This is a genomic window from Luteococcus peritonei, from assembly GCF_039526385.1.
GTDB classification, from domain to species: Bacteria; Actinomycetota; Actinomycetes; order Propionibacteriales; family Propionibacteriaceae; genus Luteococcus; species Luteococcus peritonei.
In genome coordinates this window covers 1-57,671 of record NZ_BAAAIX010000021.1, presented here as the reverse complement: position 1 = coordinate 57,671, position 57,671 = coordinate 1, and the positions used below count along the sequence as shown (strand labels likewise).

Below are 57,671 nucleotides of genomic sequence, written 5' to 3'. Positions count from 1 at the left end.
CTCCAGCACACCCGCCTCGTCCATCCCCTCCGCGACGTAGCAGAAGAGCAGGTTCACCACGTCGTGCGCGGTCACCAGGACGCACTTGCCCTCGGCCTGGGTGGCGATGTCGCTGAGCACCGCGCGCACCCGGAAGGCGACGTCGGCCCAGGACTCGCCGCCCGGCGGGCGGTAGTAGAACTTGCCGATCCACTCGCGCCGCTCGGCCTCCTCGGGGTACTTCTTGCGGATGCCGTCGCCGGTGAGCATGTCCGTGATGCCCATGTCACGGTCGCGCAGCCGCTCGTCGATGCGCATGTCCATCTGGAAGTCAGCCACCTCCAGAGCGGTCTCCGCGGTCTGCCGGGCCCGACGGAAGGGGCTCGACCACAGCAGTTCGGGACGCTCCTGTTCGCTCAGGCCGGACAGCCAGCGGCCCACCGCCTCGGCCTGCTGCAGGCCGAGCTCGGAGAGCACCACGTCGGCATCGCGGGCGGGCACCTCGATGTGGTCGGCATGGGTCTCGATGGCCCGTTCGGCGGCCACATTGCCCTCGGACTGGCCGTGGCGGACAAGGATGATCTGGGTGGTGGTCACCCGGGCAGGCTAGCCAGCGCCGTCGCGCCGGAACACCCCCTGGCGTGCGGATTTCGCGGTGGGCGTGCGACCTCCTCCAGGGCTCAGGACGGTGACCGGGGCGCTCCGAAGGCATCCGGGGTGACGGCCCGCGGCTCACGGACCAGCACCCGCGAACCGCCCAGCAGACCGAGCAGCAGCAGTGTCCCGCCGGCCAGGGCCGTGCCCAGGGCGTCGGCAGGGCCGAGGTGGGCGGGCGGGAAGAGCATCCCCAGCAGCAACGGTTCCGCCACCGCACCGGCGGGTACCACCAGCCGGGCAGCGCGGTGACCCCTGCGGGCCATGGCGCCCACCCAGCCCAAGGGGATGCCCAGCACCAGTGCCAGGCCGAACCAGGACAGGTTCTGCCCCCAGATGGTGCCGTCATAGGGTCCGAGCCAGATCCCGAGCGCGTAGTGCGAGCACAGCGAGAGGTACATGGTGACAGGGGCTGCCAGCATCGCGGCCCGCGGCGAGCGCACCAGGAAGCCGGTCAGCACCAGCAGCGAGGCCCAGGCCGTCCCCGAATTGGTCAGCCGCGCCAGCCAGAGCCAGCCCACCAGGTCGGTCTGGCCGTGGGCCGTCCCCGCCTGCCGGATGCCGAGCAGGGAGAGCACCGCCAGTGCCAGGGCCACCAGGCAGGCGGCGGCCATCCCTTGTTGATCCATGCCTCGATCCTTGCGGCACCCGGTGGCACACCACATCCGACCGCGGGAGGGGACTGCTACCACCATGGGTAGTTTTCCGGCTGGTCGGTACGGCTAGGTTCGAGGGGACGCCAGACCACAACGAGGAGAACCCATCATGAGCCTGAGCACCACGGTCGCCCGCTGGGGCGACCAGTCGTTGAGCTTCCTGCGCGACGGCTACCTCTTCCAGGAGCGCGCCCGCCGCGCACAGGGCCGCGACGCCGGTGACCCCCGGCCGCTCGCGCTGCGTCTGCTCGGCCGTCCGGCGCTGCTGGTGCGCGGCGCCGCAGGCGTCGAGCTCTTCTACGACGACGATCTGATGAAGCGCCACGGAGCCATGCCGGTGGCGGTGCAGGGCCCGCTCTTCGGCGAGGGGGCCGTGCACACCCTGGATGACGAGGCGCACCGCGCCCGCAAGGCGCAGTTCATCGCCATCGCCTACGACGACGCCCAGGTGGAGCGCTTCAAGCCGATCCTGGCGGCCGAGGTCGAGAAGATGATGATCGAGCTCGCCGCCAAGCCCTCGAATGTCTACGACGCCACCGTGCTCGCCTACGGCCGCGCCGCGCTGCGCTGGGCCGGTGTGCCGGGCGACGACGCCGAGCTCGACCCCTGGGCGATCCGCCTGGGCGAGATCGTCGACGGCTTCGGCAAGCTGAGCCCCGCCCATGCGAAGGCCTGGCTCAACCGTCGTCGCTGTGACGAGTGGTACCAGAGCCTGGTGGAGCGCACGCGCAGCGGCGAGATCACCCCCGCCCCGGAGACCGCCCTGGCCCGCTGGGCCGCCTTCACCGACCACGAGGGGCGCCAGCTGGACGCCAAGACGGCCGGCGTCGAGCTGCAGAACTCCACCCGGCCCACCATCGCCGTCGCCCGCTTCGCCGCCTTCGCGGCCCGGGCCCTGGTGGTGCATCCCGAGTACCGGCAGCGGATCGCCGACGAGGTGGCCGAGCGCGAGGGTCTGCTGGACGGCCCCTTCGCCATCGCCTTCGCCCAGGAGGTGCGCCGGGTCTTCCCCTTCGTGCCGATGCTGCCCGCCTTCGCCCGCAAGGACTTCACCTACCAGGGCCAGCAGGTGCGCGCCGGCCAGCGGGTGCTGCTGGACGTGCTGGGCACCAATACCGACCCGAGCGAGTGGGACGAGGCGCGCCGCTTCAACCCCGACCGCTTCCTGGGCGTGGACGGCGAGCAGGTGGCCGCCTTCATCCCCCAGGGCGGATCGTCGGTGCACACCGGCCACCGCTGCCCCGGGGAGAAGATCGCCGTCACCTGCCTGTCGGCCACCGTCTCGGCGCTCTCGCGGCCCGGGGTGGAGCTGGAGCAGGGCGGGCTGGAGTTCAGCTGGACCACCATGCCCACCCGTCCCGAGAGCGGGGTGCGGGTCCGGATCGCCTGAGGCGGCATCACCCGGGCCACAGCGCCTGAGGCGCGAGGCGACGGCAGGCTGCCCACGGCGGCCTGCCGTCGCCCCGTCCTGCCTGCCACTAGCCTTCGGGCATGACCATCATCGACAAGGTGGCGCTGGTGCACGTCCGTGACGGCCGGCTGCTCACCACCCGCTCCGCCGGTCGGGAGCGGTGCTACCTGCCCGGGGGCAAGCGCGAGCCGGGCGAGGACGATCTCGCGGCGCTGACCCGTGAGCTGGCCGAGGAGCTGGGCGTGCAGGTGGACCCGGCCACGGTGCGCCCCTGGGGCGTGTTCACCCACGAGGCCGATGCCCAGGCCGCCGGCACGGTGGTGCGCACCACGGCGATGACCGCCGACGTCGCGGGCGAGCCCGTGGCCAGTGCCGAGGTGGATGAGCTGGCCTGGCTCGCCCCCGAGGACCGTGACCGGATGACGCCCACCATCGGTGCCGTGGTCGACGACCTGCTGGCCAAGGGCTTCTTCGCCCAGGACCGCGCCGTGCTCTTCGACCTGGACGACACCCTGGTGGCCACCCGCGAGGTGAAGTGGGAGCACCACCGCTTCGTCGCCCGCGAGCACTACGGCATCGACCTGGACGACGAGACCCTGGCCCGCCACTGGGGAGAGCCCTTCGGCATGATGCTGGGGCACCTCTACCGCGACGCCGCCAGCACCGAGGAGATGGTGGCCACCAACCACGCCTCGGCCCACCTCTACCCCAAGACCACCCGCCCCGGCGCCGTCGAGCTGGTCACCGACCTGCTGGACGCCGGGATCCCGGTGGGCGTGGTGACCTCGACGCTGAGCCAGCCGGCCGCCGACGACCTGCGACGCTGCGGCTTCCCCGTCGACCGGCTCTTCACGGTGCAGGGCGCCGACCGCAGCCCGGTGCACAAGCCCGACCCGGCCGTCTTCACCGCGGCCCTGGACACCCTGCGGTGCCTGGGGATCGAGCGGGTGAGCTATGTCGGCGACGCGGTGATGGACGCCCAGGCCGCCGCCGGCGCGGGGCTGGACTTCGTCGCCGTCACCACCGGCATGGTCACCGCCGAGGCCTTCCCGGGCGTCCCGGTGGTCGCGAGCATCGCCGAGGCGGGGCCGTACCTGGGGCTGTGAGCAGTTGCTCCAGCGCTGGCTCCAGAGGACATCGACCAGAGGACACCGGCCAGAATTCAGGTGCACCCGGCCGAGGCCGGCAGTAGCCTCGCGGGCATGGACACAGCGAGCGGGCAGCGGGTCGCGATCAGCTGGGACGAGGCGCGCGAGGCGAATCGTCGCAACTGGGACTCCCGCGCCCCCTTGCACGAGCAGGCCTACCAGGCGCACCGCTTCGTGGAGGACCGGACGCTGCGTTCGGCGGTCGTGCTCACCGACCTGCCGGTGATCGAGCAGCACCTGGGCTCCTCGCTGGCCGGCAAGGACGTGGCGCACCTGCAGTGCCACATCGGCACCGACACCCTCTCGCTGGCCCGCAGCGGCGCCCGGGTGACCGGGCTTGACCTCTCCCCCGCCTCGCTGGAGGTGGCACGACGCCTGGCCGGCGAGGCCGGCGAGCAGATCCGTTTCGTGGAGTCCGACGTGATGGACGCGGCGGCCGCCCTCGGGGACCAGTTCGACGTGGTCTACACCTCCGTCGGCGTGCTCTGCTGGTTGCAGGACCTGGACCGATGGGCCACCCAGGTGGCCGCACTGCTGCGGCCCGGTGGGATCTTCCACCTGCGCGACGGGCACCCCATGATGTACGCGCTCGACGAGCAGGCCGCCGAGCCGGTGCTGCGCCACGCCTACTTCGGCACCGGCCAGGCGCAGGCCTGGGACGACGAGGGCACCTACATCGGGGACGGCACGGTGGCCGAGCCGCGCAGCTACGAGTGGCCCCACCCGATGTCGGAGGTCGTGGGAGCCCTGCTGCGGGCCGGGCTGCAGATCGAGCGCCTCGACGAGGGTCGGACCCTGGACTGGCGCTTCTCGGAGCGCATGGTGGAATCCCCCGAGGGCTACCGCTGGCCCGCTGAGCTGGCCGACATCATCCCCTGCACCTTCACCGTGGTGGCCCGGCGCGGCTGAGGCCCGATCCGCGCCAGGACGAGGCGTCTTCGGCCGTGACATAGGTTTGAGGGCGTGAACGCCACCCCGCAGACCCGCATCTCCGCCTCCGGCGGCAGCATGCGTCTGCTGGGCCGCCCCCACGAGCTGTCCGGCCTGGACCTGCTGCAGGGACGCACGCCGCGAGGTCTGGAGGTCTTCGGCGACCAGGCCTCCAGCTGGCAGCCGCGGTTACGCGCCGGCGACGAGCTGCTGTGGTGCCTGGGCGAGTCCATGGTGACCACCCGCGTCGTGCTGGACGACGAGCAGGGCCTGGTGGCCTGGCTCTCGTCGGGTTCCGAGACCACCGTGCGCGAGCGGCTCGACGGCCGCCACGCCCGCCAGATGCCCGCGCACGAACGCTTCAGCGGTGACTTCCGGTGGCTGCGCGGCCACTGGCGCGGGGACGGCATCCTGCGGGCCACCCGTCCGGGTCAGCCGTGGTCGGTCTGGTGGTTCTGGCGTCGCGACGGGCGTTTCAACGGCTGGTACGTCAACCTGGAGCTGCCGCACCGTCGTGAGCGGGTGGGCCGGGGGGTGCGCACGATCACACGGGACCTGCTGCTCGACCTGTGGGTGGACGCCGACGCACGGGGGCGGCCGGCCCGGGTCTGGCTCAAGGACTTCGACGAGCTCGAGGCGGCCGTGGAGCTGGGCGAGATGAGCCCGCCCGAGGTCGACGCCGTGTGGACCCTGGCGCAACGGGCGATCGACGAGCTGGTGCGGCCGGTCGGCTGGCCGCTGGGTGAGGGCCTGGAGGGCTGGCGGGCGCCGACGGGCTGGGGAGCGCTGCCGCTGCCGGACAGCGAGGACGTGCTGGCGCTGGTGGGGCGTCGTGGCCGGGCCTCCCGGGCAGTGGGCCTCTGAGCCACCGCAGGATGCCCACACCTCCTGCACCGGCACGAGAACGGGCCCGGAGGCGGTGTGCCTCCGGGCCCTTGTTCACCACCGGCCCGTCGGACCAGAGGTCCGCGAACAGGGCGGTCGTGCATGTTCTCGCCTGATGATTCCCCCGAATCATTCGGCTGGGCCAGATCCCCCGATCTGCCCCGGCCCGTGCCGGTTCCCCCGAACCGTGCTGGGCCAGCGGCTGCTGCTCGAGCAGCCTGTCGCCAGGCGCCGATCCCCCGATGCGGCGTCGTGCGATGGATCCAGTCTCCCGGGTGACGCCCTGCGAGACAACTTAATGTTGAACAAGCCAGCGGGACGGGACCCAGCTTCTGTTCAGGTTACGACACGCCAATGTCCCCGATCCAGGGGACAGAAGTGCCGGATGGAGGTCCGGTTGTCCCCCATTGGGGGGACAACTGCCAGCCCGTCTTGTCACGTGAACATGGGACAACGTGAACTTCGTCACAGACAACTCGCGCGACACACCAAACATCGCTACCACTAGGGGCGATGGAGCGCACAGCAGTGGACTGACCGCTCTTGGAAGGTTCAAATCAGTGATGCAGAGACCTGCGTGGCACAGGGTCTCGGCCGCGTAGATCCCTCACGACCGAGGCGCAAGTCCGCCACCCCCTTGCCATCAGGGCCGGCCCGAGAGGCGAGCGCCGCCGACGTCGGCACGACCATTGTGAGATATGGAACCTTGTGGTTCCATTTCTGCATGGATGACGTCTTCTCCGCCCTGGCCCACCCGGCCCGCCGAGCCCTGCTCGACGAGTTGCGGGAAGCCCCGGCGCGCGCCGGCGATGTGGGCACCGGCCTGGGGAGCAGCCGCGAAGCGGTTTCGAAGCACCTGCGCCTGATGGCCGCCGCAGGCCTGCTGCACGTCGAGGTGCGGGGCCGAGAACGCTGGTACCACATCAGACCGGAGGCGCTGGCCGAGCTCGACGGCTGGCTGGAGCCCTACCGGGCCTTCTGGAGCCAGCGGCTGGACGCCCTGGAGACCGAGATCATCCGGGGGCGCCGGGACCGGCGCCGCACGGCATCACGAGCCGCACCACCCACCCGTCCGATCCATCGCGAAGGAGCCTGACCATGACCTCCCTGCTGGCCGCCATCCACCGCACACCCGACGGTTCCGTCGTCGAGCTGCGCCGCCTGCTCCGCACCGACCCCGAGGACGCCTGGGATGCCCTGGTCAGCCCCGACCGGGCCGCCCGCTGGCTCGGCCGTCTGACCGGGGACCTGCGGGAGGGCGGCAGCTGTCGCATCACCTTCGACGACCAGGACCCTTCGGCGGTGGTCGACGGCCGGATCCGCCGCTGCCGGCCGACGGAAGAGCTCGAGTTGACCTGGCAGGCCCCCGGCGACCCCGTCTCGGTGGTGCACGTCGAACTCTCCCCCGTCGAGGGTGGCACCGAGCTGCACCTGGTCCACCGCGACCTCCAGCACGCACAGGACACCGGGCATGCAGCCGGTTGGCAGGTCCACCTGGAGCAGCTCGCCGCCGGGCTGGAACAGGATGACTGGTTCGACCGGTGGGAGTCGTGGGCGGGGCTGCAGCAGGCCTATGCCGGGGCCGTCGACCAGCGGCCCGACGAGACGGGCGCCCCAGCGCAGCCCTGACGGTCGCGGTCCTGCCGACGGGGGCTGACAGCCGTCGACCCCTGCTTGAGAGTTGACAGCGTGGCGACCCACCGGATCGCGATACACAGCTGGTTGTCCACAGGAATTCCCGCCTGCAGGTGGTGTTTTCCACAGGGTTGCTCACATGTGTGTAACTCCACCAGTGTAATTATCCCCAGCAGTGGACAACCTTGTGGAAAACCATCGAGCTGAGGTGGAGGTTCACCCCGTCCGGGCACGGAAGTCCTGTCCGTTCGGCCGCAGCGCCGGCGCCCTGTCATGTCGTAGAAAGGACGGGGAGGGGTGACAGCCATGACCGGACACGACGAGGCCGCCGACGCGACGGTGCGACGTTTCGCGCTGGCCGCCAGCCTGGCCACCACCCTCCTGCTGCTGCCCGGCACCGCGCCCAGCCTGTCGGCACCCGAGCCCCAGCACCTGCAGGTTCCCCGCCACAGCATCGCCTCGGCCGTCGAGCGGCAGGTGCCCGCACCCCGGGTGGTGCTGGACCACCTGCGCCACCGGGCCTGAGCCCCGGCTTCGCCTGGCCGTCGCGACGCAATATCGTGGACGCGTCCCCGCTGTTCCCCGGTCGGGGCCCCTAGCGAAGGACGCACCCGTGCAGCTCACCATCCCGTTCGCCGTCAACCTGCTGGCCTGGCTGGTGGCCATGCTGGCCGCGGGGGCCTGGATGCTGACCGGCTTCATCCACCCGCGCACCGGTGAGCACCGGATGAGCCTGTCCGGCCGCGAGCCGCTGGTGCAGGTGGGCCGCTGGGCCTCGCTGCTGGGCGCCGCCCTGTCCGCCGTGATGGCTCTCACCGGCGACCAGCCGACGGCGTGGTGGGTGGCCACCGTCGCCAGCGTCCTGGCCTTCGCGCTCTCCTTCATGCGTCGCTGGGAGACCGTGATCTACACCCTCGCGCTCACCGCGCTCGCCCTGGTGGCCCCCGTCGCCGCCCGCGAGGAACTGGTGCCCCGCAACCAGGACGTGACCACCGATGCCTCCATGGTGGCCGTCGTGGCCTTCAGCGTGGTCGGCGGCTGCTGGTTGCTCTCGGCCACCCGCCCGCTGGATGCCTTGGCCTCCTCCCGGCTGCGTTTCGTGAGCACGGTGGGTGCCGTCGTGGTGGCCATCTGCGAGCTCGCCACCCTCTGGGGCCAGTGGTCCGGAAGCTGGGAGACCTCGGCCAGCTGGCACCTGGTGCGGCTGCTGTGCGCCGTGGCGCTGGGAGCGCTGGCCTGGCTGCCCCATCGCACCGCCCGCATCCCCGGCGCCCTGCTCGCCCTGGTGGGACAGGTGGCCGCGGTCGCCACGCAGCACGTCGTCCCCCACGCCGCCGGTGAGCAGGTGGCCACCGACGTGCAGGCCTTCGGCTACTCGGTGGCCGAGTGGCCCACCCTGGTCAACCTGGTCACCAAGGTGCGCATCAACCTGTTCTTCTTCTGCCTGGCTCTGGTGGCGATCGGCGCCTACCTGTGGTTCGTGCACGTGCTGCACCGTCGCGGCGACCGCTGGCCCGCCGGCCGGACCTTCGCCTGGGTGGTGGCCTGGTTGCTGCTGATCGTGCTCACCAGCTCCGGCCTGGGCCGCTACGCCCCGGCCGTCTTCAGCGTCCACATGTTCGTGAACCTGGGCGTGAACATGCTGTGCGCCATGGTGCTGGCGCTGGGTGGCTTCATCACGCTGGTGCTGCGCGCCACCCCGGCCCGCGGACGCGGCAGCGCCGCCGGGCTGCGCGAATGGGTGGTGGCCACCATGCACTCGCGCTACCTGGGCTTCCTCTACAACCCGATCATCGCGCTGGTCTTCATGACCGGCACCTACTACGTCTACTACCTGACCGGGCTGTTCACCTCCAGCCTGCAGATGCACTGGCTCCACCAGTTCTTCTACCTGCACTTCCTGATCAGCGGCTACATCTTCTACGGCCTGATCATCGGCATCGACCAGCCGCCGCACCCGCTGCCCCACATCGGCAAGCTGGGCCTGATCATCGGCGCCATGCCCTTCCACGCCTTCTTCGGCGTGATCCTGATGGCCAAGACCACCGTCTACGCGGAGAGCTTCCTGACCACGCTGGGCCATCCCTGGATGGCCGCCCGCGGGCTGATGCACGACCAGTGGGTGGGCGGCACGATCGCCTGGGCCGGCGGCGAGTTCCCGCTGGTGATCGCCCTGCTGGCGCTCTTCTACCAGTGGTCCAAGCAGGACAGGAAGGAGAGCTCGCGCATCGACCGGCACATGGATGCCGGCACCGACGAGAGCTACGACGCCTACAACCAGATGCTGGCCCAGCTGGCCGAGCGGGACCGCCAGGCCGAGGGACGTCGCTGATCGGGCAACCTACCCCTGCGGGTCTGGGCAGGCAGGGACGGGGACGGCAGGCTGGAGGACCACGAACCCCGATCCAGGAGCCCGACCATGAGTGACAAGACCATCGACGACGTCCTCGACATGCTGCAGGCCGAGCGCGTGGCGATGCTGACCACCCACGACGAGGACGAGCTGGTCTCACGACCGATGGGCCTGCAGCACGTGGACCGCAGCGACAACAGCCTGTGGTTCTTCGTGAACGCCGGCTCCGACAAGGCCCTGCAGGTGACGGAGGAGGCGCACGTCAACCTCGCCTTCGCCGGTGACGACTACCTCTCGGTGAGCGGCACCGCGACGGTGGTGCGCGACCAGGCCCGGATCGAGGAGCTGTGGAACTCCTTCGCCGAGGCCATGCTCGACCGTGAGCCCACCGATCCCGCCGTGGCGCTGCTGCGCGTCGCGCCCACCACCATCGCCTACTGGGAGACCCCCAGCTCGCCGCGCTTCCTGCTGGGCGTGGCGAAGAGCATGCTGGGCGGCAGCCGCCCGCAGGGCGGCGACCACGGCGTGGTGGAGGCCTGATGTCCACCCGTCCGGTGGCGCTGGTGGCGGGCGCCTCACGGGGTCTCGGCCTGCTCCTGGCGCTCGAGCTGGGGCGTCGGGGCCATGACGTGGCCATCTGCGCCCGCGACGAACAGGCGCTGGCCCGCGCGGCCGAACAGATCCGGCGCGAGGTGCCCGAGACCACCGTGCTGACGCGTGCCTGCGACGTCTCCGACGAGGCGGCGCTGCGGGCCTTCGTGGACAGCACCGAGGCCGAGCTGGGCCCTGTCGAGGTGGCCATCCACGTGGCCGGCATCATCCAGGTGGGGCCCTGGCAGGCGACCCGCCGCGAGCACTTCGAGCAGGCCGTCGACGTGATGCTCTGGGGCCCGGTGAACCTGGCCCTGGAGGTGCTTCCCCGGATGACCGGCCGGGGCCACGGCCGCTTCGCGGTCGTCACCTCGATCGGCGGCCGCGTCTCGCCGCCACGGCTGCTGCCCTACTCGGTGGCCAAATTCGGCGCCGTCGGGCTCACCGAGGGGCTGGCGGCCGAGCTGGCCGGCACCGGGGTGACGGCCACCACCATCGTGCCGGGCCTGATGCGCACCGGTTCCCACACCCGGGCGAGCTTCTTCGGTGACGCGGCGCGGCAGTACGCCTGGTTCGGTCCGGCGGCCTCACTGCCGCTGCTGTCGATGGACGCCGAGCGCGCGGCCTCGCAGATGGTCTCCGCCGTGCTGGCGGGCCGGCCGGTGGCACACATCTCACCGCTCAGCCAGGTGGCCACCCGGGTGCACGGCCTGGCCCCCGGGCTGACCGTGCGGGCCATGGGCCTGGCCAGCCGCCTGCTGCCCACCGGTGACTCGCCGCAGACCGAGGAGGGCCGCACGGCGCGCGCACGGCTCGGCTCCTCCCTGGTGGACCGGCTCACCACCCTCGGTGACCGGGCAGGTCACCGCACCAACGAGCACTAGCGCCTCCCACCGGCCGCCGTACCGCCTGACCCGGGCCGGTGCGGCGGCCGGTCCGCGCAGGCGACGAACTAGTCTGGGTGCTGCACATCCACTGCACCGAAGGGGAGACGTGAGCGCACCGGCACGTGGCCGCACCGAGAGCCCGGTGGAGTCCGCCCAGCCCCAGCTCGAGCTCGACATCTCCGGCATGACCTGCGCCGCCTGCGCCAACCGGATCGAGCGCAAGCTCAACAAGCTCGACGGCGTCACGGCCATGGTCAACCTGGCCACCGAGCGCGCGCTGGTGCAGGGCCTCGGCCCGCAGGACGCAGAACTGGCCATCGAGACCGTCGAGAAGGCCGGCTACGGCGCGGTGGTGCACGACGACGAGGACGACACCTGGACCCAGCGGGCCGCCGAGGAGCGCACCAGTTCCCTGCGGCGACGCCTGGCGGTCTCCTCCCTGCTGACCGTCCCGCTGGGCAGCCTGACCCTGCAGCTGGCGCTGGTGGAGAGCCTGCGCTTCCCCGGCTGGCAGCTGGTCTGCGTGCTGTTGGCACTGCCGATCGTCAGCTGGTGCGCCTGGCCCTTCCACCGCGCCACCCTGCGTGGCCTGCGCCACCGCTCGCTGAGCATGGACACCCTGATCTCGCTGGGTGCCACGGTCAGCTTCGCCTGGGCGCTGTGGACGCTGGTCTTTCCCGACCGCGACGCGGGCTACTGGCTGGGTTTTGGCCGGACCCCGGCGGGTGCGGACGCCATCTACCTGGACGTGGCGGCCGGCATGGTCACCTTCCAGCTGGCTGGGCGCTACTTCGAGTCACGGGCCCGACGAAGGGCCGGTGAGGTGCTGCACGCCCTGGGCAACCTGGCCGTGAAGCAGGTGCGTCGCGTGCTGCCCGACGGAAGCACCGAGACCATCGCGTCCGAGCAGCTGCGCGTCGGCGAGAGCTACCTGGTGCTGCCCGGCGAGCGCTTCGTCGCCGACGGGAAGATCACCGAGGGCAGCTCCAGCGTCGACACCTCCGCCATGACCGGCGAGTCCGTGCCCGCCGAGGTGGGCCCCGGCGAGACGGTCCTGGGCGGCACCACGAACCTCACCGGCCGGCTGGTGGTGCAGGCCGAGGCCGTCGGGGCCCGTACCCGGCTGGCCCAGATGGCCGCCATCGCCGACGAGGCGCAGCGGCGCAAGTCTCGCGTGCAGAAGCTGGCCGACCGGGTCACCCAGTACTTCGTCCCCACCGCCATCGTGCTGGCCCTGCTGGTGGGGCTCGGCTGGTGGCTGGCCACCGGCTCGCCCTCTCGCGCGCTGGCGGTGGGCGTGGCGGTGCTGATCATCGCCTGCCCCTGCGCGCTCGGCCTCGCCACCCCCACGGCCCTGATGGTGGGCGTGGGACGGGCCGGGCAGCTGGGCGTGCTGGTCAAGGGCCAGGACGCGCTGGAGACCTCCGGGCGGATCGACACCGTGGTGCTGGACAAGACCGGCACGCTCACCACCGGGCGGATGGCGGTGACCGACGTGATCACCGCCGAGGGCCTCGCCCCGCGCGACGTGCTGCTGCCCGCGGCGACCGTGGAGCGCTCCTCGGAGCACCCGATCGCCTCGGCGATCGTGCAGCTCGCGGCCGACCTGCCCACCGTCGCCGACCAGCCCGCACCCGTGGTCACCGACTTCCGCGCCCTGCCCGGCTGGGGCGCCCGCGCCCTGGTGGACGGCGAGGAGTGCGTCGTGGGCCGGATCGACGCCCTCAGCAGGGCGACGACCGGCTCCGACACCCCAGACGACGAGGCCTGGGCGGTGGCCGCGATCGAGGGCGCGGAGGACAGCGGAGCGGTCGCGGTGGCGGTGCGACGCAGCGGGCGCCTGGTGGGCGTCATCACACTCGCCGACCAGATCAAGCCCAGCGCGCGGGCCGCCGTCGAGCACTTCCACGCCATGGGACTGTCCACGGTGCTGCTCACCGGCGACTCCGAGCGCGTGGCACGGGCCGTGGCCGGGCAGCTGGGCATTGAGCAGGTGCGGGCCCGGGTGCTGCCCGACGAGAAGTCCGCGGCCGTGCAGCAGCTGCGCGACGAAGGCCGCACCGTGGCCATGGTGGGCGACGGGATCAACGACTCCGCCGCGCTGGCCACCGCCAACCTGGGCATCGCCCTGGGGCAGGGCACCGACATCGCCATGAAGAGCGCCGACATCATCGTGGTGCGCGACGATCTGCGCTGTGTGGTGGACGCCGTGGCGCTCTCGCGACGCACCATCCGCACCATCAAGATGAACCTGGTCTGGGCCTTCGGCTACAACATCGCCGCCATCCCGGTGGCGGCTGCCGGCCTGCTGAACCCGCTGATCGCAGCCGCAGCCATGGCGCTCAGCTCCGTGCTGGTGGTCTCCAACTCACTGCGACTGCGCACCTACGAGCCGGTCGGCTGAGCCGACGCCGCAGTCAGGCAGCGGGGTCCAGGCGCTCGGGCAGCAGGCTGTCCAGGGCGGTGGACAGCAGGCTGCACAGGCCCCAGGCGAGCACAGCACCCCAGGCCTGGTCGACGACCAGCGACCACCAGCCGAGCTGCAGCAGGTTCGACACGGCCGCACGGGTGCCCAGCAGGACCCAGCGGTGTCCACCCGCCAGGGCCGCCAGCGGGGCGGCCACCATGGTCCCCACGACGTCGGCGAAGGCCAGCGGGACCCAGCCCAGCACCCACAGCAGCCACATGGTGGGCGACAGCTCCACGAAGCTGAACCGGGACACCCAGGCCACCACCGCCAGCGAGATCCAGACAGGCAGCAGGACGGCGACCAGGACCCCGGCCAGCCACAGGACCGAGGTCGTCATCTCCACGGGCCCGGGCGTCTCGTCCTGATCCGGGGCCTGCTGGAGCTGTTGCATCCGTCCATGCTGACAGGGCGCAGGGTCCCGGTCGGCTGTCCAAACGGACAGGTCTGGGCATGCAGCAGGGCCCGGACCAGATGGTCCGGGCCCTGCTGAGAAACCTCAGCCCCGAGGGGCGAAGATCACTTGGCGGCAGCGGCGATGACGGCCACGGAGACGTGGGCGGTCACGGCGTCGTGCAGCTTGATGCCGACGGTGTGCGAACCGACGGTCTTGATCGGCTTGGCGATCTGCACGGTGCGCTTGTCGATGGCGGGGCCGCCGGCCTTCTTGATGGCCTGCGCGATGTCGGCAGCGGTGACCGCGCCGAACAGCTTGCCCTCGGCGCCGGCGCGAACCGGCAGCTCGACCGACAGCTCCTCGATCTGGCCGCGAACCTCGTTCGCGTGGTCCAGACCGCGGATCTCCTTCGCGTCACGAGCGCGCTTGATGCCCTCGATCTGCTTCTCGGTACCACGGGTCCAGCGGATCGCCTTGCCGTTGGGCAGCAGGAAGTTGCGGCCGTAGCCGTCCTTGACCTCGACGACGTCGCCGGCGATGCCGAGCTTCTCGACGGGTGCGGTGAGAATGAGCTTCATGTCAGACTCCTATCTCAGCGCGCGGTGGACGCGTAGGGCAGCAGGGCGAGCTCGCGAGCGTTCTTGATGGCGATCGCAACCTTGCGCTGGTCCTGGACCGAGAGGCCAGTGACGCGGCGGGCACGGATCTTTCCACGCTCGGAGATGAACTTCCGCAGGGTAGCGGCGTCCTTGTAGTCGACGTTGTCGATGCGAACCGACTTCATCGGAACGATCTTCTTCTTGTTCACAGGCTTGCGCTGTGGACCGGCCATTGTGGTGCTCCTTGTCTGCGGGTAATGGGCCCGCGAGCCCGGCGTGACGCCGGAATGTGCCTTCCCGAAGGGGAATGGTGAAAGTACTGGATGGGTCTCGGATCCGCCGGACCGTCAGGACTGACGGCCCGGACGCTGGATCAGAAGGGAGGCTCGTCGCTCTGGGCCTGCGCCCAGGGATCGACGCCGCCGCCACGGTTGTCCCCACCCTGGCCTTGGGGCGCGGAGTTCCAGCCGCCACCACCGCCGGCGTTGCCGCCGCCGTTGTAACCGCTGTTGCCGCCCCCGGCGTTGCCGCCGGAGTAGCCGCCGCCACCCTGGTTGCCACCCTGCCAGTTGCCGCCGCCGGAACCGCCACCCTGAGTACGGGTGACCTTCGCGGTGGCGTACCGCAGGGAGGGACCGACCTCGTCGACCTCGACCTCGAAGACGGTGCGCTTCTCACCCTCGCGGGTCTCGTAGCTGCGGCTCTTGAGGCGGCCCTGGACGATGACGCGCATTCCCTTGGTGAGGGACTCGGTCACGTTCTCGGCGGCCTGGCGCCACACCGAACAGTTGAGGAACATGGCCTCGCCGTCGCGCCACTCGTTGGACTGACGGTCGAACTGGCGCGGCGTCGACGCGACGGTGAAGTTCGCGACGGCTGCTCCCGAGGGAGTGAAGCGCAGTTCGGGGTCGGCCGTGAGGTTGCCGACGAGAGTGATGGGCGTTTCGCCTGCCATGGTGGTCTCCGTTGGATCGGACGTGTGGACTGACCCGCCTCAAGCTGCCAGTGGGTACTGACAGTTTTCCATGCGGGTGCGGTCCGTGGGATGCAGAAAGTGTTGTCCGGGTGTTGCCCCTGACCTCACCGAGCGAGGAGCTCAGTGGGCGTCAGGACGCATCACCTTGGTACGCATGATCTGCTCGTCGATGGTCATCAGACGATCCATCTCCTGCACGGCGGCCGGCTCTGCGGTCACGTTCAGGACGACGTAGATGCCTTCCGGCTTCTTGCGGATCTCGTAGGCGAGGCGACGCTTGCCCCACACGTCGACATTGTCGACGCTGCCACCTGCATCGGTGATGTTCTTCAGGTGCTTCTCCATCATGGGAGTGACCTGACGCTCGTCGACGTCGGGGTCGATGATGACCACGATCTCGTACTTGCGCATGTTTTACCCACCTCCTCTGGTCTCAACGGCCATGGGTCGTTCCCATGGCAGGAGGGCGAATGCCTGGCCGCCCACCATCGGAGGCAGACAGCCAAGCACCAACTCTACCGGTTCAGGCTCCGGCCACCCAATCCTCACCAACGGTGTCCAGGTCGCGGCTGCGGGCCAGGTCCGCGTACCACTTCGCGGAGTCCTTGGGGGTGCGCTCCAGCGTCTCGTAGTCCACCCGGACCATCCCGAAGCGCTTCTGGTAGCCCCAGGACCACTCGAAGTTGTCCAGCAGCGACCACAGGAAGTAGCCGGTGACCTGCGCCCCCTCCTCGACGGCCTGCGCCACCGCGGTGAGGTGCTGTCGCAGGTAGGCCACCCGGTCCGGGTCGTGCACCTGGCCGTCGGACGAGACCTCGTCGGAGAAGGCGGCACCGTTCTCGGTGACCATCAGCTCCTGGCCCGGGTACCGCCGGGAGACCTGCACCAGCAGGCGACGCAGGGCGTCTGGCTCCTGGTTCCAGCCCATCGCGGTGAGCGGGCCCTCGGGCGGCAGGAAGACCACGTCATCGCAGGCCACCCAAGGGCTGACACCGGTCTCGCCGTGTCCGCCGGAGGTGGAGGCCTCCCCCTCCTGGCGGGCCTTCACGGTGGAGGTGGAGTAGTAGTTGACGCCCAGGATGTCGGGCACCTGGTGGCACAGCTCCAGGTCACCCTCCTGGACGAAGCCCCAGTCGGTGACCTCGCGGGTGATCTCCACCAGTTCGGGGCTCAGCACACCTTCCATCACGGGCATCAGGAAGGCCTCGTTGCCCACGACGTCGATCTTGCGGGCTGCCGCGATGTCCTCGGCGGAGTCGGTGAGCGGATGGGTGACATGCAGGTTCAGCGTGAGGCAGACCGGCACCTCGTCGCCCAGCTCCTCGCGCAGCGCCCGCGCCGCCAGGCCGTGGGCCAGGTTCAGGTGGTGCACCGCCTGCAGCGCGGCCAGTGGCTCGGTACGGCCCGGCGCGTGGACCCCCGAGGCATAGCCGAGGTAGCTGGAGCACCAGGGCTCGTTCAGCGTGCTCCAGACGTCCACCAGATCGCCCAGCTCGCGGGCCATCAGCCGGGCGTAGTCGGCGAAGGCGTAGGCGGTCTCGCGCACGGTCCAGCCGCCACGGTCCTCCAGCACCTGCGGCAGGTCCCAGTGGTAGAGCGTCACGACGGGGCTGATCCCGGCCTGCTTCAGGCTGCGGCACAGCTCGCGGTAGTAGGCGATGCCCTCCGGGTTCGGCTCGCCGAGGCCCTGTGGCAGCACCCGGCTCCAGGAGATGGAGAAGCGGTAGGCACCCAGCCCTAGGCCCTTGATGATCTCCAGGTCCTCAGGCCAGCGGTGGTACTGGTCGCAGGCCACGTCGCCGGTGTCACCGTTCTTGATCTTGCCGGGCGTGCGGCACTGGGTGTCCCAGATGGACGGGGTGCGCCCACCCTCGTCGTGTGCGCCTTCCACCTGGTAGCTGGCGGTGGCGGTGCCGAAGACGAAATCGTCTGCGAACTTCACTTCTGTTCTCCCTCTGCTCGCACCAGGACCGCATAGCCGTAGGGGTCCAGGTGCACGGTCCGGCCGGCGGGCTCGCCGTCCAGGGTTGTCAACGGCTCCTCGCAGGAGACGGCCACCTCCACCGGCTCGGCGTGCTGGCTCACCAGGAACCAGAGCTCGCGCCCGTCGGAGTGCACCAGCGCGTCCACCAGCACCCGCGGGTCGTCCACCTGCACCGGTGCGGTGGCACTGGCCACCTCGGCCAGCGCCCGGTAGAGCTTCCAGCTGTCCTCCGGGTTGGCGCCGCGGCGACGGGCCGCGAAGTGCTCCAGCGGGTAGGTGCACAGCACCACCCGCCCGGCACCGTGCTGCTTGACCACGATGGCGGGATTGCCGTGCTGGTCGGTGGCCACCACGCGACCGTCGGTGACGACCACGGGCAGGAAGGCGCGGCTGTTCTCGTTGCCGGCCGCGCGCACCACCAGCTGCTCCCCGGCACGGATGCTGCCCAGGTCCTCGCTGAAGGTGATGGTCACCTCGTCGTCCTCGACGCGGTTGTTGATTCCGTAGACCAGGTCATTGCGCACCCCGAAGAGCTGCTCGGTGCAGGTCCACCAGGGGCCGCGCTGGAAGTCCGACTCCCCCGCGCAGTAGGAGACGTAGACCGTCGCGCCGCCCTCGGCCAGGTCCACCAGCTGCGCCCAGGTGGGGCCGGTGAGCTCCTTCAGGCTGGGCAGCAGGTAGAGCCGGGCGTCGTCCGGGATGCCGCCGTCGGTGCGCTCACGCACCACCGCCACCGGAAGGCCGGCCTGCTTGGCGCTGACATAGCCCTGGTGGGCATTGGCCACGATCATCCGGGGCTGCACATCGTCGAGGAAGGAGTAGGAGGAGTCCACATAGGAGCTGACCACCAGGGCCGCATCGGCCTCGCGTCGCGACAGGTTGGGCAGGTCGATGGCATCCACCAGGCCGCGGAAGGCCTGCAGCTCCAACAGGGCGCTCTTCGGCTTGCCGGTGCTGTCGGTGATGCCGAAGTGCAGCTCGAAGGGGTGGTGGGAGTAGGGGCGCTGGGCGATGATCTCGTCGTAGTCGGTGTTGTTCCAGGCGATCCAGCCCACCGAGCCGGCCAGCAGGCTGTTGACCAGCAGCTGGCGGTAGTAGTGGCGGGCGTTCTCGGTGGAGACGAAGTCAGTGCTCAGCCCGAACTCCTCCATCACCACGGGCTTGCCACCCACGGTGGCCAGTTCGCAGACGAAGGCGGCGTTGAGGTGCTGGCGCACCACGTCGGTCTCCATCCGGTAGACGTGAGGGCCGACGAAGTCGGTGAGCGCAGCCAGGTCACGCACGCTGAACCCGGAGTCGTGACCCGTCACCTCCTGTCCCCAGGCGCCGTCGCCGATCGAGACCGGTTGGGTGCCGCCACCGGCACGTACGGCGGCCACCATGATCCGACACCAGGCCTCGATCACTCCGCGGTCGCCCTCGCCGCCGTAGATCGGGATCTCGTTGGAGATCAGCCAGCCGGAGACGGCCGGGTGGTCGTGGAAACGACGGGTCAGCTCGGTGACGTAGAAGACCTCGCGGCCCACCATCCAGACATCGGCGTAGATGTCGCGCCCGTGCCGCCAGGCCGGGTCCCAGTTCTCGCCGGACATGTGGCCCACGATGAAGGTGGGGATGGTGGTCATGCCGTGCTCCGCATGGGCGTCCAGGAAGTCGGCGTAGTGGGCGCACAGCTGCTCGTCGATGACATCCGGCTCCGGCTGGAAGTCAGGCCAGTAGAAGAAGGAGCGGGTCATGTTCAGCCCGTGCTCCGCCAGCACCGCCAGCTCTTGGCGCACCAACTCGGGGTCGTAGTTGCGCCACATCAGCGGCCCGCCCGAGCGGGACCAGAAGTTGGCCCCGTACCAGAACAGGTTCTCGCCGTCGGGGGTGGTGGTCTTGGGCATGGGTCGTAGCACGATCGGCTCCTGGGCAGATGGTGTGGTGCGGGACGGGATGTGGATGCGACGAGGGGTGGGCCACCCGGCCGCCGGCAGCGTGGTCCCGGCGGCCGGGCGACTACTTGACGGCGCCCGCGGTCAGGCCGGCGACGAAGTTGCGCTGCAGCAGCATGAAGACGCAGACCACCGGGAGGCTGACGGCCAGCGAGGCCGCCATCACCTGGTTCCAGTAGACATTGGTCTGCGAGGCGTACTGCCGCAGGCCGACGGCCAGGGTGCGGTTGGCGTCGGTGGTCATCACCGAGGCGAAGAGCACCTCGGACCAGGCGGTCATGAAGGCATAGATGGCCACCGCGATGACGCCCGGGCGGGCCGCAGGGAGCACCACCTTGTACAGCGTCTGCAGCGGCGTGCAGCCGTCGACCCAGCTGGCCTCGTCGAGCTCACGCGGGATGCCGTCGAAGTAGCCGGCCAGCATCCAGATGCTGAAGGGCAGCGAGAAGGTCAGGTAGGTGATCACCAGGCCGAGCCGGGTGCCCACCAGGGTGACGCCGGTGGCATTGGCGATGTTCACGAAGATGATGTAGAGCGGCAGCAGGAAGAGCACGCCCGGGAACATCTGCGTGGACAGCACGGTGGTGGTGAAGACGGTGCGGCCACGGAAGCGCCAGCGGGAGACCGCGTAGGAGGCGAAGATCGCGACCACCACGCTGAACAGGGTGGCCAGCGAGGCGACGATGATCGAGTTCACGAAGTAGTCCGCCAGTGGCACCGTCTTCCACATGTCGAAGAAGGGCTGGGCCGTGATGGTGCTGGGGATCCAGGTGAAGTTGCCCTGCACGTCGCCCAGCGGCTTCATGGCCGAGGTGACCATGACGTAGAGCGGGATGCAGATGAACAGGGTCAGGAAGGTGATGATGCCGACGCGGAAGATCCGCTCGCCCGTCGTCTCACGCATTTTCCCTCCTCTTGTTGGTGAAGACCAGGTAGACCGCCGTCACCAGCAGCAGGAAGAGCAGCAGCATGACGCTCATCGCCGCGCCCAGGCCGAAGTCCCAGCTGAGGAAGGAGGCGTTGTAGATGTGGAAGCTGATCAGGTCGCCGGCCGGCGGCTGGGCCTGGCCGAAGAGCACGAACGGCGTGTTGAAGTCGTTGAAGACCCACAGGAACATCACGAGCACCAGCACCACATTGACGCTGGAGAGCATCGGCAGGGTGATGCGCCGGAACTGGCGCCAGGGCGAGGCGCCGTCGATCGAGGCGGCCTCGTAGACGTCGGAGGGGATGGACTGCAGGCCGGCCATCAGCATCAGGAAGGCGAACGGCCACATCTTCCAGATGGCGACGATGCACAGCGAGAGGAAGGCCCGGTTGCCGATCAACCAGAAGGGGCGGTCGCTGAACAGGTGCAGCTGGTCCACCAGGAAGTGGTTCACGGCGCCCGTGTCGCGCTGCAGCATGAAGTTCCAGGTGATGATGCCGGCATACATCGGCAGGGCGTAGGGGATCAGGAAGATGGTGCGCCACAGCCCGCGACCGCGGAAGGGACGTTGCAGCACCACGGCGGCCGCCATGCCCAGCGACCAGGAGATGGTCACCACGATGGCGGTGTAGGCGCAGGTCAACAGGAAGGAGTTGAGCAGTCCCTTGCCGACGGCGGTGCTCACGTCGATGGAGAGCGAGAAGTTCTCGAGCCCGACGAAGGGGGCCTGGGTCCACCGGCGGATGTAGAACTTCGTGAGCTTCACGAAGCTCATCCAGATGCCGGTGAGCAGGGGGATGATGTGGATGAACAGCTCCAGCAGGACGGCCGGGGCGACGATGGCATAGGGGAACCACCACCACTTCTGGCGTTCCCGCTTGCGGGGCTTGTCCGACGCCTCGAGGGGCGCCGCGTGGATGGTCATGTGGGCTGCTCCTGGCCGTGGGGAGGGGCTGGTGGGAGGCGGGGCGGGGCCGTTCGGCCCCGCCCCGTCGTCGTCAGCGGATCGCGTCCTGCGCGGTCTGCATGGCGGCCTTGATCTCGTCGCGGGTGACGGTGCCACCGGTGGCGATCTTGGCGAACATGTTGTTCATCGCCTTGCCCACATTGGTCTCGAACTGGTCCTCGGAGGGGACCAGCGGCAGCGGCTTGCTACGGGTGTTGTAGATCTCCGGGAAGATCTTGAGCATCTCCGGATCGGTGCTGAAGGTGGCCTTGCCGTCCTTGAGCACGGGCAGCGAGTTGAAGGGCGTGCCCAGCTTCTCCTGCACCTCAGGGCTGGTCATGTACTTCATGAAGGCCAGCGAGGCGTCCTTGTTCTTGGTGTTCTTCATGATCGACAGGTTGATACCGGCGACGTGGCTGGCGGTCTTGTCAGGGGCCGAGGCGGGGGCCGGGAAGGGGACGACGCCCACATTGCTGATGTCCATGCCGTTGGACAGGATCGTGGCCACCGCATTGTTCTGGTTCAGGATCATGGCGGCCTTGCCCTTGGCGAAGTCGGTGACCGACTTGGTGCCGTTGTCGTACTGGGCGTTGGAGGTGTTGACGACCTTGTCCTTCTGCATCAGGTCCAGGTAACGCAGGATGCCGTCCACCACGCCGTCGCCGGTGAAGGTGGGCTTGCCGTCCTTGTCGAAGAGTTCCGCACCGTTCTGGCAGGCATTGATGAAGGCGAAGTGGTTGTTCTCGGTGTAGGAACCGGCGGCAAGGCTCATGCCGTAGACGTTGCCCTTGGTGAGCTTCTGGGCGCAGCTGACCAGCTCCTCCCAGGTGGTCGGAGGCTTGAGGCCGGCATCAGCGAACATCTTCTTGTTGTAGAACAGGCCGTAGGCCAGGCCGTAGAGCGGCACCGAGGTGGGTGCGGTGCCCTCGGCGCCACCGGTCTGCAGGGCGGTCTCGACGAACTTGTCCTTGCCGCCGATGGCCTCCATCTCGGCGTCGCCGAGCTCCAGGAAGCCGTCGGTGGCCTGCAGCGAGACGGCCCAGGTGTTGCCGATGTTGACCACGTCGGGGCCCTGGCCGGAGGTGACGGCAGTCTGGATGCGGGTCTGCAGGTCTCCCCAGCCGATGACCTCGAGGTTGACCTTGTTGCCGGTCTGCTTGGTGAACTCCGCGAGGATCGGGGTCAGCACCTCCTTGTCGTTGTCCAGGCTGGTTCCCTGGTTGGAGGCCCAGTAGGTGAGGGTGGCGCCGCCTGCGGCGCTGCCCGAGGCCGACGAGCCCGAGGTGGAATCCGAGTCCTTGCCACCACAGGCGGCCAGGGCGGGCCCGAGGGCGAGTGCGGCGAGGGTGCCCTTGAGGACGGTACGACGAGAGAAGTTGTTCATCTTTGAACCTCCAGCGAAGGAATGGAAACCGTTCGAAGGCGAGCGACGTCCCTGTCGCCGAATCGATTCGGTCTCCCCATGCTGCAATTTGCCGAATCGATTCGGCAGATCTTTCGACCTCTCGTTACCAAACCGTGACCAAAGGATCGTCGGCGCGAGAAGTGGTCGGCCGCAGGGCTCAGGAGGCGGGTGACGTGGTGGTACCGCGCACCACGAGGCGTGGCTTGGGCCCGAACTGGTGCTCCTGCACCTCACGCCCCTCCAACCGGTCCACGATCATCATGGCCGCTCCGGTGCCGATCCGCAGGGGATCGCGATCCAGCGCCGTCATGGCTGGGGTGAGGAGCTGGCCCGGCAGCGAGTCGTCCCAGCTCGCCACCGCGACGTCGTCGGGGACCCGCAGGCCCAGCTGGTGCGCGGCGCGCATGATGCCAAAGGCAGTCAGGTCGCTGGAACCCACCAGCGCCGTGGGCCGTTCTGGCCCGTCGAGGAGATCGAGGGCCCGGTCGTGGGCACCGTTGATCGTGTAGTCCGCCTCCACACTGGTCAGATGCAGCCCCAGGAGGTTGGCCTGCTGGCGCATGGCCTCGCTGCGCATCCGCTCGTGGTGCAGCGCTGCCGGCCCCGTCACGTGCCCGACGTGGCGGTGCCCCAGGCCCTGCAGGTGCTCCATGACCAGCCGGGCCTCGGCCGTGGTGTCCGAGGAGAGCTGGAGGGTGCCGGGATGGCGCTCGGACTCCCCCACCAGCACCAGGGGCACTGCGAGCTGGTGCAGCAGCGTGATCCGTTCGTCGTCGGCGCGCACGTCGAAGACGATGATGCCGTCCACCACCTGCTCCTCGTGCCACTTGCGGTAGATCGACAGGTCATCAGCGCTGGAGCCGACCATCCGCAGCATGAGCGAGTAGTCCTCCTGCTGCAGGACCCGCTCGATGCCTGCGATGACGTAGTAGTAGAAGGGCTCGTTGGCCAGCTGCTCCGGGTCGCGTGCCAGGACCAGCCCGATGGTGCGCCGCTGCTGGGTGCGCAGGGCCCGTGCCCCGGCGTGGGGACGCCAGCCCAGCTCGTCCGCCAGGGCCTTGACCCGGGCGCGGGTGGGCTCGCTCACCCCGGGCATGTCGTTCAGCGCGGCGGAGACCGAGGACTGCGACAGGTCGAGGGCCCGGGCAAGATCACCGATCGTCACCCTCCTGCCCGGCCTTCTGGACAGGATGGCCTCGGCTTCGCCCTGGCGACTCATGGCGCACATCACATCACACCGTCTCAGCCCCCATCACGGCGACTAGCCTGACGACCATGGAGCCACGACTGCCCGACGAGGGCCCCCTGACCGGGCCGAACCTGGAGCTGCGACGGCTCACCGAGCAGGACCTGCCGGAGCTGGCCGAGATCGTGACGGATCCCGAGGTCTACGCCCACGGCTACGTGATGCACCACCGCCCGACCGACCCCGGCGAGGCGCTGGAGCTGGTGCGTCGGCAGTGGCTCTCCGACCCCACCGATCGCGACGGCCGGGGCGCCGGGCGGATGTCCTATGCGATCAGGCTGCGCGCCGACGGCCCCCTCGGAAGGGCGGGCGAACTGGTTGGCACCAGTTCCCTGGGCGAGGTCCATCTCCCGCGCGAGCAGGCCCACCTGGGCTGGACCCTCTACGCCCCACGCTTCTGGGGCAGCGGCACCAATGCCGAGGCCAAGTGGCTGCTGCTGCGCCACTGCTTCGAGCAGTGTGGCCTGGGGCGGGTGAAGATCCAGACCGACATCCTCAACACCCGCAGCCAGGCGGCGATCGCCAGACTCGGCGCCACCCGCGAGGGAGTGCTGCGTCGCGAGCAGCCGCGCGAGGACGGGAGCTGGCGCGACACCGTCGTCTTCAGCATCCTGGCCGACGAGTGGCCGCAGGTCTCACAGGGGCTGCGAGCCCGGTTCGGGGGCTGAGCCGGATTGTGGGGATGATGTGCGTCGACTACGCACCCAAATCATCCCCACAATCCACGAGCGACGGTCCGAAGGCCTCAGAAGCGCTTGCGCGGCGGCCCGGGGATCAGGATCTGGCCGGACTCGCGCCAGGCGATGAGACCGCCGTGCACGAACTCCGCCTTCATGCCCTGCTCGCGCACCAGCTTCACGGCATGGCCGGAGCGCAAGCCGGTGTCGCAGATCAGCACGATGGTCTTGTCGGGCTCGGCGAACGGATCTCCGGGATAGACCGCGTCCATCACGTTCTCACCGAGCAACTTCACGTCCACCAGACGGGCTCCCGGGGCATGACCGGCCTCGTACTCCCCCTGCGTGCGCACGTCGCACAGCACCCCGCCCTCGGCCAGCAGCTGCAGCGCCTCGTCGACACTGAGGCCGCCCTCGGGGGTCATCTTGTTCATGAGTCGGTCACGCAATCCCATGGCACCCATGACACCACACCACGCGAGGCCGTCGCGGCGCCTGCCGGGGCAGCCGGGACGGAGCCGTCCCGGCGCTGGCCGGACCCTCTCGACGGACGCACCTGAGATCCCTTGCAGGCAAGGTCTGCACCAGACATCCACCTGGGTCTACCCACTGTCGGTGGCGAGGACTAGCGTTGCGCGCGCACGGGGGCGACGAGGCACCCGTGACCGGGATCCCCCACTCCCGGAGGATGTTCAAGGAGAACACCGTGGTTCACACCCTCCTGCGTCGCACGAGTGCCGTCCTGGCCTCCGCGCTGGCGCTCAGCTTCGGCGTCGGCACCCAGCTGCCCCGCGCCCAGGCCGCAGAACGCACCGCCACCCTGGTCGGCAGCCTGCAGGACGAGCTGGGCTGCTCGGCCGACTGGCAGCCCACCTGTACCCAGACCGAGCTGGTCCGCGAGCCGGGCAGCACCGTCCACTCGCGCACCTTCACCGTCCCGGCGGGCAGCTACGAGTACAAGGTGGCCATCGACAAGGCCTGGGAGGAGTCCTACGGCGACGGCGACGCCAATGCGAAGCTGGTGCTGCAGGGCCCCGCCGAGGTGCGCGTCAGCTATGACGACAGCAGCCACCAGATCGGCATCACCCCCACGAAGCTCAAGGGAGCGGTGGACGCGGCCGACAAGCAGCTCGCCACCGACTCACTGCGCGAGGCCGTCACCAAGGAGCGCTTCTACTTCCTGATGGCCGACCGCTTCGCCAACGGTGACCGCTCCAACGACTCGGGAGGCCTGACCGGCGACCGGCTGGCCACCGGCTACGACCCCACCGACAAGGGCTTCTACCACGGTGGTGACCTCAAGGGCGTGATGGACAAGCTGGACTACATCAAGGGTCTGGGCACCACCGCCATCTGGCTCACCCCCTCCTTCAAGAACCGTCCCGTGCAGGGCACCGGGGCCGACGTCAGCGCCGGCTACCACGGCTACTGGATCACCGACTTCACCCAGATCGACCCGCACCTGGGCACCAACGAGGACATGAAGCAGCTCGTCGCCCAGGCGCACGCCAAGGGGATGAAGGTCTACTTCGACATCATCACCAACCACACCGCCGACGTGATCAGTTTCAAGGAGGGCACCTACGGCTACATCCCCAAGGCCACCAAGCCCTACAAGGACGCCAGCGGCAAGGTCTTCGACGACGCAGACTTCGCCGGCCAGGCGGACTTCCCCACGCTCGACGCCGCCACCAGCTTCCCCTACACCCCGGTGATCGCCCCCAAGGACGCCCAGGTGAAGGTGCCGGCCTGGCTCAACGACCCGACGATGTACCACAACCGCGGTGACTCCACCTATGCCGGCGAGTCCGCCACCTATGGCGACTTCTCCGGCCTGGACGACCTGTTCACGGAGCGCCCCGAGGTGGTCAAGGGGATGACCGACATCTACTCCACCTGGGCCGGCTTCGGCATCGACGGCTTCCGCATCGACACCGTCAAGCACGTCGACACGCCCTTCTGGTCCACCTTCAGCCCGGCCGTCACCCAAGCGGCGAAGGCGGCCGGCACCAAGGACTTCTTCATGTTCGGCGAGGTCTACGACTCCGACCCGAAGGTGATGAGCACCTACACCACCGCCGGCAAGCTCCCGGCCACCCTCGACTTCGGCTTCCAGGCAGCCGCCGTCAACGCGGTCCAGGGCAAGGCCACCACCGCGCTGCGCGACTTCTTCGCGGGCGACGACTGGTACACCGATCCCGACTCGAACGCCTACCAACTGCCCACCTTCCTGGGCAACCACGACATGGGCCGGGTGGGCATGCTGCTCTCCAAGGCCGGTTACAGCGGCGACGAGCTGCTGGCCCGCACCCGGCTGGCCAACTCGCTGATGTTCCTGGTGCGCGGCAATCCCGTGACCTACTACGGCGACGAGCAGGGCTTCATCGGCGCCGGCGGCGACAAGGACGCCCGCCAGGACATGTTCGCCAGCCAGGTGGCGCAGTACCAGGCCGAGAGCCTGGTGGGCGGCGGCACGATGGGCAGCAAGGAGCACTTCTCCACCAGCACGCCGCTCTACACCCAGCTTGCCCAGCTCTCGAAGCTGCGTCAGGCCAACCCGGCACTGGCCGACGGCGCCCAGGTGCACCGCTACGCCTCGTCGGGAGCCGGCATCTACGCCTTCAGCCGGATCGACCGCGCCACCGGCACCGAGTACGTGGTGGCCGTGAACAATGCCGCCAAGGCGTCGAGTGCGAGCTTCCAGACCTACAGCCCGAACACCCGCTTCGCCCCGCTGCACGGCGCCAGCAGCGCCGTCAGCTCCGGCAAGGACAGCCGGCTGTCGGTCACCGTCCCCGCGCTCTCGGTGAGCGTGTGGAAGGCCGGTAGCCCGATGAAGAAGCGTGCTGCCGCTCCCGCCATCACCTTCAAGGCGCCCGGAGCCGGGGCCGTGGTGGGCGGTGGCCGCACCGAGATCTCCGCCCAGGTGCCGGAGAACACCTTCGCCCAGGTGAGCTTCGCCTGGCGTCCGGTGGGCACCGAGGAGTGGAAGCCGCTGGGCACCGACGACAACGCGCCCTACCGCGTCTTCGCGGACACCTCGCAGCTGGCCAAGGGCACGCTGGTGGAGTACCGGGCGGTGGTCAAGGATGTCTCCGGCAACGTGAACGCCACCAGCACCTATGCCATCGCGGGCACGCCGAAGCCGGCCGCGCCCTCGGGCGACGGCAACGTGGGGCCGGTGACCCAGCCCGATGCGGTCTCCGTGCCGGGCAGCCACAACACCGAGATGGGCTGCGCCGAGGACTGGGCCCCGGCCTGCGACAAGGCCCAGCTGAGCCTCGACGCCAAGGACCAGGTCTGGAAGGGCACCTACCAGATCCCCGCCGGTGAGCAGGCCTACAAGGCGGCCATCGACAAGTCCTGGGACGAGAACTACGGCGCCGGCGGAGCCCCCGGCGGCGCCAACATCACCTACACCAGCCCCGGCCAGGTGACCTTCTACTACGACCACGCCCGGCACTACGTCACCAGCGACGCGGAGGGCCCGATCATCACGGCACCGGGCTCCTTCCAGGCCAAGCTGGGCTGCAGCGCCGACTGGTCGCCGGACTGCATGAAGCCCTGGCTCACCGATCCCGACGGCGACGGCGTCTTCACCTGGAGCTCCTCGGCCATCCCGGCCGGCAGCTACGACTTCAAGATCGCCGAGGGCCTGGGCTGGACCACCAACTACGGCGACGGTGGCGTGCCGGACGGCAACAACATCTCGCTGTCGGTGCCCGCTGACGGCGTGGTGGTCACCATCAGCTACGACCGCGCCACGCACAAGACCACGGTGAGCACCGCCACGGCCGGCTCCAAGCCGGACCTGAAGACGGCCAAGGCCATCTGGGTGGACCGCGAGACCATTGCCTGGCCTGCGGCCCAGGTGCCGAAGGGCGTCGACCCGTCCTCGTTGACCTGGCGCCTGCACTGGTCGCCCTCGGGCAGTCTGGTGGTGGACGCCGAGAGCCTGGTGGCCGACGACGCGCAGCAGGCCGACCTGGTCCACGACCCGGCCGGGCTGGATGCCGCGACGCTGAAGGCGCACCCGGAGCTCAAGGGCTACCTGGCCCTGCACCTGGACAAGAAGACCGCTCGGCAGGTGCCCACCATCCTGACCGGCCAGGTGGCCGTCGCCCTCTACGACGACCTCGGCGCGGTCATGGACGCCACCGGGATCCAGATCCCGCTGGTGCTCGACGCGCTCTACGCGGGGGCGGCCCAGGGCAAGAAGCTGGGCGCCACCTTCTCCAGCGCTGGCGTGACCTTCCGCCTGTGGGCCCCCACGGCCCAGCAGGTCACCCTGCTCTCCTGGCCGGCGGGCTCGCCGGACAGCGATGCCTCGAAGGCCACCCGCACCACGATGCGCAAGGATGCCTCGGGCACCTGGACCGCCGTGACCGGCAGGAACTTCGAGGACCGTCGCTACCTCTACGAGGTGAAGGTCTTCGCGCCCACCGAGCAGAAGGTGGTGACCAACCGGGTGACCGATCCCTACTCGGTGGCCCTCACCCTGAACTCGACGCGCTCGGTGGCCGTCGACCTCACCGACGCCCGCTGGGCCCCGAAACAGTGGACCTCCACCGCCTCGCCCCGGTTGGAGAAGGCCGTCGACTCCACCATCTACGAGCTGCACGTGCGTGACTTCTCGATCGGCGACAAGACCGTGCCCGCCGCAGACCGCGGCTCCTACAAGGCCTTCGCCGACAACGGCGATGGCGCCAAGCACCTGAGCCGGCTGGCCAAGGCCGGCCTGAACACGGTGCACCTGCTGCCCACCTTCGACATCGCCACGATCGAGGAGGACGAGGCGAAGCAGAAGACGCCGCCGTGCGACCTGGCCTCCTTCGCGCCGGACTCCAAGGAGCAGCAGGCCTGCATCGCGAAGATCGCCGATGCTGACGGCTACAACTGGGGCTACGACCCGCTGCACTACATGGCACCGGAGGGCTCCTACGCCTCCAGCGCCACGGCGGCCGACGGCGGCAACCGCGTCGCGGAGTTCCGCACCATGGTGGGCGCGCTGCACGCCAGCGGCCTGCGCGTCGTGCTGGACCAGGTCTACAACCACACCGCGGCCTCGGGTCAGGCCGACAAGTCGGTGCTCGACAAGGTGGTGCCCGGCTACTACCAGCGCCTGGACGCCAAGGGTGCGGTGTACACCTCCACCTGCTGCCAGAACGTCGCCACCGAGCACGCGATGGCCGGCAAGCTGATGGTGGACTCCACGGTGCTGTGGGCCCGCGCCTACAAGGTGGACGGCTTCCGCTACGACCTGATGGGCCACCACTCGGTGGAGAACATGAAGGCCGTCCGGGCCGCTCTGGACCAGCTCACGCTGGCCAGGGATGGCGTGGACGGCAAGCGGATCTACCTCTACGGCGAGGGCTGGAACTTCGGTGAGGTGGCGGACAACGCCCTGTTCACCCAGGCCAGCCAGGGTCAGCTGGGTGGGACCGGGATCGGCACCTTCTCCGACCGGATGCGCGATGCCGTGCGCGGCGGCGGACCCTTCGACGAGGATCCCCGCAAGCAGGGCTTCGGCTCCGGCGAGGCCACCAGCCCCAATGGCGCCCCGATCAACGCCGAGGCGGCCAAGAGCCTGGACCACGACATCGACCTGGTGCAGCTGGGCCTGGCCGGCAACCTGAAGGACTTCGCCTTCCGGTCCGTCTCCGGCAAGGCGGTCACGGGTGCCCAGGTGGACTACAACGGAGCGCCGGCGGGCTATGCCAGCCAGCCCGACGAGGTGGTCAGCTATGTGGACGCGCACGACAACGAGACCCTGTGGGACTCGCTGACCATGAAGCTTCCCACCACCACGTCGATGGACGACCGGATCCGGATGAACACGCTGAGCCTGGGCACCACCGCCCTGGCCCAGACGCCGTCCTTCTGGCATGCCGGCGCCGACCTGCTGCGCAGCAAGAGCCTGGACCGCAACTCCTACAACTCCGGCGACTGGTTCAACACCCTGAGCTGGACCGGTGAGGACAACGGCTTCGGCAAGGGCCTGCCGCCGGCTGCGGACAACGAGTCCAAGTACTCCTTCATGCAGCCGCTGCTGGCCGATCCCTCGCTCAAGCCCACCGCGGCCCAGGTGCAGGCGGCCACCGGCCAGGCGCAGGAACTGCTGCAGCTGCGCTCCTCCACGCGCCTGTTCCGGCTGGGCTCGGCCGAGCTGATCAAGCAGAAGGTCAGCTACCCGGTCTCCGGCACCACGGACATGCGCCAGGGCGTCATCGTCCAGCGCATCGACGACACCGTCGGCGCGGACGTGGATCCGAAGCTCAAGGGGGTCGTGGTGGTCTACAACTCCAGCCCGTGGGCCCAGACCCAGCCGGTGCCCGCGCTCAAGGGCAAGTCCTTCGAGCTCTCGCCGGTGCAGGCCAAGGGCGTCGACCCGGTGGTGAAGACCGCCAGCCACGACGCCGCGACCGGCTCCTTCACGGTGCCCCCGCGCACCATCGCGGTCTTCGTGCAGAAGTAGCCGACGGCGATCAGGGACGACGAGGGGGTGCCCGGTGGGCGCCCCCTCGTCGCGTCCCCGGTCAGGTTCGGTCCAGGACCAGCGGGATGACCACGAAGAGCAGGATCACCGGCTCAGCCGACGGTGCTCTCGCGCACCACGAGCTGCCAGGGGACCTGCACCCGGCGGGCCGCGCCACCCTCGTCGGGATCCTCGATCCGGGAGAGCAGGACGCGCACGGCCTCGCGGGTCAGGGTGGCGATGTCGGGGCGCACGGTGGTGAGCGGAGGCTCGGTGAAGCTGGCCTCGGCGATGTCGTCGAAGCCGGCCACCGCCACGTCCTGGGGCACGCGCACCCCGGCGGCTCGGCAGGCCGAGAGGGCACCGATCGCCATCAGGTCGTTGAAGCAGAAGACCGCGTCCGGTGGCTCGGGCAGCGCCAGCAGCCGCTCCATGGCCTGGCGCCCCTCGGCCCGGGCATAGGCGGTCACGCCCACCACGAGCTCCTCGTCCACCGGAACCCCCGCCTGCTGCATCGCCTCCCGGAAACCCTGTAGGCGCACGGAGGCGGTCCCGTCGAAGGCCTCGTAGCCGATCACCGCGATCCTGCGACGCCCCAGCTGCAGCAGGTGGGAGACGACGGCCCGTGAGGCCTCCACCGAGTCGATCGCCACGTGGTCGTAGCCTTCGGGAACCGCTCGTTCACCGAGCAGCACCATCGGGGTGCTGTCGCGCCGGTCGGCGAAGTCAGCTGCCTTGACCCCCAGCGGGGAGAAGACCACGCCGTCGACCATGTGGCTCTGCATGCCGGACATGACGAGCCGTTCCTGGTCCACCTGCCCGCCGGTGACGTCCATCAGCGCGATGAAACCGTGCTCGGCCGCGGCCTGGGTGAACTGCTGGGCCAGCTCCGCGAAGTAGGGCGAGTCGATCTGCGGGATGGCCAGGGTCAGGAAACCGCTGCGTCCGTACTTGAGCTGCCGGGCCGACAGGTTGGGCCGGTAGCCGAGCTCCGTGATGGCCTCCTGCACCCGTGCCCGGGTGGTCTCCTTCACGTGCGGTGCGTCGTTGACCACATTGGAGACCGTGCGCACGGAGACGCCGGCGCGTTGCGCCACATCCCTCAGCCGGACTGCCATGGGCTCAGACTACGCGTCCCGGTCCTGTCCAGCAGTTCCCACGGGTGAGACTTTGCACCCGTTGCAAAGAAATTGGGCGAATCTCTGGACAAGCTCTTTCCACCGTTGCAAAGTTGATGCACAAAGCACTCGGCACAGCGGCCGAGCGGCCAGCCAGCAGGGTCTCGCTTCACAGCCGAACCGAGCCCACATCTTCCGGAGGATCTCATGACCAATCCCGCGCACCATGCCTTCACCCGCCGCGGCATCCTGACCGCAGGGCTGAGCCTCGGCGCCACCGCCACCCTCGCCGGCTGCGGAGGGGGCAAGACCGCCGGCGGAACTGCCGCCACCGGCCCCGCGACGGCGGCCGCCACCAGCTACGACGGCCCCAACGTCGCGCTGCAGTTCTGGAACGGCTTCACCGGCGGCGACGGCGCCTTCATGAAGAAGCTGGTGGACCAGTTCGTCGCCGAGCACAAGAACATCGCGATCTCCGTGCAGACCATGCAGTGGGCGGACTACTACACCAAGCTCCCCACCGCGGTGCAGGCCGGCAAGGGCCCCGACGTGGCGATCATGCACGTCGACTCCGTGGCCACCAATGCCGCCCGCAAGATCATCCAGCCGCTCGACGACGTCGCCAAGGCGCTCAACCTCTCGGAGGCCGACTTCGCGCCCGTGCCGTGGAAGGCCGGCATCTACAAGGACCAGCGCTACGCCATCCCGCTCGACGTGCACCCGCTCGGCTTCTTCTACAACAAGACCGTGATGGAGAAGGCGGGCCTGGACCCCAACAAGCCGCCGATGGACAACGACTCCTACATGGACGCGCTGGACAAGCTGAAGGCCAAGGGGATCAAGGGCCACTGGGCCACCCCCTTCCCCTTCACCGGTTCGATGGGCACCCAGAGCCTGATCAACCAGTTCGGCGGGGCCATGTTCAACACCGAGGGCACCCAGGCCACCTGGAACTCGGAGCAGGCCGTCAAGGCCCTGACCTGGTGGCAGGACCTCATCAAGCAGGGCTACTCCCCGGCGAAGGTGGCCCAGGACGCCGACTTCCTGGCCCTGCAGAACGGCCAGAACGCCTTCAACTGGAACGGCATCTGGAGCCTGAACACCCTGAACGAGAAGAACGACCTGCAGTGGGGCGTCAGCCGCCTGCCCAACATCGGGGGCAAGGACGCCGCCTGGGCCGGCTCGCACCAGTTCGTGCTGCCCGTCCAGAAGAGCCAGGACGCCAACAAGGCCACGGCCGCCAAGGTCTTCCTCAACTGGATCAGCCAGAAGTCGCTGGAGTGGGCCAAGGGCGGCCAGGTCCCGGCTCGCAACGAGGTGCGTGACTCCGCCGAGTTCAAGGCGCTCAGCGGCCAGGCCGCCCTGGCCGAGCAGGTCGACGACCTGTTCTTCCCGCCGGCCGTGCCCGGCATCGCCGATGCCTTCGGCGAGTACGAGAAGGGTCTCAACGAGATCACCCTGGGCCTCAAGGACGTCGCCACCGTGCTGAACGCCTCGGCCGAGCGCGCCACCAAGGTGCTCGAGGCCAACGCCAAGAAGTACGGCGCATGAGCCACGCCACCACCTCTCCGGCGTCCGGGGGCATCGCCCCCGGGCGCCGGGGCGCTGCTCGGGGACGAGGCCGCGAGAACGCCTGGTGGGTCCCCGTGATCTTCCTCGCACCCTTCCTGGTGCTCTTCTGCACCTTCACCGTGCTGCCCGCCTTCTACGGCATCTGGATCAGCCTGCACGACTGGGACTTCACGCTGCCCGGCAAGCCCTTCGTCGGGCTGCAGAACTACACCGACCTGTTCGACGCGAACTCGGTGCAGGCCAAGCCCTTCTGGAACGGCATGAAGAACACCGGCCTGTTCGTGCTGCTGAGCGTGCCCTTCCTGGTGAGCCTGCCGCTGCTGCTGGCGATCCTGCTGCACCGCCAGTTCCCCGGACGCACCTTCTTCCGCGCCACCTTCTTCGCCCCCTACGTGCTGGGCGTCTCGGTGATCGGCCTGATGTGGCGCTACCTGCTGGACGGCAACTTCGGCATCATCAACGCCCTGCTGCACACCGACATCCAGTGGACCACCGACCAGCCGTGGGCCTGGATCAGCCTGGTGGGCGTCACCGTCTGGTGGACCATGGGCTTCAACGCGATCATCTACGTGGCCGGCCTGGGCGACATCCCGCCCGAGCAGTACGAGGCGGCCTCGCTCGACGGCGCCTCCGCCCTGCAGCAGTTCCGCCACATCACCCTGCCCGGACTGCGCCCGGTGCTGGTCTTCGTCCTGGTCACCACCGTGCTGGCCAGCGCCAACATGTTCGGCCAGTCCTACATGATCACCAACGGCGGCCCCACCGAGACCACCCGCACCGCGCTGATGGTGATGACCGACGTCGGCTTCAAGCAGAGCCGCGCCGGACAGGCAGCCGCGATGAGCTACATCCTGGCGCTCTGCCTGGCGATCGTCTCCATGGTGCAGTTCTGGCTGATGCGTGACCGCGACGCCACCCGCGCCAAGAAGGCCACCCGTCGCGCCGGCAAGGCCGGCCAGGCCACCACCCTCAATCCCACCGAAGGAGTGACCAAGTGAACCGCTCCCGCCGCAACCCGCTCTTCTGGGTGATGATGGTGCTGCTCTCGGCCGTCTTCGTCTTCCCGATCGCCTACATGATCCTGACGGCCTTCAAGACCCGGGTGGAGAGCCAGCAGGTGCCGCCCACCGTGCTGCCCGAGCACTGGACACTGGGCGCCTTCCGCACCCTGCTCTTCGTCGACGACGCCTCGCCGGTGCTGCGCTGGCTGGCCAACTCCACCATCGCCGCCACCCTGTTCGCCCTGCTCAGCGTCACGATCTGCGCCATGGCCGGCTACGCCCTGGCCCGGCTGCAGTTCCGCGGCCGCGACACCATCTTCAAGCTGATCATCGCCACCATGTTCGTGCCGGGCTTCGTCTTCCTGATGCCCAACTTCGAGCTGATGAACAAGCTGGCCTGGCTGGACACCTTCCAGGCCCTGGTGATCCCCGGCGCGGCCAGCGCCTTCGGCCTGTTCTTCATGCGCCAGTTCTTCCTGGGGCTCCCGGTCGAGCTGGAGGAGTCCTCCCGGATCGACGGCGCCGGGCCGCTGCGCACCTTCTTCCAGATCGTGCTGCCCAATGCCCGTCCCGCCGTGATGACCCTGCTGGTGCTGCAGTTCCTGGCCAACTGGAATGACTTCATCTGGCCGCTGTACACCATGTTCAGCGACACCATGCTGACCCTCCCGGTGGGCCTGTCCCGCCTGCAGGGCGCCTACACCATCGACTACCCGGTGATCATGGCCGGCGCCACCATCGCGGCCGTCCCCGTGCTGATCCTGTTCGTCCTGCTGCAGCGCTACATCATCCAGGGCGTCGCCAGCTCTGGCCTCAAGTAGTCCCACCCCACCCCCAGGAGACAACGATGTCTGCCCGTTCGCGCACCCTCACGAGCCTCGCGCTCGCCGGGGCCATGGCCCTCAGCGGCCTGGCCCCGGCCCTGGCCGAGACCACCCCGCCCAGCTACACCAATGCCGTCTCCGACTCCTTCGCCGACACCTGGGCCGACCCCTCGGTGATCCAGGGCAAGGACGGCTGGTGGTACTCCTACGCCACCGCCGACCCGTTGCGGGCCGGCGACGCCCCCACCGTGGGCCACATCGCCCGGACCCGCGACTTCGTCACCTGGGACTACGTGGGTCCGATCTTCACCGGGGCCAACCGCCCCCGCTATGCCACCGCCACGGCAGGGCTGTGGGCACCGGACGTGCGCTACGTCCAAGGCCGCTACGTCATGTACTTCAGTGTCACCGACACCACCCTGAACGAGGGCGTGGACAATGCCGTCGGCGTCGCCACCGCCCCCACCCCGGCCGGCCCCTGGACCCCCACCGACGAGCCCGTCGTGGCCCCCCGCGCCCACAACCCGGGGGACTACTTCTGGACCATCGACCCCACCGGCTTCACCGACACCGACGGCAACCAGTACCTCTACTGGGGCTCCTACTACGGCGGCGTGCACGTCACCCGGGTCAGTGCCGACGGCCTGAGCCCGGTGGGCGAGTCCCGGCAGGTGGCCCACTGGGACCGCTACGAGGGCAGCTCTGTCGTGGAGCACGACGGCTGGTACTACCTGATGGCCTCCTCCGCGAACTGCTGCGCCGGGCCGGCCACCGGCTACTCCGTCTTCGCGGGACGCTCCCGATCCCCGATGGGGCCCTTCCTGGACGCCGACGGACTGGACCTGAACGCCTCGGTCACCGGCGGCACCACCGTCGTCACCCAGAACGGCAACACCTGGGTGGGCGCCGGCCACAACGCCATGCTCACCGACGCCGAGGGCCGCGACTTCCTCGTCTACCACGCCATCGACAAGGACCAGCCCTGGCTGACCGAGCCCTTCGGCATCAACCGTCGCCCGATGCTGCTCGACCGGATCGACTGGGTGGACGGCTGGCCGCGGGTCAACGCGGGCTCCGGACCCTCCGACACCCCGATGGCTGCCCCTGTCACCTCCTCCCTGGCCAGTGCGACACCTTGGCAGCCCGCCGACGGGCTGAGCCGCAGCAGGGCGGTGACCGACCCCCAGGGCGGCACCTCTGCACGCATCAACGGGACCTCGTCCACCTCAGTGCTTCCCGGCGGTGACCTCCGGTTGCGGCTCGACCTGCGCTCCGATGAGCCCACCCAGGTCTTCCTCGGGCAGGGCCGGGACCAGGTCAAGGTCCGGCTCGATCCTGCCGCTGGCACCCTCTCGCTGCAGGTACGTGGGACCACCACGACGGACAGCCTCAAGGCGATGCCGGCCTGGAAGAGCCTGGTGATCGAGGTGGACCGCGGCCGGATCAGCGCGCAGGTCAGCGAGGAGGACCTGTCCGACCCGGCCGCCGTGGTGCGCACCAACCTGCCCGGCTTCACGCTGCCCTCGGCCCAGGCGCGGATCATCGGCAACGGCCTGGTGGACAACCTGACCGTCGCCCGTCCGGCCATCGAGGCCGCCCGCCTGGCACCCCAGCCCAGCCCAGCCAGCACGCTGTTCAGCGACCAGTTCAACGGCTCGCTCGGCACCGGCTGGCAGTGGCTGCGTCCGCAGGCCGACGTGACCACCGATGCCACCAGCCTGCGCTGGCCGCTGAAGTCGGTCGACCTCACCGGCAAGGGCGGCACCGGCGCGCTGCTGCTGCGCGAGGCCCCGGCCGGGGACTGGATCGCCGAGACGAAGCTCACCCTCGACCTCGGCGAGGGCAGCAATGACCGCAACTACCAGCAGGCGGGCCTTGTGGTCCACAACACCGACGACGACTTCGCCCGGCTGGGCACGGTCTCGATCTGGGGGACACGCACCGTTGAGTACGGCCGCGAGATGGCCGGCGCCCCCGACGGGCGCCTGATCTACGGTGGCGCGATCATCGGTGCCAACGCCCCGACCATGTGGATGCGGATCGCGCACCACCAGGCCGTGAACGGTGAGCACCTCTACCGGGCAGCCATCAGCCGCGACGGCAAGAACTGGGTCTGGGGAGCCACCTGGACGCTCGCCGCCGGCACCACACCGCGCATCGGGCTCTACGCCGGCGGCGGCGCCACCCCGGCAGCCACGGCCAGCTTCGACTGGTTCACCATCTCCTCGGCGAACGCTCCGCAGGGCAGCTGGCCGGTGTCGCGGTGACCTCCCGCCACCTCACGGCCCTCGTCCTGGCGGCCGGCCTGCTGGCCGGCTGCCAGGGCGGGGCTGCCGGGTCCGGCAGCCCCGAACCGTCCACCTCGAGCCAGGAGCAGGGCGTGCAGGGATTCACCAATCCGGTGGTGCAGGGCAACTTCCCCGACCCGCAGGTGATCCGGACCGGCAACGGCTTCCTGGCCATCGCTACCAATGGCAACGGGATGAACGTGCAGACCATGACCAGCCCGGACATGGTCACCTGGACCCAGGGCGTCGACGCGCTGCCCCAGCTGGCCGGCTGGTCCAGCTCCGGCAAGGTCTGGGCGCCCGAGATCGTCCAGTGGCTCGACGGCAGCTGGCGGTTGTTCTACACCACCCGAGCGCCCGATCCGCAGTGGCAGTGCATCAGCGTCGCCGTCGCCACGAAGCCGGAAGGGCCCTACACCGACAGCTCGGCCAAGCCCCTGGTCTGCGAGACCAAGGAGGGCGGTTCGATCGACCAGTCCGCCTTCGTCGACGCCTCCGGCAAGGCCTGGCTCTACTGGAAGAACGACGGCAATGCGGTGCAGGCCGACACCTGGATCAAGGTCCAGCAGCTCTCGGCCGACGGCAAGGCCCTGGCCGGGGCTGCCAAGAAGCTCTTCCAGCAGGACCTCCCCTGGGAGGGCCACCTGGTGGAGGCGCCGGCCGTGGTCGAGATCGACGGCCTCTTCCACATGTTCTACTCCGCGAACGACTACGGCTCGGCGGACTATGCGGTGGGCCACGCCGTCGCGGACTCCCCCACCGGCCCCTTCACCAAGGATCCCGAACCGGTCCTGGCCAGCAACGAGGTTGCCGCCGGACCGGGCCACTGCCAGCTGCTGAAGGTCGGTGGGCAGTGGTGGATGGTCTACCACGCCTGGCAGCCCGATGCCGTCGGCGACGAGGCGACCGGCCGGCAGATGTGGCTCAGCCGCGTCACCTTCGACGGCCGCAAGGCCACCGTCGAGGCACCCACCGTCGACCACCCCCGTCGTCCCTGACACGACCACCAGCACCACTGAAAGAGGAAGCCATGCCCAACCACGCGCTCGCGCTCGTGAAGACCAGCCGCGCCAGCCAGCAGGACGGCAGCCACCCACGCCCCACCCTGCTGCGCGAGGGCTGGCTGAGCCTGGACCGCCTGGTCGGTTTCGCGCACGACGACGCCCAGGTGGGCCTGGACGAGCACTGGGAGCGCACCGAGGCCCCCTTCGACCGCCAGATCCAGCTCCCCTTCGCCCCCGAGACCGAGGCCTCCGGGATCGACGAGAAGGGCTTCCACCCCTGCGTCTGGTACCGGATCGTGGTCACCTCCGACGACCTGCGCTGCGCGGGCCACGCCGACGGCCGACGCCTGCTGCTGCACTTGGGTGCCGTCGACCACGAGGCGATGGTCTTCGTGGACGGCACCCTGGTGGGCAGCCACACCGGTGGCCAGACCGCCTTCAGCCTGGACATCACCTCGGCCCTGGACCCGCAGGCCGGTGAGCACGTCATCACGGTGCGTGCCCTCGAGGACCCGCTGGAGACCCGCCAGCCCCGCGGCAAGCAGGACTGGATGGAAGAGCCGCACGTCATCTGGTACCACCGCACCACCGGTATCTGGCGCACGGTCTGGCTGGAGTCCGTGCCGCCACTCCACATCAGCCGGCTCGTCTGGCGCAGCGACGTGCCGAACGGCAGCGTCACCGCGCACGTCGAGTTCAACCGTCGCCCCGAGCAGCCCGTCGAGCTCGACCTGGCCGTGGGCCACGAGGGCCGGGTGCTGGCCGCCGGCTCCGTCCTGGTGGACCAGCGGGCCTGTCAGGTCACGCTGGAGCTGTCCGGGCAGAACAACGGCGTCAACTACGAGCAGCTGCTGTGGCAGCCGGGCCAGCCGACCCTGCTGGACACCGCGGCGGTGCTGCACACCGAGGTGCCCGACCAGGTGACCGGCTACCTCGGTTTCCGCGACGTGGCCGTGGGTGCGGACCGGATGGAGCTGAACTTCCGCCCTGCCGTGCTGCGCTCCGTGCTGGAACAGGGTTACTGGCCCAGCTCCCACCTGACCCCGCCGTCGCTGCAGGCGATGCGCGAGGAGGTTCAGCTGATCCTGGACCTGGGCTTCAACTCGGCCCGCATCCACCAGAAGGTGGAGGACCCCCGCCTGGTCTTCTGGGCGGACAAGCTGGGCCTGACGCTGTGGGGCGAGGCGGCGGCCGCCTACAGCTTCGACTCCCTGGCGGTGCAGTGGCTGACCCAGGAGTGGGTGGAGATCGTCCGCGCCTACGAGGGGCACCCGTCGATCATCGCCTGGGTCCCGTTCAACGAGTCCTGGGGCGTCACCCATCTGGCCCGCGACGAGGCCCAGCAGGCCTACACCCGCGGCCTGTCGGACCTGGTCCGCGCCCTCGACCCCACCCGACCGGTGGTCTCCAACGACGGCTGGGAGCACACGGACTCGGACCTGCTCACCATCCACGACTACGAGTGGCAGGGCGAGATCCTGGCCGCGCGCTACACCGACGAGGGACTGGAGCGGATGCTCGGCACCAGCGGGCCGGCCGGGCGCGCCATCGCGCTGGGCACGGACCAGGCCTTCGACATCCCCGTCATCCTGACCGAGTTCGGCGGCGTCGAGTTCGTCACCGCCCCCAGCGCCGACCAGACCTGGGGCTACTCCTCGGCACGTGACGCCGAGGACTTCGAGAAGCGGGTGCGCGAGATCATGGACGCGGTGAAGGCCTCCCCGATCCTGGGTGGGTACTGCTGGACCCAGCTGACCGACACCCTGCAGGAGGCCAACGGCCTGTGCGACGAGAACCGGGTGCCCAAGCTCCCGGTCGAGACCTTGAAGGAGCTGATGGGCGCATGACCCGTTCCGAGATCTTCGGCACCCTGCCCGACGGCCGGGAGGTGACCCGGTACGTCCTGGAGCACCCGGGCGGCGCCCGTCTGGAGGTGCTCGACCTGGGCGCGGTGGTGAACTCCTACCGTCTGGTGGGCGAGGACCCCTCCACCGAGGTGGTGGTGGGCTTCGACAGCCTCGAGCGCCAGCAGGCTGCCGCCAGCGCCTACTTCGGTGCCGTCGTGGGGCGCTATGCCAACCGGATCGCGAACGGTCGGTTCACCCTCGACGGCCAGGAGCACCAGCTCACCACCAACGAGGGCAGCACCACCCTGCACGGTGGCGTCGACGGCTTCAGTGCGCGCACCTGGCAGGTGGTGGAGCAGGACGAGAGCTCAATCACCCTGCAGCTCACCAGCCCCGACGGCGACCAGGGCTTCCCCGGAGAACTGGTGACCCGCGCCACCTACCGGCTGCTCGACGACGGCTTCGCCCTGGAGCTGGGCGCCACCACCGACGCCCCCACCGTGGTCGCCCTGACCAGCCATCTGTACCTGAACCTGGCCGGAGGCGGCACCGTCGAGGACCACCTGCTGCAGGTGGAGGCCGACCAGTACGTACCGATCGACGCGGCCTCCATCCCGCTGGGCCGGCTGGACGACGTGGCCGCAACCCCCTTCGACCTGCGCGAGCCCACGCGGATCGGTGACGCGGTGCGAATGGACGGTGAGCAGATCGCGCTCGCCAAGGGCATCGACCACTCCTTCGAGATCCGCGGCGAGGGGATGCGCACCGTCGCCCGCGTCGAGTGCCCGACCAACGGCCGCCGGCTGGAGCTGGTCAGCGACCAGCCCGCGCTGCAGGTCTACACCGGCAACTTCCTGGACGGCGAGTGGATCCCGGCCTCGGGTCAGCGCCTGCGTCAGGGCGACGCGCTGGCGCTGGAGCCGCACCAGCACCCGGACAGTCCCAACCAGGACTGGGGGCGCACCGCCGTCCTGCGTCCCGGCGAGCAGTGGTCCTCGCGCATGGAGTGGCACTTCGCCTGAGCCTGCACCAGCCCGACGTCAGGAGCCCGGGCGGCCTCTGCCCGTCCGGCTGGTGTGCTGGCCCTGCGACGGTCGTAGGGTCGAGGGGTGAGCACCCTCAGCCCTGCCGCCAGCAACCACCACGTCACCGACCACCCGGTCGCGCACCGACGGGCGGTCTGGGTGACGGTGGCGCTGCTGCACGCCGTCGCCCTGGGCATGGTGCTGGTCGGTGGGCTGGGGCCCGGCGTGACGTTGGGCGTGGTGGCCTTCGCCTACACCCGTGGCCTGCTGCACGCCCTGGATGCCGACCACCTGTCGATGATCGACAACTCCACCCGCAAGCTGCTGCGCGACGGCCGCCCGTCCGCCGCGGTGGGCCTGGCCTTCTCGCTGGGCCACTCGTCGGTGGTGCTGGCCGCGGGCGTCGCGGTGGTGGCCGGTACCCACTGGATCACCACGGCCATCGGTGACACCCCGACCGGACGGGTGCTGGGCATCATCGGGGCCAGCGTCTCGGCCACCTACCTGGTGGCCGTGGCGCTCACCAACCTTCCGATCCTGCTGGACCGCAGTCATGCCGAATCGACGCACCAGCACCAGGTGCCACGCGGGCTGGCCGCCAAGGTGCTGCTGGCCCCGCTGGGCCAGGTGCAGCATCCCTGGCAGGTCTACCTGATGGGCGTGCTCTTCGGACTCGGCTTCGACACCGCCTCCACCGTCGGCCTGCTGATGCTCACCGCCGCCGGCGTGGGTGCCTCGCCGCTGACGCTGCTGGCGCTGCCGCTGCTCTTCGCGGCCGCCATGACCCTGGGCGACAGCATCAACGCCCAGCTGATGCTGCGGGTCTACTCCGGGGCGCAGCACGCCCGTACCGCGAACCGAGTGGTGGTGGGCATCTCCGTGGCCTCAGCGCTGTTCATCGCCTCCGTCACGCTGGCCGGACTGGTCTCCGAGCTGAGCGGCCGGGAACTGGCCTGGGCCGAGGTCGACACCACGGCGGTGGCCAAGCTGCTGCTGGCCATGGCGGTGATCGGCTCGCTGCTCTTCCTGCTGCTGCGCCGTCGTCCCACCACCATCACGCACTGAGAAGCCCGGCAGGCGGCGGGCCTGTGCCGCGCCAGTCCCCTCCCACTAGGCTCGGAGCCACCCGAGGCGAGGAGCGAGGATGAGCAGGTTCAACACCCGACGCGGAGACGCCCTGGTGGTGGTCGACGCCCAGGTGGGCGCGCTCGGCCGCTGCTGGCAGGCCGACCGCGTGGTGGCCACCATCGCCGACCTGGTGGCACGCGCCCGACTGGCCGAGACCCCCGTGGTCTGGGTCCGCGACGAGGGCCTGGACCCGGAATCGGCCGACTGGCAGCTGATGCCGCAGCTGATCCCCGAGATGGGCGAGCAGGTGGTGGAGAAGCGCTGGCCCGACGCCTTCGCCGAGACCGAGCTGGACGACGTGCTGGCCGATGCTGGCGCCGACCACGTCTGGCTGGTGGGTGCGCAGAGCGACTTCTGCATCCGCAGCACCCACTGGGGCGGCCTGCACCGCGGCTACGACATGACCCTGGTGGAGGACGCCCACAGCACCGTGCCCACCAGGCTCGACGGCCAGCTGGTGCCCGCCGAGCAGATGGTGGCCTTGGTGAACCGGCTGGCCTGGACCAGCCGGGTGCCCGGCGCCAGCTCCCAGCTCTGCCGCGCCGCCGACGTCGACTTCGTCCCGGCCCACCGGCCCGACGACGAGGACCTGCTGGAGTCCGTCGAGGCCGACGAGCACGCCGAGGAGGACGCCGACGACGTGGTCCTGGGCCTCGCCGACCCGGAGGAGTGAGCTCCGCCGCCGTCGGGTGACCCCCGATCTCAGTCCGAGGAGCCCTTGCGACGCTCGGCCATCTTGGCGTACATGTCCTCGATCAGCTCACTGAAGTGCTGCTCCACCGCGCGGCGCTTCACCTTCAGCGTCGGGGTGAGCAGGCCGTTGTCCATGGTGAAGTCCTCGAGCAGGACGCGCAGGTCGCGGATCTGCTCGTGGCTGGGCAGCTTGGCGGTCACCGTGTGCACCCGCTGGCGGACCTCGTCGAGCACCTCGGAGTTGTTGAGCAGCTCACTGGGACTGGAGTAGGCGATGCCGCGCTTCTCGGCGATCTCGGTCAACTGCGGCAGGCTGGGCTTCACGAGCAGCGTGAGGCAGGGGCGGTTGTCGCCCAGCAGCACCGCGTGCTCGAAGAGCGGGTCGGCCAGCAGCAGGCCCTCGATCGGCTGCGGGGCGATGTTCTTGCCGTTCAGGGTGACGATGATGTCCTTGAGCCGGTCGTTGATGACCAGGTAGCCCTCGTTGTCGACGTAGCCGCCGTCACCGGTGCGCAGCCAGCCGTCCTCGTCGAAGCTGGCCGCCGTCGCCTCGGGCTGGTTCCAGTAGCCCTGCATCACATTGGGACCCTTGTAGAGGATCTCGCTCTCGGCGCCGATCTTGATCTGGCCGCCGGGCATGACCGTGCCGCAGGTGCCGAACTTGAATTCCGTGGGCGGGTTGAAGCTCACCAGTGGCGACGCCTCGGTCAGCCCGTAGCCCTGCAACAGCAGCAGGCCGGCGGCGGAGAAGAACTCCTCGATCTCGACACGCAGCGGGGCACCGCCGCAGGCCAGCACCGTCTTGTTGCCGCCCATCGCCTCACGGATGCTGGACAGCACCAGCTTGTCGGCCAGCGGCAGCTGGGCACGCCAGTACAGGTTGGGCTGCTTGCCCTTGCGGTAGGCGCGCTGGCACTGGCCACCCACCCGCAGGGCCCAGTCGAAGACCTTCTTGCGGCTCGGGTCGTCGGCCACCTTCGCGTGGGCGGTGGCGTAGACCGTCTCGTAGAGCTTGGGCACGCTCACCATCAGGGTCGGACGGGCGGCCACCATCATGTCGGCCACCTTCTTGGCATTCGGCACATAGGTGTTCATGCAGCCGTGCCGCAGCACGTACAGGCTCCAGGCCATCTCCAGCGCGTGCGAGAGCGGCAGGAAGCACAGGCTGTGGTCCTCCGGCGAGGGGTTGAAGAAGACGTCCAACGAGTCCAGCTCGGAGGTGATGGCGCCATGGCTCAGCATCACACCCTTGGGCTCGCCGGTGGTGCCCGAGGTGTAGATCAGCGCCGCCAGGTCATCGACCTCAACCTCGGCCAGACGGGCCTCCAGCTGCTGGTCCAGCGCGACCAGCCCGGCCGCGTCCACGTCGAGCTTGCCGAAGGCCGCCAGGGTCGTCACCCGCTCGTCGTCGACCGGGCTGATGGAGACCAGTCCCTGCACGGTGGGCATCTGGTCGAGCACCTCGAGGCAGCGGGTGGCCTCGGAGGCACCGCCGACGAAGATCATGCGCGCCCCGGAGTCGGTGATGATGTGGCGGATCTGCTCGGGGGTGCTGGTGGCGTAGATCGGGGTGACCACGCCGCCCACCTGCAGGATGGCCTGCTGGATCTGGGTCCACTCCGGGCAGTTGTTCGCGAAGATCGTCACCCGGTCGCCCCGCTCGATGCCAGCGGCCAGCAGGGCGCGCGCGGTCAGCGTCACGGCGGCGGAGAGCTGGTCGAAGCTCTGCACCTGCCAGGCATCGTCACGCAGGATCCGGGTCGCCGGCCGGGACCCGTGGCGGGCGACGGTGGCGCGGAACATGTGGGCGATGTGCTCCATGGAGGTCCCCTTCGACGATCACAACCTACGGTGCCGTAGGCAGATCGATTCTTGCACCTCCAGGTGCCGAATCACAGGCTGGGGGTTACGCCGACGGCCGACGCCTGCGACGCAGCTCCGCGTAGGTCTGCTCGATCTGCTCCGCAAAGGCCTTCTCCACCTCACGTCGCCGCACCTTGAGGGTGGACGTGACCAGCCCGGAGGACATCGAGAACTGGTCCGCGACCGGGACCACGGCCCGGACCTGTTCGTGGTGCGGCAGGTGTGCGGTGGCCCGCTCAGCCCGCTCGGTGAGCGCCTGCAGCACCCGCTGGTCCTCGGCCCAGGCCGTCGGCCCACCCTGCAGGTCCAGCTCGCGGGCGAGCTGCTGCCACAGTTCCTGGGAGGGCTGCACGACGGCCACCAGGCAGGGCCGCGCGTCGCCGATCACGACGGCCTGGTCGAAGCCACCGTCCAGCATCAGCGCACCCTCCACCGCCTGCGGGGCCACGTTCTTGCCGTTGGCGGTGACGATGATGTCCTTGAGCCGGTCGGTGATCCGCACGAAACCGTCCGCGTCGATGCTGCCCGCGTCGCCGGTGTGCAGCCAGCCGTCGGGGGTCATCACCTGGGCGGTGGCCTCCGGGTTGTTCCAGTAGCCCTTCATCACACTGGGCCCCTTCACCATCAGCTCGCCGCCCTCGCCGATGCGGATCTGGTTGCCCTTGATCGGGAAGCCGACGGTGCCGAAGCGGTAACGGGTGGGTGAGTAGATGGTCATCATCGGCCCCGATTCGGTGAGCCCGTAACCCTGCCCCAGCAGGATTCCCGCGGCGGAGAAGAATTCCTCGACGGCCTGGCGCTGGGGAGCGCCACCCGCCACCATCAGGGTCTTGTTGCCGCCCACCGCACTGCGGATCCGGGCGAGCACCAGCCGGTCCGCGAAGGGCAGCTGGATGCGCTGGTGCAGCGGCGCCCGCTCGCCCCGCACCGCCGCGGCCTGGTTGGCCGCGCCCACGGCCAGCGCCCAGTCCAGCACCCGGCGCTGCAGCGGCGAGGAGGCCTGGTCCCGCACGCCGGTCATCACCTTCTCGAAGAGCATCGGGACGCTGACCAACAGGGTGGGGCGTGCCTTGGCCAGCAGCCGTGCCACCTGCTTGGGGTTGGTGACATAGGTGTTCATGCAGCCCCGGCGAAAGACGTGGTAGCTCCAGTCCCGCTCCAGGGCATGGGCGAGCGGCAGGAAGCACAGGCTGTGGTCCTCGGGCCGGAAGTCCCAGCAGTCGTCGATCGCCTCCTGCTGGTTGCCGAAGCCGCCATGGGTCAGCATCACGCCCTTGGCCACGCCGGTGGTGCCGGAGGTGTAGACGATGGTGGCGACGTGGTCGCTGCGGCCCTGCTCGGTGCGGCGCCGCACCTCGTCCAGGTGCTGCTCCACGGGGCGGTCCATCAGCTCGGCCAGCGGCAGCACCCCGTCCACCTCGTCGAAGCTGCACAGCAGCAGGTCGTCGATGCCGCGGGTGGCCTCGCGCACCAGCTCGGCCTCCCTGGGGCCGGCGACGAAGGCCGCGCGGGCCCCGGAATTGGTGACCACGTGGCGCACCTGTTCCACGGTGGAGTTCGCGAAGACCGGCACCGTGATGCCGCCGGCCGCCAGCACCGCGAAGTCGGCCATCGACCACTCCGGGCGGTTGCCGGAGAAGATCACGACCCGGTCGCCCAGCTCCAGACCGGCGTCGACCATGGCGGCGGCGAGCCGCTGGATCCGTCGGTGGAAGTCGGCATAGGTCCACACCTGCCAGCTCCCGTCGGCCGCCTCCACGCGGGTGGCGGGGCGCTCGGGGAAGCGCTCTGCCGAGCGCGCGATCATCCGCGCCAGGTGGAAGTCGCTGCGTGCTTGCTCCGCAGCCGCCATCAGGCGAGGTTCCCGAGCACGTACTCGATCTCGGAGCGGTGGGTGGCCGCATCGCCCGGGGTCTCCAGCACCACCGGCGCCTTCGCCGTGCGGACCACCTCGAGGAAGCCCTCCGGGTCCACCTGACCCTGGCCCAGATTGGCGTGCCGGTCGGCCCCGGAGTTGAAGGCGTCGCGGGAGTCGTTGCCGTGCACCAGGTCGATCCGGCCGGTGATCGCCAGGATCCGGTCCACCAGGCCCACCAGCTCCTCGCCGCCGGCATGGGCATGGCAGGTGTCCAGGCAGAAGCCCACCTGGTCGGCGTCGGACGCGGAGGCGATGGTGGTCCACAGCTGGTCGATCCGCTCCAGGTGGCGGGCCATCGCGTTCGCCCCGCCGGCGGTGTTCTCGATCAGGATCGGGCAGGCCATGTCCAGCCCGTCGATCGCCTTGCGCCAGTTGTCGAAGCCCTTGGCCGGGTCGTCGTCGGCGGTGACGTGGCCGCCGTGGACGATCACGCCGGCCGCGCCGATCTCGGCGGCCGCGGTGACGGTCTGCTGCAGCAGCTTGCGCGAGGGGATCCGGATCCGGTTGTTCATGCTGGCCACGTTGATCACGTACGGGGCGTGCACCCACAGCTGGATGCCGGCCTCCTGCGCATCGGCCCGCAGCTGCTCGGCGCCGCCGGCATAGTCCACCCGCGGCCCCTTCCAGCCCTGCGGGTCACCCAGGAAGAACTGCGACAACGTGGCACCACGCTCGCGGGCCTCGGTGATCGGGTCGGTCTGGTCAACGTGGGCGCCCATCTGGATCATGGGGCCGACTCTAGTGCGCGCCACCGACAGTCCCCGACGCGTCACGTCGCCGTCCGCCCACAGCGAGCGGCGGCGCGTCCGGCTCCCGCCGGTCAGCCATCTTTGCCAGACTGGCGCCATGTCCCAGCACGAGCAGTACGGCCAGCCCACCATCGCCGATCCCAGCGCCCTGCGCGCCCTCGACGCCCGACACGTGCGCCAGTACTCCTTCTACTTCGTGCTGATCGGGCTCTCGGCCGTCGTGCTGGCCCTGCTGCTGTCGGTCACCTCGCTGCTGGTCGCCCTGGTCGCTGGATTCGCCGTGGTCGCCGCCTGCGTCGGGGCCCTGGCCAGCTTCATCAAGGGTCACGTGAACGTCCCCGCCCGGTTCTCGCGCCTGGCCGCCATCTTCTGGGGCGTCTGGCTCTTGGGGGTCGTGCTGTCCGTGCTGGGCGCCACCCTCTGGGACCGTCACCCCGCCGCCATCTGGGGCGGCGGCATCCTGGCCCTGGCGTCCGGTCTGGCGGTCGGTCACCTGGTGAACCGCTCCGCCGACGCCCAGGCAGACCCCGGTACCCCCACCCGCGTGCACTGATCCCCCTCGGCCCTCCAGCGGCCGTCAACCCGGTCTCGCCCCGCGGTGCGCCCCAAGCTAGGCTCACCGTGTGACCAAAGCCGTGTACCTTGCCTCCACAGAAGGCGGCGTGGGCAAGAGCGCCATCGCGCTCGGCCTGATCGAGGCCCTCGCCAAGACCGTCCAGTCCATCGGCGTCTTCCGCCCGCTCGTGAAGTGGCGCGAGGACGATGCCGTGACCCGCACCCTGGTGGCCCAGGGCCCGATCCGCCAGTCCTACGACGACGCCATCGGCGTGAGCTATGCCGAGCTGGCGGCCGACCCCGACGAGGCCATGACCCGCATCGTCAACCGCTACGGAGCGCTGCGCGAGCGCTACGAGGCGATCGTCATCGTTGGCTCGGACTACGGCGACGTCTCCGCCCCCACCGAGATGAACTTCAACGCCCGGGTGGCCGCCAACCTGAACGCCCCGGTGATGCTGGCGGTGCGTGGCAAGAACCGCACCGCTGACGAGATCCGCCGCTCCGCGCTGGTGGGCCTGGGCGAGTTCACCGCCGGGCACAACACGATCGTCTCGGTGATCGCCACCCGCGTCGACCCGCACATCGCCGGCGAGGTCCGTGAGGCGCTCACGACCGTCCGCGAGGGCGTCGTCACCGCGGTGATGCCGGAGAACGGCATCCTGGCCGCCCCCACCGTCGGCATGCAGTTCGAGGCGCTGGGCGCCGAGCTGTGGATGGGCAACCCGGCCGACCTGGAGAAGGAATCGCTGGGCACGCTGGTGGCCGGCATGACCCTGCCCAACCTGCTGGACCGGCTGCAGGCCGAGTTCACCGTCGTGATGCCCTCCGACCGTGGCGACCTGCTGCCCGGCCTGGTGCTGGCCCACCGCTCGGGCACCTTCCCCAACCTGGCCGCCATCTTCCTGGTGGGCGGCTACGAGATCCCCGAGAACATCCGCAAGCTGATGGACGGCGTCGACGCGCGCCTGCCGATCGGCACCGTCCAGTCGGGCACCTACACCACCGCCGAGAAGCTCTTCGGCCTGGAGGGCACCCGCACCAGCTCGCCGCGCAAGATGGAGATCGCGCGGCAGATGTTCGCCGAGCACGTCGACGTGAGCGCCCTGCTGGACGCCCTCGACCTGCACCAGGGCGACATCCGCACCCCGCTGATGTTCGAGTACCAGCTGATGGCGCAGGCCCGCAAGGACGTGCGCACCATCGTGCTGCCCGAGGCCAGCGACGACCGGATCCTGGAGTCGGCCGCCATCATCCTGGAGCGCTCGGTGGCGCAGATCATCCTGCTGGGCGACGCGCTGGCCATCAACACCCGCGCCCGCACCCTGGGCCTGGACATCACCAAGGCCAAGATCGTCGACCCCACCGACGACTACCTGCTCAACAAGTTCGCCGGCGAGTACGCGCGGCTGCGCGCCAAGAAGGGCGTCACCTTCGAGCAGGCCAAGGACAAGCTGAAGGACCTGAGCTACTTCGGCACCATGATGGTCCACTTCGGCATGGCCGACGGCATGGTCTCCGGCGCGGTGAACACCACCGCCAACACCATCCGGCCCAGCCTGGAGTTCATCAAGACCAAGCCGGGCACCCAGGTGGTCTCCAGCTCCTTCCTGATGTGCATGTCGGACAAGGTGCTGGTCTACGGCGACTGCGCGGTCAACCCGGACCCGACCGCCGAGCAGCTGGCCGACATCGCCGTGAGCTCCGCCGACACCGCCATCGCCTTCGACATCGAGCCGCGGGTGGCCATGCTCTCCTACTCCACGGGCGACTCCGGTTCCGGCGCCGACGTGGACAAGGTGCGCGAGGCCACCGAGATCGTCAAGCAGCGTCGCCCCGAGCTGAAGGTGGAGGGCCCGATCCAGTTCGACGCGGCCGTCGATCCCACCGTCGGTCTCAAGAAGATGCCCGGCAGCGAGGTGGCGGGCCAGGCGACGGTCTTCATCTTCCCGGACCTCAACACCGGCAACAACACCTACAAGGCGGTCCAGCGGACCTCCGGCGCGGTGGCCGTCGGCCCGGTGCTGCAGGGCCTGAACAAGCCGGTCAACGACCTCTCGCGCGGCGCCCTGGTGGACGACATCGTCAACACCGTCGCCATCACCGCGATCCAGGCGCAGTCCATGCCGGCCGGCTCCGGCTCGCCGGCACGCCAGGCCTGGGAGGCCGAGATGAAGGAGAAGGGCATCACCGAGGAGTGATCCCGCCCCTGACCTGACCAACTTCCCCCACCGGTGCGCCGGTGGGGGAAGTTTTCATCTGGGCATGGTGTTGTTCAGTCATGCACAAGCACCACAACGGGTTGAAGACCGCCCTGCTCTTCGGCGGCATCTTCGCGCTGCTGCTGATGGTGGGCGGGGCGCTGTCCAACTACACCGGCAGCTCGGCCTACATCCCGCTGTTCGCGCTGATCGGCCTGGCCACCACCTTCTACAGCTACTGGAACTCCGACAAGCTGGCGATCCGGGCGATGGGCGCGGTGCCGGTGACGCAGGAGCAGGCGCCGGGCATGTACCGGATCGTGGCGGAGCTCTCGCAGCGCGCCAACCAGCCGATGCCCCGGCTCTACGTGAGCCCCACCACCAGCCCCAATGCCTTCGCCACGGGCCGCAACCCGTCGCACGCCGCGGTCTGCTGCACCCAGGGGATCCTGGAGCTGCTCGACGAGCGCGAGCTGCGCGCGGTGCTGGGCCACGAGCTGATGCACGTCTACAACCGCGACATCCTCACCGGATCGGTGGCGGCCGCGCTGGCCGGCATCATCTCCTCGGTGGGCCAGATGCTCACCTTCGGCTCGATGTACAGCAACAGCCGGACCCGGCAGCGCGACGGCGGCATCGGCATCCTGGTGGCGGCCCTGCTGGCGCCGCTGGCCGCCTCGGTGATCCAGATGGCGATCAGCCGGACCCGTGAGTTCGACGCGGACGAGGACGGCTCCGAGCTCACCGGCGACCCGCTGGCGCTGGCCTCGGCACTGACCAAGATCGACCGCGGGGTGGCCGCCGCTCCCCTGCCGCAGACCCGACGACTGGCCGACGCCAGCCACATGATGATCGCCAACCCCTTCGGCGGGCTGCGCCAGATGTTCGCCACCCACCCGCCGATGCACGAGCGGATCTCCCGGCTGGAGAACCAGGCCGCCCGGATGGGCCAGAACCCCGGCTTCGGCCAGCTCCCCGGCCTCGACGAGCCGCGCGGCAGCCTCTGAGCACGGGCGTTGTGCAAAAACGTGCCCAAATCGGGGGTCGGATTGGATTATCCAACCCGACCCCCGATTTGGGCACGTTTTTGTCAGGTGCCTGGTTGGGCGTCCTGCTCACCGGGTAGACACACGGCCTCAGGATGCCCGACGGCGTCGCGGCCAGCGGTGATCTCCGCGACGAATCATGGCCAGCAGATGCTGCTCGACCGCCGGCCAGTCATGCATCACCTGCGCCAAGGTGAGCCGAACCACGACATAGCCCTTCGAGCGCAGCACCAGGTCCCGACGCCGGTCGTTCGCATAGTTCTCCGCGCCGGTGTGGTGCGCCCGGCTGTCCACCTCGATCACGAGCCGGTCTCCCACCAGCAGGTCAACGCGCCCGACCCCGGCAATCTCCACCTGGGTCCGGAGCCGCACACCGCGGGCACGCAATCTCAGCCGCACCAAGGTCTCCGTGCCCGACTCCCCACGGTCAAGGGCATCGATGGCCCGCCGCGCCGACGCACGCGCTGACAAAGTACAACGCAGGTCATCCAGAGTGATGAGCCCTTGGCTCACTGCCGATTCGGCCAGCACCAGGAAGTCCTCCTGGCTGCAACAGCGCCAAGCAGACTGGAGCGCCAGTTCGATGGGATCCACGGCCGTGGTGGGTGATGGTTGTCGCCCGAAGCCATTGGGGCAGGCCACCAACTGGGCGCCGGGTCTTGCTCTCCCAGCCGGCAAACCCCTCACGTGGAATCCTCGAACGTGTCCGGACCAGACCCCGTGCAGCGCAAGGGACGAGGCGCACCCGAGCACACCGCCAGCCCGAACGGCCCTGACCACCTCGGCGCGAGCGGTTGGTTCGGCGAACCAGCCGGGTCGCAGCCTCACCAGTCGGCCTTCTCTGAGCATCGAGGTCAGTTCTGCCCTGCTCACGCCCTGACCCCACAGCTCGCCGGTATGCCAGACGCCGGTGGTGGTCGCGCTGACGGGTGTCATCGATGCCCTCACACCGAGGAGTGTGGATGCGGTGTTCGCGGCTCCATCATCGATCCACAGGTGCCGTGGCCACCCCCCTACCTGTGGAAAACCGGGCCCCCGATGAGGATTCTTGATCGGCCCGTCCGTGTCCTCAGCCGAAGGAGCGGAAGCGGTGCAGCCGGGCGGCCAGGCGCTCGGCCGGGCTGACCTCGTCGAGCAGGTCCAGCTGGGCGTCGACGGCGCGGACCAGGGCACGGCAGAAGCCGGTGCCCTCGGCGGCGAGGTCGGCGGGTTCGGGGACCACCTCGTCCACGACGCCCGCGGCCTGCAGCTCGTCGGCACTGATCCGGTGCGAGCGGGCCATCTGGTCGGCATGGCCCTCTGTGCGGTGCATGATCGCGCTGGCGCCCTCGGGGGCCAGCGGGGCCAGCCAGCCGTGCTGCGCACAGAGGGTGCGATCGGCCGGCAGCAGGGCCAGCGCCGCACCACCGGAGCCCCGGCCCATCAGCACGGAGACGGTGGGCACCTCCAGTTCGGCCAGCGCGCCCAGGGTGCGGGCGATCTCGCCGGACAGGGCCTGGTCCTCGGCCTGCTCGGTGAGCGCGGCCCCGGGGGTGTCGATCACCGTCACCACAGGTAGGCCCAGCTCCTGGGCCAGCCGGAAACCGCGCTGCGCCAGCCTCAGGTCGGCGGGCAGCACCCAGGCCTCGCGGCGGGTACCCACCAGCACGCAGTTGCGGCCCCCGAGATCGGCAAGCCCCACCCGGATCGCCTCACCCACCTGGCCGTCGCCGGTGACCGACAGCCACAGCGGAACCTCCAGCTCGGCGGTCAGCTCGTCGAAGCCGGGGCGCCCCTCCTGCCGGCTGGTGAGCACGGCCTGCCAGGCATCCGAGGGCGCCGGGCCGGGCGGCGGGCCCGCGGCACCGGCCCAGCCCGACGGCAGGCCGACCGAGCGGTGCGTCGGGTCCAGCACCTGCAGCAGGCGCGACCAGAGGGCACGCAGCTCCTCGTCCGGGACCACCGCGTCGACGATTCCGTGGGCCACGACATGCTCGGCGCGCTGCACGCCCTCGGGGATGCGGCTGCCGGTGATCGCCTCCTGCACCCGGGGGCCGAGGAAGCCCACCAGGGCACCCGGCTGGGCCGTGGTGACCTGCCCCAGCGAGGCCCAGGAGGCGAGCACGCCGCCGGTGGTGGGGTGGCGCAGGTGCACCAGGAAGGGCAGGCCCGCCCGTCGGTGGGCCAGCACGGCCTGTCCGATCTTCACCATCTGGACGAAGGCCGGCGTTCCCTCCTGCATCCGGGTGCCGCCCGAGCAGGGCAGCGCCAGCAGCGGCAGCCCCTCGGCGGTGGCATGGTCGGCGGCCTGGAGCAGCAGGTTGCTGGTGGTGACGCCCACCGAACCGCCGAGGAAGCCGAACTCCCCCGCCATCACCACCACGCGGCGGCCATCGAGGGTGCCGGTGCCGCACAGCACCGCCTCGTCGAGGCCGGTGGCGGCACGCGCCTGTTCCAGCTCCTGGGCATAGAGCGCGTCGACGGGGTGCTGCACCGGGGTCGGGAAGGCCTCGAAGCTGGCCTCGTCGAGCACGCTCGTCAGGATCTCCTGCGCACCGGGGCGCTGCTGGGCCATGTTCCTCCTTGAACCGGGTCGTCCAGAAAGGCCGTAGGCCGCCGGGCGGCCGGGGGTCCAGCCCGCAGCCGCCCTGTGGAAGCCTCGCGTGGATGCCTCTCGGGTCAGCAGGCGGGGGGGTCAACCCTGAGATCCGTGCCGTCGATCGCGGGAGCGCGCCGGATCCCGCGATTTTTCGGATGGGCGTCGCGAATTCCAGGGTTGGACACTTGAGCCAAAGGGTTCGAGACGAAGCGTCGCGACGGGCAGCACCCAGGCTGGTGCTCAGTCGACGGTGGAGACCACCAGCTGCGGCTCCGGGTGGCGCGCCACGGCGCCGACCACGGCCGAGACCAGGCAGCCGGCCAGCAGGTAGGCGGCCACCGAGTGCCAGCTGCCCGTGGCGTGCACCAGCCAGGAGGCGATGAAGGGGGTGAAGCCACCGGCGACCACGGCCGCCACCTGGTACCCGAAACCTGCCCCGGAGTAGCGGTAACGCGCCCCGAACAGGTCTGTGAAGATGGGCTGCTGGACGGCCACCATCATGTCGTGGCCCACGTTGACCAGCAGCACCGCGATCACCATGGTCAGCAGCAGCCGGTGGCCCTGCATGGCCCAGAAGAAGGGGAAGGCCAGGGCTGCCGCGACGCAGGCGCCGGTCACGTAGACCACGCGACGCCCCACCCGGTCGGATAGGTAGGCCCACAGGGGGATGCTCACGGCACCGACGCCACCCACCACCAGGCCCACGTCGAGGAAGAAGTCGCGCGACCAGCCCAGGGTGTTGGTGGAGTAGCTGAGCGCGAAGGTCGCCACCAGGTACATGCTGAACATCTCGCCCAGTCGCATGGCGATCATCAGCGCGAAGGCCCGCGGGTTCTCCGCCAGCGCGTCGAGCAGGGGCAGGCGACGGTTGCGCAGCGGCTGGCCGGTGTCGAGCTCGGGCGCCAGCTGGGCTGCGGTGGGTTCCGTGCCGGTGGCGTGGTGCACGTCGAGCACGCCGGCGCGCACCCACAGCCCCAGCAGCACCAGCGGAAGTGCCAGCCAGAAGGGGACGCGCCAGCCCCAGGAGGCGAAGGCCTCCTCCGAGAGCACCGAGCTCATCACCATGACCGCGGCATTGGCCATCAACAGACCCACCGAGTAGCCGATCTGCACACCGCTGGAGAAGAAGGCGCGACGTCCGGCCGGGGCCTGGGAGACGGCCATCAGCGAGGCACCGCCCCACTCGCCGCCGATCGCGAAGCCCTGCAGGGCGCGCAGCGCGACCAGCATCACGGGCGCGGCCAGGCCCACCTGGTGGTAGGTGGGCAGGAAGCCCATCGCCACCGTCGCGCCGCCGGCCAGCAGCATGGTCCAGGTGAGCATCCGCTTGGCGCCCAGCCGGTCGCCGTGGTGGCCGAAGAAGAGCCCGCCCAGCGGCCGGAACAGGAAACCGACACCGAAGACCGCGAAGGCGGAGATCACGCCGATGGCGGGATCGGTGCTGGGGAAGAAGTCGGTGTTGAAGACCATGCCGGCCAGCAGGCCGTAGAGCAGGAAGTCGTACCACTCGACGACGGCGCCCATGAAGCCACCGAAGGCCGCGCGCCGTGACTGGGCCGCGGTGATCGTCGGTCGCGCGGGCTGACTGGTCTGGGTGCTCACGGCAGGTCCTTGTCTGGAGGGGTGGCCTGATCGTCGCACCCGCTCCCGTCTGCTGGATGGCTGCTTCCGCTCATCGAGACAGAGACCGGCAGGCCGCGGCGGGGCGGGCTCCGATAGGCTGACCGCATGTCGAAGCCCATCCTGCTGCTCAACTGCGGCTCGTCCAGCATCAAGTACCAGATGATCGATGCCGACACCGAGGACGTCATGGCCGTCGGTCTGGTCCAGAAGGTGGGGGACACCACTCCCGGCACCATCGACCACGAGGTGGGAGGCGAGGAGTTCCACGACGAGCTGCCCTTCCCCAGCCACACCGAGGCGATCGCCGCCGTGGTGACCATGTTCAACAAGTACGGCCCGGCCATCACCGATGCCGTGGCCGTCGGCCACCGCACCGTGCACGGCGGTGACGAGTTCAACTCCACCACCGTGATCGACGACAAGGTGATCGCCAAGCTCGTCGAGCTCTCCGGCCTGGCGCCGCTGCACAACCCGCCCGGTATCGCCGGCATCAAGGCGGCCATGGAGATCCTGCCGGAGGTGCCCCACGTGGCCGTCTTCGACACCGCCTTCTTCGCCGACCTGCCCGCCGAGGCCTACACCTACGCGCTGCCGCGCGACCTGGCCAAGGACAACCACATCCGCCGCTACGGCTTCCACGGCACCTCGCACGACTACGTCAGCCAGAAGGCCGCCGAGTACCTGGGCAAGGACATCAGCGAGATCAAGCAGATCGTCTGCCACCTGGGCAACGGCGCGTCGGTCTCCGCCATCGACGGCGGCCGCCCGATCGAGACCTCCATGGGCCTGACCCCGCTGCAGGGCCTGGTGATGGGCACCCGATCCGGCGACGTCGACCCCGGCCTGCACGCCTTCCTGGGCCGCGAGCTGGGCATGGAGCTGTCGGAGATCGACACCCTGCTGAACAAGAAGTCCGGCATGCTCGCGCTCACCGGCAAGACCGACATGCGCGACATCAAGGCCCTGATCGAGGAGGGTGACGAGGACGCCAAGCTGGGCCTGGACGTCTACGTCCATCGCCTGGTGGGCTACATCGGCTCCTACATCGCCTTCCTGGGCGGCATCGACGCCATCACCTTCACCGCGGGCGTCGGCGAGAACGCCGACCACATCCGCAAGATGGTGGTGGACCGCCTCGGCTACTTCGGCGCCACCCTCGACGAGGAGGCCAACAAGGTCCGCTCGAAGGAGCCGCGCCGCATCTCCACGGAGGACTCGAAGCTCGCCGTGCTGGTGATCCCCACCAATGAGGAGCTGGCGATGGTCCGCGAGACCGTCAAGGCCACCCAGGCCTGATCCGACCACGCAGAAGGCCCGTGCCCCGTGGGGCGCGGGCCTTCTGCGTGCCCGAGCGGTCGAGGGCCGCGCAGCAGACCCTGAGATCCACGCCCTCGATCCCGAATCCGGCGGCGGATTCATGTGGTCAGCGCAACGGTTCTGTGAAGAGGGGTTGTGATGGCGCATGGGGTCGAGGT

The 57,671-nt window shown here is 69.7% G+C and carries 47 protein-coding genes (1 of these 47 running past the window's edge); 26 read left to right on the top strand and 21 right to left on the bottom strand.

Features of this window, described 5'->3' with window-relative positions; all coding sequences use genetic code 11:
• On the bottom strand, positions 1-576 hold the 5' portion of the coding sequence (locus ABD073_RS09300; RefSeq protein ID WP_343873933.1) for a histidine phosphatase family protein. Its footprint begins 171 nt before the window's first position; only the first 576 of its 747 coding nucleotides appear in the window; it begins with the start codon at positions 574-576; its stop codon lies beyond the left edge, outside the window.
• A gap of 83 nt (positions 577-659) precedes the next feature.
• Positions 660-1,262 (bottom strand): hypothetical protein, encoded by a 603-nt coding sequence (locus ABD073_RS09295; protein ID WP_343873932.1) that lies wholly within the window; start codon positions 1,260-1,262, stop codon positions 660-662.
• A 136-nt stretch (positions 1,263-1,398) separates the two neighbouring features.
• Between ABD073_RS09295 and ABD073_RS09290 the strand changes: the two genes are divergently transcribed.
• From ABD073_RS09290 to ABD073_RS09240, 11 genes are all read left to right on the top strand, one after another.
• Complete coding sequence (locus ABD073_RS09290) at positions 1,399-2,679, top strand: cytochrome P450 (protein ID WP_343873930.1); 1,281 nt, start codon at positions 1,399-1,401, stop codon at positions 2,677-2,679.
• Between the two features lie 101 nt (positions 2,680-2,780).
• Entirely contained in the window at positions 2,781-3,806 is a 1,026-nt protein-coding gene (locus ABD073_RS09285; protein WP_343873928.1) for an HAD-IA family hydrolase, read from the top strand.
• A 96-nt stretch (positions 3,807-3,902) separates the two neighbouring features.
• Entirely contained in the window at positions 3,903-4,757 is an 855-nt protein-coding gene (locus tag ABD073_RS09280; RefSeq protein ID WP_343873927.1) for a class I SAM-dependent methyltransferase, read from the top strand.
• A gap of 54 nt (positions 4,758-4,811) precedes the next feature.
• Entirely contained in the window at positions 4,812-5,642 is an 831-nt protein-coding gene (locus ABD073_RS09275; protein ID WP_343873925.1) for a ribonuclease FAU-1 family protein, read from the top strand.
• 745 nt (positions 5,643-6,387) lie between these two features.
• Positions 6,388-6,759, top strand: coding sequence for an ArsR/SmtB family transcription factor (locus ABD073_RS09270; RefSeq protein ID WP_343873923.1), 372 nt, complete (start codon positions 6,388-6,390; stop codon positions 6,757-6,759).
• A gap of 2 nt (positions 6,760-6,761) precedes the next feature.
• Entirely contained in the window at positions 6,762-7,292 is a 531-nt protein-coding gene (locus ABD073_RS09265) for an SRPBCC family protein (protein WP_343873921.1), read from the top strand.
• Between the two features lie 312 nt (positions 7,293-7,604).
• On the top strand, positions 7,605-7,823 hold the full coding sequence (locus ABD073_RS09260; RefSeq protein WP_343873919.1) for a hypothetical protein: 219 nt from the start codon (positions 7,605-7,607) through the stop codon (positions 7,821-7,823).
• A gap of 88 nt (positions 7,824-7,911) precedes the next feature.
• Positions 7,912-9,630 carry a cytochrome c oxidase assembly protein gene (locus ABD073_RS09255; protein ID WP_343873917.1) on the top strand — a complete coding sequence of 573 codons (1,719 nt, stop codon included), beginning with the start codon at positions 7,912-7,914 and terminating at the stop codon, positions 9,628-9,630.
• An 87-nt stretch (positions 9,631-9,717) separates the two neighbouring features.
• On the top strand, positions 9,718-10,191 hold the full coding sequence (locus ABD073_RS09250; protein ID WP_343873916.1) for a pyridoxamine 5'-phosphate oxidase family protein: 474 nt from the start codon (positions 9,718-9,720) through the stop codon (positions 10,189-10,191).
• On the top strand, positions 10,191-11,126 hold the full coding sequence (locus tag ABD073_RS09245) for an SDR family NAD(P)-dependent oxidoreductase (RefSeq protein ID WP_343873914.1): 936 nt from the start codon (positions 10,191-10,193) through the stop codon (positions 11,124-11,126). Before ABD073_RS09250 ends, ABD073_RS09245 begins: the two co-directional genes overlap by 1 nt.
• A 109-nt stretch (positions 11,127-11,235) precedes the next feature.
• On the top strand, positions 11,236-13,533 hold the full coding sequence (locus ABD073_RS09240) for a heavy metal translocating P-type ATPase (protein ID WP_343873912.1): 2,298 nt from the start codon (positions 11,236-11,238) through the stop codon (positions 13,531-13,533).
• A 13-nt stretch (positions 13,534-13,546) separates the two neighbouring features.
• Here ABD073_RS09240 and ABD073_RS09235 read toward each other — a convergent pair whose 3' ends face one another.
• From ABD073_RS09235 to ABD073_RS09185, 11 genes are all read right to left on the bottom strand, one after another.
• Positions 13,547-13,990 carry a hypothetical protein gene (locus ABD073_RS09235; RefSeq protein WP_343873910.1) on the bottom strand — a complete coding sequence of 148 codons (444 nt, stop codon included), beginning with the start codon at positions 13,988-13,990 and terminating at the stop codon, positions 13,547-13,549.
• Positions 13,991-14,115: 125 nt separating this feature from the next.
• Positions 14,116-14,571 carry a 50S ribosomal protein L9 gene (gene rplI, locus ABD073_RS09230; RefSeq protein ID WP_343873908.1) on the bottom strand — a complete coding sequence of 152 codons (456 nt, stop codon included), beginning with the start codon at positions 14,569-14,571 and terminating at the stop codon, positions 14,116-14,118.
• Between the two features lie 14 nt (positions 14,572-14,585).
• A complete protein-coding gene (gene rpsR / locus ABD073_RS09225) occupies positions 14,586-14,825 on the bottom strand; it encodes a 30S ribosomal protein S18 (RefSeq protein ID WP_094765601.1) in 240 nt (79 codons plus the stop codon).
• A gap of 140 nt (positions 14,826-14,965) precedes the next feature.
• Entirely contained in the window at positions 14,966-15,547 is a 582-nt protein-coding gene (locus tag ABD073_RS09220; RefSeq protein WP_343873904.1) for a single-stranded DNA-binding protein, read from the bottom strand.
• Positions 15,548-15,688: 141 nt separating this feature from the next.
• Positions 15,689-15,979: a 30S ribosomal protein S6 gene (rpsF, locus tag ABD073_RS09215; RefSeq protein ID WP_343873903.1), complete on the bottom strand. Its 291-nt coding sequence runs from the start codon at positions 15,977-15,979 to the stop codon at positions 15,689-15,691.
• Between the two features lie 112 nt (positions 15,980-16,091).
• On the bottom strand, positions 16,092-17,510 hold the full coding sequence (locus tag ABD073_RS09210; protein ID WP_343873902.1) for a GH1 family beta-glucosidase: 1,419 nt from the start codon (positions 17,508-17,510) through the stop codon (positions 16,092-16,094).
• Positions 17,507-19,450, bottom strand: a complete 1,944-nt coding sequence (locus ABD073_RS09205; RefSeq protein WP_343873900.1) for a glycoside hydrolase 5 family protein — start codon at positions 19,448-19,450, stop codon at positions 17,507-17,509. Before ABD073_RS09205 ends, ABD073_RS09210 begins: the two co-directional genes overlap by 4 nt.
• Before the next feature lie 100 nt (positions 19,451-19,550).
• Complete coding sequence (locus ABD073_RS09200) at positions 19,551-20,390, bottom strand: carbohydrate ABC transporter permease (RefSeq protein ID WP_343873898.1); 840 nt, start codon at positions 20,388-20,390, stop codon at positions 19,551-19,553.
• Positions 20,383-21,339: a carbohydrate ABC transporter permease gene (locus tag ABD073_RS09195; protein WP_343873897.1), complete on the bottom strand. Its 957-nt coding sequence runs from the start codon at positions 21,337-21,339 to the stop codon at positions 20,383-20,385. The genes ABD073_RS09200 and ABD073_RS09195 overlap by 8 nt, the downstream gene beginning before the upstream one ends.
• A gap of 73 nt (positions 21,340-21,412) precedes the next feature.
• A complete protein-coding gene (locus ABD073_RS09190; RefSeq protein WP_343873895.1) occupies positions 21,413-22,744 on the bottom strand; it encodes an ABC transporter substrate-binding protein in 1,332 nt (443 codons plus the stop codon).
• 178 nt (positions 22,745-22,922) lie between these two features.
• Complete coding sequence (locus ABD073_RS09185) at positions 22,923-23,984, bottom strand: LacI family DNA-binding transcriptional regulator (protein ID WP_343873892.1); 1,062 nt, start codon at positions 23,982-23,984, stop codon at positions 22,923-22,925.
• 56 nt (positions 23,985-24,040) lie between these two features.
• Between ABD073_RS09185 and ABD073_RS09180 the strand changes: the two genes are divergently transcribed.
• Positions 24,041-24,679: a GNAT family N-acetyltransferase gene (locus tag ABD073_RS09180; RefSeq protein ID WP_343873890.1), complete on the top strand. Its 639-nt coding sequence runs from the start codon at positions 24,041-24,043 to the stop codon at positions 24,677-24,679.
• Between the two features lie 77 nt (positions 24,680-24,756).
• On the opposite strand, the gene ABD073_RS09175 is transcribed toward ABD073_RS09180, so the two are convergent.
• Complete coding sequence (locus ABD073_RS09175; RefSeq protein WP_343873888.1) at positions 24,757-25,143, bottom strand: rhodanese-like domain-containing protein; 387 nt, start codon at positions 25,141-25,143, stop codon at positions 24,757-24,759.
• Positions 25,144-25,394: 251 nt separating this feature from the next.
• On the opposite strand from ABD073_RS09175, the gene pulA reads away from it, so the two are divergent.
• Positions 25,395-31,163 carry a pullulanase-type alpha-1,6-glucosidase gene (pulA, locus tag ABD073_RS09170; RefSeq protein ID WP_343873885.1) on the top strand — a complete coding sequence of 1,923 codons (5,769 nt, stop codon included), beginning with the start codon at positions 25,395-25,397 and terminating at the stop codon, positions 31,161-31,163.
• A 113-nt stretch (positions 31,164-31,276) separates the two neighbouring features.
• Here pulA and ABD073_RS09165 read toward each other — a convergent pair whose 3' ends face one another.
• Positions 31,277-32,281 carry a LacI family DNA-binding transcriptional regulator gene (locus ABD073_RS09165; RefSeq protein ID WP_343873883.1) on the bottom strand — a complete coding sequence of 335 codons (1,005 nt, stop codon included), beginning with the start codon at positions 32,279-32,281 and terminating at the stop codon, positions 31,277-31,279.
• 207 nt (positions 32,282-32,488) lie between these two features.
• On the opposite strand from ABD073_RS09165, the gene ABD073_RS09160 reads away from it, so the two are divergent.
• The 9 genes from ABD073_RS09160 (at position 32,489) to ABD073_RS09120 (ending at position 43,643) form a co-directional block, all read left to right on the top strand.
• Complete coding sequence (locus tag ABD073_RS09160; protein ID WP_343873881.1) at positions 32,489-33,832, top strand: ABC transporter substrate-binding protein; 1,344 nt, start codon at positions 32,489-32,491, stop codon at positions 33,830-33,832.
• Positions 33,829-34,851 carry a carbohydrate ABC transporter permease gene (locus ABD073_RS09155; protein WP_343873878.1) on the top strand — a complete coding sequence of 341 codons (1,023 nt, stop codon included), beginning with the start codon at positions 33,829-33,831 and terminating at the stop codon, positions 34,849-34,851. Before ABD073_RS09160 ends, ABD073_RS09155 begins: the two co-directional genes overlap by 4 nt.
• A complete protein-coding gene (locus ABD073_RS09150; protein WP_343873876.1) occupies positions 34,848-35,675 on the top strand; it encodes a carbohydrate ABC transporter permease in 828 nt (275 codons plus the stop codon). The genes ABD073_RS09155 and ABD073_RS09150 overlap by 4 nt, the downstream gene beginning before the upstream one ends.
• A gap of 26 nt (positions 35,676-35,701) precedes the next feature.
• Positions 35,702-37,945, top strand: a complete 2,244-nt coding sequence (locus ABD073_RS09145; RefSeq protein ID WP_343873874.1) for a family 43 glycosylhydrolase — start codon at positions 35,702-35,704, stop codon at positions 37,943-37,945.
• Positions 37,942-38,964, top strand: a complete 1,023-nt coding sequence (locus ABD073_RS09140; RefSeq protein WP_343873872.1) for a glycoside hydrolase family 43 protein — start codon at positions 37,942-37,944, stop codon at positions 38,962-38,964. Before ABD073_RS09145 ends, ABD073_RS09140 begins: the two co-directional genes overlap by 4 nt.
• Before the next feature lie 32 nt (positions 38,965-38,996).
• Positions 38,997-40,817, top strand: coding sequence for a glycoside hydrolase family 2 TIM barrel-domain containing protein (locus tag ABD073_RS09135; RefSeq protein WP_343873870.1), 1,821 nt, complete (start codon positions 38,997-38,999; stop codon positions 40,815-40,817).
• Positions 40,814-41,839 carry an aldose epimerase family protein gene (locus ABD073_RS09130; protein ID WP_343873869.1) on the top strand — a complete coding sequence of 342 codons (1,026 nt, stop codon included), beginning with the start codon at positions 40,814-40,816 and terminating at the stop codon, positions 41,837-41,839. The genes ABD073_RS09135 and ABD073_RS09130 overlap by 4 nt, the downstream gene beginning before the upstream one ends.
• Before the next feature lie 87 nt (positions 41,840-41,926).
• A complete protein-coding gene (locus tag ABD073_RS09125; protein WP_343873867.1) occupies positions 41,927-42,907 on the top strand; it encodes a HoxN/HupN/NixA family nickel/cobalt transporter in 981 nt (326 codons plus the stop codon).
• Positions 42,908-42,986: 79 nt separating this feature from the next.
• Positions 42,987-43,643 (top strand): isochorismatase family protein, encoded by a 657-nt coding sequence (locus tag ABD073_RS09120; RefSeq protein WP_343873866.1) that lies wholly within the window; start codon positions 42,987-42,989, stop codon positions 43,641-43,643.
• A 29-nt stretch (positions 43,644-43,672) separates the two neighbouring features.
• On the opposite strand, the gene ABD073_RS09115 is transcribed toward ABD073_RS09120, so the two are convergent.
• From ABD073_RS09115 to ABD073_RS09105, 3 genes are all read right to left on the bottom strand, one after another.
• The gene (locus ABD073_RS09115; protein WP_343873863.1) at positions 43,673-45,484 is read right to left on the bottom strand and encodes an AMP-dependent synthetase/ligase; all 1,812 of its coding nucleotides are present in this window, start codon (positions 45,482-45,484) and stop codon (positions 43,673-43,675) included.
• Between the two features lie 85 nt (positions 45,485-45,569).
• Entirely contained in the window at positions 45,570-47,378 is a 1,809-nt protein-coding gene (locus tag ABD073_RS09110) for an AMP-dependent synthetase/ligase (protein WP_343873861.1), read from the bottom strand.
• The gene (locus tag ABD073_RS09105) at positions 47,378-48,172 is read right to left on the bottom strand and encodes a deoxyribonuclease IV (RefSeq protein WP_343873859.1); all 795 of its coding nucleotides are present in this window, start codon (positions 48,170-48,172) and stop codon (positions 47,378-47,380) included. The genes ABD073_RS09110 and ABD073_RS09105 overlap by 1 nt, the downstream gene beginning before the upstream one ends.
• A 118-nt stretch (positions 48,173-48,290) precedes the next feature.
• Between ABD073_RS09105 and ABD073_RS09100 the strand changes: the two genes are divergently transcribed.
• The 3 genes from ABD073_RS09100 to htpX all read left to right on the top strand — a co-directional run bounded on the left by ABD073_RS09100 (position 48,291) and on the right by htpX (position 51,956).
• The gene (locus ABD073_RS09100) at positions 48,291-48,746 is read left to right on the top strand and encodes a hypothetical protein (protein ID WP_343873858.1); all 456 of its coding nucleotides are present in this window, start codon (positions 48,291-48,293) and stop codon (positions 48,744-48,746) included.
• Positions 48,747-48,816: 70 nt separating this feature from the next.
• Positions 48,817-50,949 (top strand): phosphate acetyltransferase, encoded by a 2,133-nt coding sequence (pta, locus tag ABD073_RS09095; RefSeq protein ID WP_343873856.1) that lies wholly within the window; start codon positions 48,817-48,819, stop codon positions 50,947-50,949.
• 80 nt (positions 50,950-51,029) lie between these two features.
• Complete coding sequence (htpX, locus tag ABD073_RS09090) at positions 51,030-51,956, top strand: zinc metalloprotease HtpX (RefSeq protein ID WP_343873854.1); 927 nt, start codon at positions 51,030-51,032, stop codon at positions 51,954-51,956.
• A gap of 129 nt (positions 51,957-52,085) precedes the next feature.
• Here htpX and ABD073_RS09085 read toward each other — a convergent pair whose 3' ends face one another.
• From ABD073_RS09085 to shiA, 3 genes are all read right to left on the bottom strand, one after another.
• Complete coding sequence (locus ABD073_RS09085) at positions 52,086-52,589, bottom strand: endonuclease domain-containing protein (RefSeq protein WP_343873853.1); 504 nt, start codon at positions 52,587-52,589, stop codon at positions 52,086-52,088.
• A 475-nt stretch (positions 52,590-53,064) separates the two neighbouring features.
• Positions 53,065-54,549: a carboxyl transferase domain-containing protein gene (locus tag ABD073_RS09080; RefSeq protein WP_343873851.1), complete on the bottom strand. Its 1,485-nt coding sequence runs from the start codon at positions 54,547-54,549 to the stop codon at positions 53,065-53,067.
• 264 nt (positions 54,550-54,813) lie between these two features.
• The gene (gene shiA / locus ABD073_RS09075; protein ID WP_343873849.1) at positions 54,814-56,175 is read right to left on the bottom strand and encodes a shikimate transporter; all 1,362 of its coding nucleotides are present in this window, start codon (positions 56,173-56,175) and stop codon (positions 54,814-54,816) included.
• Between the two features lie 126 nt (positions 56,176-56,301).
• Here shiA and ABD073_RS09070 point away from each other — a divergent pair, with 126 nt between their 5' ends.
• Positions 56,302-57,492, top strand: a complete 1,191-nt coding sequence (locus ABD073_RS09070; RefSeq protein ID WP_343873847.1) for an acetate/propionate family kinase — start codon at positions 56,302-56,304, stop codon at positions 57,490-57,492.
• Positions 57,493-57,671 lie beyond the last annotated feature (179 nt).

What these genes read in the sequence shown, in the direction of transcription:
- ABD073_RS09250 (WP_343873916.1), top strand. Translation starts at nt 9,718, where the DNA reads ATGAGTGACAAGACCATCGACGACGTCCTCGACATGCTGCAGGCCGAG.
- ABD073_RS09200 (WP_343873898.1), bottom strand. Translation starts at nt 20,390, where the DNA reads ATGCGTGAGACGACGGGCGAGCGGATCTTCCGCGTCGGCATCATCACC.
- ABD073_RS09220 (WP_343873904.1), bottom strand. Translation starts at nt 15,547, where the DNA reads ATGGCAGGCGAAACGCCCATCACTCTCGTCGGCAACCTCACGGCCGAC.
- ABD073_RS09280 (WP_343873927.1), top strand. Translation starts at nt 3,903, where the DNA reads ATGGACACAGCGAGCGGGCAGCGGGTCGCGATCAGCTGGGACGAGGCG.
- ABD073_RS09175 (WP_343873888.1), bottom strand. Translation starts at nt 25,143, where the DNA reads ATGGGATTGCGTGACCGACTCATGAACAAGATGACCCCCGAGGGCGGC.
- ABD073_RS09155 (WP_343873878.1), top strand. Translation starts at nt 33,829, where the DNA reads ATGAGCCACGCCACCACCTCTCCGGCGTCCGGGGGCATCGCCCCCGGG.
- ABD073_RS09070 (WP_343873847.1), top strand. Translation starts at nt 56,302, where the DNA reads ATGTCGAAGCCCATCCTGCTGCTCAACTGCGGCTCGTCCAGCATCAAG.
- ABD073_RS09120 (WP_343873866.1), top strand. Translation starts at nt 42,987, where the DNA reads ATGAGCAGGTTCAACACCCGACGCGGAGACGCCCTGGTGGTGGTCGAC.
- rpsR (WP_094765601.1), bottom strand. Translation starts at nt 14,825, where the DNA reads ATGGCCGGTCCACAGCGCAAGCCTGTGAACAAGAAGAAGATCGTTCCG.
- htpX (WP_343873854.1), top strand. Translation starts at nt 51,030, where the DNA reads ATGCACAAGCACCACAACGGGTTGAAGACCGCCCTGCTCTTCGGCGGC.
- ABD073_RS09110 (WP_343873861.1), bottom strand. Translation starts at nt 47,378, where the DNA reads ATGGCGGCTGCGGAGCAAGCACGCAGCGACTTCCACCTGGCGCGGATG.
- ABD073_RS09190 (WP_343873895.1), bottom strand. Translation starts at nt 22,744, where the DNA reads ATGAACAACTTCTCTCGTCGTACCGTCCTCAAGGGCACCCTCGCCGCA.
- ABD073_RS09115 (WP_343873863.1), bottom strand. Translation starts at nt 45,484, where the DNA reads ATGGAGCACATCGCCCACATGTTCCGCGCCACCGTCGCCCGCCACGGG.
- ABD073_RS09180 (WP_343873890.1), top strand. Translation starts at nt 24,041, where the DNA reads ATGGAGCCACGACTGCCCGACGAGGGCCCCCTGACCGGGCCGAACCTG.
- ABD073_RS09185 (WP_343873892.1), bottom strand. Translation starts at nt 23,984, where the DNA reads ATGAGTCGCCAGGGCGAAGCCGAGGCCATCCTGTCCAGAAGGCCGGGC.
- ABD073_RS09295 (WP_343873932.1), bottom strand. Translation starts at nt 1,262, where the DNA reads ATGGATCAACAAGGGATGGCCGCCGCCTGCCTGGTGGCCCTGGCACTG.
- ABD073_RS09130 (WP_343873869.1), top strand. Translation starts at nt 40,814, where the DNA reads ATGACCCGTTCCGAGATCTTCGGCACCCTGCCCGACGGCCGGGAGGTG.
- ABD073_RS09260 (WP_343873919.1), top strand. Translation starts at nt 7,605, where the DNA reads ATGACCGGACACGACGAGGCCGCCGACGCGACGGTGCGACGTTTCGCG.
- ABD073_RS09105 (WP_343873859.1), bottom strand. Translation starts at nt 48,172, where the DNA reads ATGATCCAGATGGGCGCCCACGTTGACCAGACCGACCCGATCACCGAG.
- ABD073_RS09080 (WP_343873851.1), bottom strand. Translation starts at nt 54,549, where the DNA reads ATGGCCCAGCAGCGCCCCGGTGCGCAGGAGATCCTGACGAGCGTGCTC.
- ABD073_RS09165 (WP_343873883.1), bottom strand. Translation starts at nt 32,281, where the DNA reads ATGGCAGTCCGGCTGAGGGATGTGGCGCAACGCGCCGGCGTCTCCGTG.
- ABD073_RS09245 (WP_343873914.1), top strand. Translation starts at nt 10,191, where the DNA reads ATGTCCACCCGTCCGGTGGCGCTGGTGGCGGGCGCCTCACGGGGTCTC.
- ABD073_RS09145 (WP_343873874.1), top strand. Translation starts at nt 35,702, where the DNA reads ATGTCTGCCCGTTCGCGCACCCTCACGAGCCTCGCGCTCGCCGGGGCC.
- ABD073_RS09235 (WP_343873910.1), bottom strand. Translation starts at nt 13,990, where the DNA reads ATGCAACAGCTCCAGCAGGCCCCGGATCAGGACGAGACGCCCGGGCCC.
- ABD073_RS09265 (WP_343873921.1), top strand. Translation starts at nt 6,762, where the DNA reads ATGACCTCCCTGCTGGCCGCCATCCACCGCACACCCGACGGTTCCGTC.
- ABD073_RS09100 (WP_343873858.1), top strand. Translation starts at nt 48,291, where the DNA reads ATGTCCCAGCACGAGCAGTACGGCCAGCCCACCATCGCCGATCCCAGC.
- ABD073_RS09290 (WP_343873930.1), top strand. Translation starts at nt 1,399, where the DNA reads ATGAGCCTGAGCACCACGGTCGCCCGCTGGGGCGACCAGTCGTTGAGC.
- ABD073_RS09195 (WP_343873897.1), bottom strand. Translation starts at nt 21,339, where the DNA reads ATGACCATCCACGCGGCGCCCCTCGAGGCGTCGGACAAGCCCCGCAAG.
- ABD073_RS09285 (WP_343873928.1), top strand. Translation starts at nt 2,781, where the DNA reads ATGACCATCATCGACAAGGTGGCGCTGGTGCACGTCCGTGACGGCCGG.
- ABD073_RS09270 (WP_343873923.1), top strand. Translation starts at nt 6,388, where the DNA reads ATGGATGACGTCTTCTCCGCCCTGGCCCACCCGGCCCGCCGAGCCCTG.
- rplI (WP_343873908.1), bottom strand. Translation starts at nt 14,571, where the DNA reads ATGAAGCTCATTCTCACCGCACCCGTCGAGAAGCTCGGCATCGCCGGC.
- rpsF (WP_343873903.1), bottom strand. Translation starts at nt 15,979, where the DNA reads ATGCGCAAGTACGAGATCGTGGTCATCATCGACCCCGACGTCGACGAG.
- ABD073_RS09160 (WP_343873881.1), top strand. Translation starts at nt 32,489, where the DNA reads ATGACCAATCCCGCGCACCATGCCTTCACCCGCCGCGGCATCCTGACC.
- ABD073_RS09135 (WP_343873870.1), top strand. Translation starts at nt 38,997, where the DNA reads ATGCCCAACCACGCGCTCGCGCTCGTGAAGACCAGCCGCGCCAGCCAG.